This window comes from Thermostichus sp. OS-CIW-33 (assembly GCF_054059615.1).
The window spans coordinates 1-57,671 of record NZ_JBSSCH010000013.1 but is presented as its reverse complement, the minus strand read 5'-3'; the positions used below and the strand labels follow the sequence as shown (position 1 = coordinate 57,671).

Here is a 57,671-nt window from a genome sequence, read left to right as displayed (position 1 = left end):
GGATCCCTACTCCATCGATCCAGTCGGGATCTTCAATAGTCTGCTGCAGGAATAGGTTGTAGTGATGGCAGTGGAAGATAACCGGCTCTCCAAACAAAGTAGGGGCTTTTGGGAAACGCTTTGATGACAACCCGCAACGCCGAAGTGCCGGCCAAGAGGTAGTCCGCCTCTTGGTCGGGGCTGACGGTTTGACAAAGGCGGCTATTGGCCTGCAACAGGTCGCCGGCGTAGGTGCCCAAACGTTCTAGGGCTTGCTCCTCTTGGGAATCGCTGACGTAGGTTACTTTGGCTACTGTGGTACCATCAGTGGCCCGCCCTATCAAAACAGCAATCACGCCCGGAAGGCCGGCAATGTGCTGTTCGACTACGCTGCTGAGGGTTCGGATAGCCATGATCTGACTCCTTCCTGCGGCTACATGGGATAATTTAAGTATATACACGGGATATTGGAGTATCTAGTGAACTAGGATGGATCGGATATTTCCAGAGAAATCTCCTGACCGGCTTAGCTCCAGGGATCCCAGTTCTCGTGAAACTTGCCTTCCAAGATGGCCTGGCGCATCTTTTGGGTGTAGCGCATCAGCTCCGTGATGTTGTGGATAGAAAGCAGGGTATAGCCCAGGATCTCCTGGGCGCGGATGAGATGGCACAAGTAGGCGCGGCTAAAGTGGCGGCAGGTGTAGCAGGGACAGTCGGGATCGATGGGATCCAAGCTGCGGCGGTGTTCCGCATTTTTGATGTTCCAGCGTTGGCCGCGGCTGATCACCGTGCCATGGCGGGCATAACGGGTGGGGATCACGCAGTCGAACAAATCTATCCCAGCGGCCACAGCAGCGCGCATCTCGGCATAGGTGCCCACCCCCATGAGATAACGGGGGCGATCTGCCGGCAGTAGAGGGGCTGTTTGCCGCACAACGGCGTGCATAAACTCGACCGGCTCCCCCACACTCACCCCGCCAATGGCATAGCCCGGCAGATCCAACCGACAGACCTCTTCCACCGCCCGCCGGCGCAGCTCAGGGTAAACTCCCCCCTGCACAATGCCAAACAAAGCCTGATCTGAGCGGCGATGGGCTTTCACGCACCGTTTCAGCCACTGGGTGGTTCGCCGCACCGCTGCTTCCACTTCCTCAGGGCTGGCAGGGTAGGGCGGGCACTCGTCGAAGGCCATGATGATGTCGGCCCCCAGGGCGTTTTGAATCTGGATGGATAGCTCTGGGGTGAAGTGAATGATGCGGCCATCGAGAGGAGAGCGGAACGTCACTCCCTCCTCGTTGATTTGGCGAATGGCGCTAAGGCTAAAGACCTGAAAGCCGCCTGAATCGGTGAGGATGGGGCCCGACCAGCCCATAAAGCGGTGCAGCCCCCCTGCTGCTTGAATGATGCTTTCGCCAGGTTGCAGGTGGAGATGATAGGTGTTGCTGAGGATGATGTGGGCACCTGTCTCCTTGAGCTGGGCGGGGGTGAGGGTTTTCACGTTGGCCAAAGTTCCCACCGGCATAAAGCAAGGGGTTGGGATCCCGCCGTGGGGGGTGACGAAGTATCCTGCCCGCGCTTGAGTGTGGGGGCAAGTGCCCTCACAAGTAAAGGTAAAGTCGGCCAAGGTCAGCGTTATCGGCTTTAATCTTGTGCGCAGCAGAGCTTAGCACAGATAGAGCCGCCGGCGAGGGATCCCTTTTGCCAGCCTTGACAGGGATCCCCTGCTTTGGGCACACTTGTAGATCGCCGCGGAACTGGCGGAATGGTAGACGCGCTAGATTCAGGTTCTAGTGGCAGCAATGCCATCGGGGTTCAAGTCCCCGGTTCCGCACTCCCCCAAAATGGGTTTCAGGGGATACTGCCAGGTTGTCCGGCTTCACCTCCACTTCTAGAGGGCCAGCTCCTTTTCGATTTGGCCAAGCTTGATGCGGGCAAGGGCCAAGTTGCCTTTCTCTCGATCCAGAACCAGATAGAAAAACAAACCAGAGATGTGCTGGACTAGATGCATTAGGTGGTACTGAGTCTCCAGCAGGATAAGAACCTCCTCGATTTTGTCAGTAAGCTTAAGAGACTCAGCAACTCGCATTTTGGCGCGAATTACTTCTGTATTTCCGGCAACTGCCAGCTCCAAGTTCGCTTCTGGGAAGGCGGGACTGTTGGTGCCTTTGTACCCCAAGCACATCCCTGTTTTCCAGTCCCCCAGCGCCACACCCAATGCCCCATCAATACTGAGGGCTTTGACCAAGCTATCTTGAAGCTTCTGCATAGTGAACACTACTCTCCTTGTGGGCAGCCTGTCACTTTATGGTAAGTCTTTTGCCAAAAACTTTCAACTGAGAGCCTACTTTAAAGATAGGGTTTAAAGATAGGGGTAGTCTTATGTCCATATTAGGGTAAGGGTAGTCCATATTGAGACTACTTGCAACATACAAAGTAAAAGTTAAGTATAAATGAACCTATCTTAGGTAGGCCCGGCGGTAGGCCCACCAAGCAGGGGCTCGTGGTCCCATTTGCTTTCTTTGACATCAGTGTAAACACTGAGACCTGGGCCAAGTTGGCCTTTCCTACACTTGGCTGTGGCAACTCTGGGCCAGTTACAGCTCCAACCCTCCCCTCATCTCGGCTCGTTTGCAGGAGCTAGAGTAGCTGACGCAGGCGTGGTGAAAATGTAGTGAACTGAACCAACGGGAAGCTGGTTTGGGGATCGGATCCCTGTAGCTTCCGGTGGAGAGGCTTGGAAGTTATGCTGGGGTTACCTCTTTTACCTTGAGACTATCGACCTCCGAGATCGGTGGATCGGGATCCCTTTCTCTCCGCTTAGTTTGACCTATGCCTAAGGCCCCCCTCCCCCCCAATGAGGAGCAACGGCTGGCTGCCCTGCGGCAGTATCAGATTTTGGACACCGCTCCTGAGAACAGCTTTGACGAACTCGTGCGGCTGGCTGCCCACATCTGCGGCACGCCCATTGCTCTGGTCAGCCTTATCGACGAACACCGCCAGTGGTTTAAAGCCAAATTCGGCGTCGATGTGCAGGAGACCCCACGGGATGTGGCCTTCTGCGCCCACGCCATCTTGTCGCCTAAAGAGCCGCTGGTGGTGCCCGATGCCACTCAGGATCCCCGCTTTGCCGACAACCCGCTTGTTACGCAAGAGCCCCACATCCGCTTCTATGCTGGCATTCCCTTGGTAACTCCAGAAGGGCAGGCCCTGGGCACGCTTTGCGTTGTCGATTATCAGCCTCGGCACCTGACCCCAGAACAACTGGAGCAATTACAAGCCCTGGCCCATCAGGTGGTGGCCCAACTGGAGCTGCGCCGTACTTTGAGGGAACTGGCTCAGACGCCTCTGCTGCCTAAGTCGGGGGATACTAAACCTGCCCGCAAAAACCGCTTTCTCCTCAAAGTTACCGCCGGTTTTGGCCTGGCTGCCTTGCTTTTGGGCGGGATCACCTACTCAGCTCAGCGGAATGCCTCTCAACTGCCGCAGCTTACAGAACGAGTGGCCCACACTCTAAAAGTGATCCAAAACTTGGAAGGATTGCTGGCGGAAACCCGCGCCGCCGAAGCCGGTAAACGTGGCTATCTTCTGACCGATAATCCTCGCTACCTCGGTGAGTACCAAGACAGCCTTGAAGCAATCTCTACCCGTCTGCGCCTGCTGCAGGAACTGACTGTCGACAACCCCCTGCAACAGGAGCGTCTGAAGCGCCTAGAGCTGCTGCTGGAGCAACAGCTACGAGTCATCCAAGACTTGATCCGGCTGAGGGAGCAAGAGGGGCTACTCGCCACCCAGGAAGCCCTGGAAAGCAGCGAAGGGCCAAGGTTGGTGGAGCAAATTGTCGAGTTGATTCGGGTGCTGCAGCAGGAGGAAAATCGCCTTCTGCAGCAACGCAGCCAGGAATTTCAGTTTGCCTGGGTTAGAACCAATCTCATTGCTTTTGGCGGGCTCATTTTTACTTACCTGGTTTTGGCCTCGGTTTACTTCCTCATCCGCCGGGAGACTGCCGAGCGAGAAGAGGCAGAACGATCCCTCAAGCAAGAGCGGGATTTTACCAACGCGGTTATTGATACAGCAGGGGCGCTGGTGGTGGTCATGGATCCAGAAGGGCGTATCCTGCGCTTCAACCGCGCTGCTGAGCAGCTCTCTGGCTACTCGCTGGCAGAAGTCAAGGGCCGGCTGCTATGGGACTTAGGTTTGATCCCACCGGAAGATGTGCCTGGTGTGAAGCAAGCTTTTGAACAGCTCAAGGGCAATCATTCCCTCTTTTTGAATCGCCATGAGAATTTTTGGCGCACCAAGCAAGGGGCACTGCGGCTTATTTCTTGGTCTAACACCGCCCTAATCAACGCTGCCGGCGAGGTGGAGTTTGTCATGGGCACCGGCATCGACATCACCGACCGCAAGCTGGCGGAGCTAGCCCTAAAAGAAAGTGAAGAGCGCTACCGGGATCTCTTTGAAAATGCCACTGACCTCATCCAAAGCGTGGATGCCGAAGGGCACTTTTTATATGTCAACCGCGCTTGGAAAGAGACCTTGGGCTATGACGAAGCTCAGGTCTATCAGATGACCCTCTTCGACATTCTCCATCCCGACTGCCGGGAGCACTGCCAGGCTCTTTTCCAGAAGCTTCTATCGGGGGAGAAACTGGAGAGGGTAGAGACAGCTTTCCTCACGGCCAGCGGTGAAACCGTTTGGGTGGAGGGCAATGTCAACTGCCGCTTTGAAGATGGGGTAATGGTGGCTACGCGGGGCATCTTCCGCAACATTACCGAGCAGAAGAAAGCGGCAGAGGAATTGGAGCGGCAAAACCGCCGGGCTCAGTTGCTAGCCAATCTCAGCTTGAAGATCCGCGAATCTTTGGATATCGCCGAGATCCTAGAGACGGCGGTAACAGAAATCCAAGCCCTGCTCAAAGCCGACCGAGTCTTGGTCTACCGCTTCCAGCCGGATGGCTCCGGGATCATCTCCAACGAGAAAACTCAGCCGGGGATCCCCTCGCTGGCAGGAGAGGTGATCGAGGATCCTTGCTTTCAGGAGAAATACGCCGAGCTCTACAGCCAGGGCCGTATCCAGGCCGTCAGCGATATTTATGCCGAAAATCTGGAGCCCTGCTACGTGGAGCTGCTGCAAAAAATGCAGGTCAGGGCCAACTTGGTGGTGCCGCTGTTTTTGGAGCAGCAGTTGTGGGGGTTGTTGCTGGCCCACCAGTGCTCTGGCCCGCGTCAGTGGCAACCCTTTGAGATGGAGCTGCTATCGCAGTTGGCCAGCCAAATTGGCATTGCCCTCACCCAAGCAGCCCTTTTGGAGCGGGAGAGAAAGCGCAGCCTCGAGCTAGAACAAGCCCGCAAAGCGGCAGAGCAAGCTGCCCAGGCCAAAAGCAGCTTCTTAGCCACCATGAGCCACGAGATCCGCACCCCCATGAACGCGGTACTGGGGATGACGGGGCTGTTGCTGGAGACCCCCCTCAATGCAGAACAGCGGGACTTTGTAGAGACCATCCGCATCAGTGGCGATGCCCTGCTCACCCTCATCAACGACATCCTGGACTTCTCCAAATTGGAGGCCGGGGAAATGGAGCTGGAGATCTTGGACTTCGATCTCCGCTCGTGTCTGGAAGAGGTGGCGGATCTGTTTGCCCCCACTGCCCATGCCAAGGGGTTAGAGCTGGCGGTGCTTATGCCGCCGGAAGTGCCGCGCTATCTGCGGGGAGATGCTTCGCGTCTGCGGCAAATCCTCAACAACTTGGTGAGCAATGCCATTAAATTTACCCACCAGGGGGAGGTGGTGATCCAAGCGGAGGTGCTGCAAGAAACCGCTACCCATGTCCACCTCAGGCTCTCGGTGAGAGATACCGGGATCGGGATCCCGGCGGCGGCGCAGAGCAAGCTGTTTCAACCGTTTAGCCAGGTGGATGCCTCTACTACCCGCAAATACGGAGGTACGGGACTGGGCTTGGCCATCTGCAAACAACTGACAGAACTGATGGGGGGAACCATCTCGGTGCACAGCCAGGAGGGACAGGGCAGCACCTTCAGCGTCGAGCTGACTCTGGAGCGGCAGCCCTACGTCCAGCAGCTTGCCCAGCCTTCTGCTCGTGTCCCGGTGGATTTGCAGGGCAAGCGGCTGTTGGTGGTGGACGACAATGCCACCAATCGCAAGATCCTGCGCTGCCAGGCCACGGCTTGGGGAATGGTGGTGGAAGAGGCCGAAAATGCCTATCAGGCTATGGACAAACTGCGCCAAGCCGTTTGCGAAGGCAGACCCTTCCCCCTGGCCGTTTTGGATATGCAAATGCCAGAGGTGGATGGGGAGACCTTGGGCCGCTGGATCAAGGCAGATCCGCAACTGGCCGAGACGCAACTGGTGATGATGACTTCACTGGGACTGGGGGAGCACTCCCGCCGCGCTGCTGAAATTGGCTTTGCTGCCTACCTGGTTAAGCCGGTAAAACAAAGCCGTCTGCAGGAAGCGCTGGTCATGGCCCTGGGGAAATCTTCTGGCCTCTCCACCTCTCTTTTGGGCATTGGCCCCCCTCTCTCTCAGACGACGCCTATGGCCGACCGACCCCAGCAGTCCCTGCGCATTTTGCTGGCAGAGGATAACCCCGTCAACCAAAAGGTGGCTTTGCGCCAGCTCGAGAGTTTGGGCTACAAGGCCGATGTGGTGGCCAATGGTCAGGAGGTATTGGATCTCCTGCAGCAGGTCAGATATGACCTTATTCTCATGGATTGCCAAATGCCGGTGATGGACGGCTACGAGGCCACCCGCCGCCTACGCCAACAGGAACGGAGATCCGGCCACCGCACAGTGGTGATTGCCATCACGGCCAACGCCATGCAGGAGGATCGGGAGCGCTGCTTGCAGGCAGGCATGGATGACTATCTCAGCAAGCCGGTGCTGAAGGAAGATTTGGAAAGGGTGCTCAACCACTGGAGCCAGGTGATTGCCCAGTCTGCAGCAGGATCCTCCAATGGATCCGCTTCTAAAGCAGCTTCTCCAAGCTCCCCCGGTAGGGACAGGGATCCCTCTTCTTCCACCCAGCCCTACCCCATCGACTCTGCCTACCTGGATCAGGTTTCCGGCGGGGATCGGGGGTTTCAGCGAGAGCTATTGCAGGTGTTCATCCAAGATTGCGAAACCCAGCTTCCGCAACTGCGCCAAGCCATTGCCGGTTACGACGCAGAAAGAATGCGGCGGGTCGCCCACCGCCTCAAAGGAGCCAGCTCCAATGTGGGAGCCAACGCTTTTTGCCAAGTGGTTCGCGAGCTGGAACACTTAGGAGTGGCGCTGGCCCAGCAGGGATCCCAAGGTGATCATGAATGGGCACGGGCTCTGCAGGCCCCAGAAGACCTAGAACGCATCTTGGCTGATATCCGCCAGTACTTGCAGGATTTGGAAGAGTAGATTCCTAGGGATCCCAAGCCTTCTGCACTGCTAGCTTTCACTCCCCGCCCCTCTCCCAGTGGAAGAGGAGAGTCAGCGGCAGAAGCAAGGCAGTGGAAGCTGGACTTAACAGCCTGCATTTCGCTTCCACTTCCATTTGGATTCATTCAGACCTAAATCCAGAATCGAGGGCAATGCGAAAGCCTGGCTGCTTTGCAGAGGGTGGAAACTACAGCCAGGCAAGCAAGGATCTACAGCAGTGTCTTGGGTCTACTGGGATTACATCAGGCCAATTTGAGAGAGGATCCCTTGGCCGGTCAGCAACTCGGTCGCAACGCCAATCACAAAGCCCAACATTGCCAAACGGCCATTCCACTTTTCGGCGAAGGTAGTGAAGCCGAACTTAGCTTCTTGGTTCTCCATGGTTTTAGCTCCATCAACGGGTGACATCTTTAATGTGGCTCAGATATTAAAAAGTGTCAAGTTTTATGTCGAGAGCTAACAAGGGATCCCTAGCTGCTTTTCACGGTTGTCCAGAGGGCGTCGATGAGGCGCAGCTCTTCCCCTGACAGCACTTTAAGGTAGGTGAGTTTGGCAAGGGCCTCTTCGTCAGGGTAGATGGCCGGGTTTTGCCGATCTTCTGGGTTGATCATGGGCAGAGCTGCAGCGTTGGGGGTGGCGAAGCGGTTGTGGTTGCTCAGTTGAGCGCCGACTTCAGCATCCAGGATGAAATTGATGAAGCGATTGGCCAGCTCGGGGTTGGGGGCCTGGGCGGGAATGGCCATTACATCCAGCCAAATGTGGGCACCCTCGCGGGGGACAAAATAGCCGATGTTGGGGTTTTCTTCGGCAGCTTGCAGGGCATCGCCGCTGTAGACGATGGCTACATTGGCCGTTCCAGAAACCAGTTGGTTTTTGCCCCCCACGCCCCCAATTAGGCCGGCACTGCGGCGCTTGGTGTCGATCAAAAGCTGCTGGATCTGCTGCAGTTCGGAGCGAACGGTGGTGTTCATATCGAAGCCCAGGTAAACGGCAGCAGCGCCGATCATGGAGCGCATCTCGTCGATCATCACAAAGGGGCCATACTGCTGCTGCGGGTCGAAAATCAATCCCCAAGAGCGTTCAAAGTTTTCGGGCAGGCGGTCTTTGCGGTAGCCAATGCCGGTGGTGCCCCACTGATAGGCGGCGGTGTAGGTGTTTTCTGGATCAAAGGGCAGGCCGACAAATTTTTCGCCCAGGTTGCTTAGGTTGGGGATCAATTCTTTGTTGAGAGGCTGCAGCAGTCCCAGCTCCAACATGTTGGGCACAATGTAGTCGGTGGGAACAACAATGTCGTACTGGCTGGTGCCTCCCCCCCGCAGTTTGGCCACCATGTCTTCGTTGGATTCGTACACGCTGACCAGCACGCGGCTATTGGTGGCTTTTTCAAAGGCGGTGAGGATGTCGGGATCGATGTATTCTGACCAGATGTAGAGATTGAGGGTCTGCCTCTGGGCAGAGGTAACATGGGGCCAAAACAAAACCAGGACAAGCACACAGCAGAGTAGGGTTGTAGCCGAGGCAATCCACTTTTTCATAAGATTTCTCCGACTGTGAAAAGTTGAAAACATCGTATCTGCTTTCATCCCCCAGCCGGCTACACCCGCGGCTAGGGGGCACGCCTTGGGCAATCGCCAAGCCCCGCAAACTCCGGTTGAGGCTCGGGTACTCACCCTTGTTTCCAAGACAACACCCAAACGGTATCAACGCCTCCGCGAGCGATCCGCCAAAAGCCGCAAAGGCCGATTCTTTCGTCGGATCCCTCGATGCCTTGCGCCACAAGGCTTTCCAGCCCCAAAACCCCCTCGCCGCAGCTCTTTTTGCCGACTTTTTTCCGGATCCCTCGCAAATGGGTCTTGCATTCCTTGCCCTGCTTGGGTTTAATAGGGGTGGAGTTCCCCCTTCGGGGGGATCCCTAGAAATTGGAAACGACTTGTCTCTGTTCTAACCTCTGGTAAAAAGATAAGGTTCCCCCTTCGGGGGGATCCCTAGAAATTGGAAACTGTAGGTGTATTCGATCACCTCGCCACTGGCCGGTTCCCCCTTCGGGGGGATCCCTAGAAATTGGAAACAGGATCTGCTCTTTGGTGTATTTCACCATAACTACCGTTCCCCCTTCGGGGGGATCCCTAGAAATTGGAAACTGTAAATAACCAGTTTGGGGGTGTCTCCAATAACAACGTTCCCCCTTCGGGGGGATCCCTAGAAATTGGAAACCTAGCCACCTTGGCATGTGGTTCATATCGATATTCGACGTTCCCCCTTCGGGGGGATCCCTAGAAATTGGAAACAAGATGCGGACAGCTTCCCAGTCATCCTGTGCAGCTGTTCCCCCTTCGGGGGGATCCCTAGAAATTGGAAACTCGACCATGAGGTTGGCACATGCCAGTCGTATCTATCCTCTACTGTTCCCCCTTCGGGGGGATCCCTAGAAATTGGAAACATTAAACCGCGAGCGTTGCCGCTCTAGCTTTTGGGCTGTTCCCCCTTCGGGGGGATCCCTAGAAATTGGAAACAGCATCCTCAGGGCACCACCAGAACATTCTCTGAGCAGTTCCCCCTTCGGGGGGATCCCTAGAAATTGGAAACTGGAACCCATTTTTCTTCCTACATCCGAGGGCGTACTTAGTGTTCCCCCTTGGGGGGGATCCCTAGAAATTGGAAACCATCGCTCGCCGGTAGGCATCAGGGATCCCATCGGCATGTTCCCCCTTCGGGGGGATCCCTAGAAATTGGAAACCTTGCGGGCTCTGAGAGCCTCCAGGATGTAGTTATAGAAGTTCCCCCTTCGGGGGGATCCCTAGAAATTGGAAACCGGTTTGTGAAGTTGTCCAACGATTCCGTCTTGAATAAAGTTCCCCCTTCGGGGGGATCCCTAGAAATTGGAAACCTCGCTTAGCTGCCTTTGAGCGTAAGGCATAGACCCTTGAAGTTCCCCCTTCGGGGGGATCCCTAGAAATTGGAAACAGCCCCTTTTTGTGTCAGCTCCGCCTTCCGGCGTCGAAACGGGGTATGTTCCCCCTTCGGGGGGATCCCTAGAAATTGGAAACGCTAGACGCATAGCGTCCAAAGTGCATACTTTAGCGTTCCCCCTTCGGGGGGATCCCTAGAAATTGGAAACATGGCAAGAGCTTTTGCCCTCTTCTTCTGACGATTATTGTTCCCCCTTCGGGGGGATCCCTAGAAATTGGAAACAATTCCGCCACCGATCCTGGCTATACTGAGGACACGCTCACCCAAAGTAGGGGTGAGCTTTCACTCGGCAGCGATTCACATGAGTTTTTGGAAGGGCCTGTTCGGGTCAGCAGGAGCTGCTACAACCAAAGAGCCGGCGCAAACAGCTAGGGCCGACCGTCGCCAGGAAACGGTGGTGGTACGAGGGGAGACAATCCTCTTCAGCTTGGATCCCAACTTGGATCTGTACGAGCTAGAGGAGCTCTGCGATGCGGTGGGGTGGTCGCGTCGCCCCATTCACAAGGTGAGAAAAGCCCTGCAGCACAGCTTTTTGGTGGTGTCGATGTGGCAGCAGCGGGGCAGCTACCGTCGCCTCATCGGCTTTGCCCGGGCAACGTCCGACCACGCTTTCAATGCCACCATTTGGGATGTGGTGGTTCATCCCGATTTCCAGGGTAGGGGTCTGGGCAAGCGGCTGATGGAAAAGGTGATCCACGAGCTGCGCGCCCGAGACATCAGCAACATCACCCTTTTTGCCGATCAGGGAGTGGTCAGCTTTTACGAACGGCTGGGCTTCACCGCCGACCCTGAGGGGATCAAAGGCATGTTCTGGTATCCCCGCTAGCGTATGGCCCCTGTGGTGATTTTGCCCGGTTATCTGGCGGGTGCGTCGGAGTATGAGCCCCTGCGCCAAGAGCTGGAAGCCCGCGGCTATGCGGCACGGGTGGTGCCGTTGCAGGTGCGCAGTTGGTTTCCCACGCTGGGGGGAAGGCCTGTCACTCCCATCCTGTGGGCCCTTCGAGAGACCATCCAAAAGACCTGCGCTGAGTTTGGGGTTGACCGGGTTAACCTGGTGGCCCACTCCGCCGGCGGCTGGATTGCCCGCATCTACCTGGGATCCGTGCCCTATGGGGGACAGGTGTGGCAGGGGCGGGAGCAGGTCGCTGCGCTGATTAGCTTGGGATCCCCCCACACCAGCCGGGAGCGCTGGACGAAGCGCAATTTGGACTTTGTCAACACCCACTATCCGGGGGCCTTTTGGCCCGAGGTCAAATATGTGTGCGTGGCGGGCAGGGTCATCCAGGGGCAGAGGTTGAGTCTGGGATCCCTGTGGCGACAGGAGCATTATCTGGCTTGGCTGGCCTACAACAGCTATTGGCTCACGGCTGGACAGGGGGAATTGTGGGGCGATGGCATTACCCCCATCGAGGCTGCCCACCTGCAGGGGGCTGTTAACCTCACTCTGCCCAACTGCTACCATTCCGGTCGGGGTGGACGGCGCTGGTATGGATCCCCCGAGGTGGTGGAAACCTGGGCTCGGTATTTGGCTTAGGGCCGGGGTTTAGCTGCTGGGCTCGCTCGGGTCGGCAAGGGAAGTCTCGGGCAAAGAGGCGGCGGATTGGCGGCGTTCCTGCTGGCGTCGGGCGGCTTTCACCATCTCCTCGACCACAGCCCGCGCCTGCTTCATGCGATCCAAACTGCTGCGATAGAGCTCCAGATCTTTTCTCACCCGCTCTGTTGAAAAGGGCAGCTTGCTCACCACATTCTCCAAAAAGCGGCGGGTGCGTTCTTCTGGTTCTTCGTAAAGGGACTTGGCCACAACTTCATAGGCTGTGTAAAGGCCAACAGCTAAGACCCGGCTGTAGGCGTAGGGCGGCTGAGTCATGCGCTCCAAAATGGCTTTCAACCCACCCACATCTTCCGCCTCTGGCTTGAGACAGAGGAGATCAAGTCTTTGACGGGGATCCCCGCTTCCCATCAACTCCAGCAGATCGCGGGCATTCTTGCGCAACACCTCCGGCTTGAGGTGCAGAGCCTTACAGAGGGCGTTGAAAATGGCTTCTCGCTGCTCAGGGGGGTGATAGGCTTCCATCAGCCCGTCGTAGAGGGTGACCAGCCCCAAGGCAAAAAACGGATCGTAGACGAAGGTGCTGTTGACGGTGGTCAGGTGCAGCTCCACCAACAACTCCTCCACCACCCGGCGATAGACGGCGTTGATCGGGCGAGGGTAGGCGCTGAAAAAGGCCGCTTTGGTGGCGGAGAGGGTGCGAACAGGATTCACAGGCAGACAAAAATGAGCTTGAGGATGGCTTCTCTGTTTTTTTATTCTCACCTGTGCTGACCCTGAGGGCAAGCTGTGTTGACATCCTCCCCGGCCTGAAGGCCGGAGATTCCTACCACGCTACGCATGGATGGCTCCTTGCGCAGTCGTCTCGGCGGGTTCCTGCTTCCGACCGCCCGTGCAGTTCGATCCACAGGCCATCCGGGCTGACACGGGTGGTTCACCCACCCGCATCCCGACCGCAGCGTCGGCCGTGTCCTGCCCTTCGTCTCGCAACAGCTGTATCCCGCGAGCAAGGATGTTGATGGCACCGACCAGAAAGGCCTCCGGCCCGCTGCCGCTCCCTGCCCTGAAGGACGGGGCTTGCCGCGCCTTTTGGTCAGGGTGCGTACTCTTCAAACTCGCTCCAAAAAGGCCACCCCCTCCACATGCCCGGTTTGGGGAAAGAAGTCAGCCGCCCGCCATTGGGTAAGGCGATAGGATCCCTCTGCCAGTAGGATCTGCAAGTCTCGCGCCAAAGTGGCAGGGTGACAGCTAATGTAGACGATGCGTGGTGGTCGTCGCAGCTTTAGGGTCTCGAGCACTTGGCGGTCGCAGCCGCGCCGCGGCGGATCCAGCACCACAATGTCGGCAGGGGGCAGGGTCGGCAAAACCTGTTCCACCGTGCCCTGGAAAAATTGGGCTGAGGCGATACCGTTGAACTGGGCATTGTAGCGGGCTTGGGCCACCGCTTCCGGCAAAGCTTCCACCCCCATCGCCCGTTTCGCCCGTTGCGCCAGCAGCAAGGTTAAGGTGCCGATGCCACAGTAGGCATCCAGGATGGTTTCCTCTCCCCGCAGGTTCAGTTGGTCGGCTATCCAGGTAAAAAAGGCTTCTGCTTGCTCTGTGTTGACCTGGAAGAAAGAGGTGCTGTCGATCCAGAGGGAAAAACCGGCAAATTCCTCCCGCAAAGACCCCCGACCGGCAATCACCTCAGTCTCCGGGCCGAAGATGGCATTGGTGCGGGCCGAGTTGAGATTGAGACAGACCCCCACCAGGTCAGGGTAGCGCTGCATCCAGCGTTCGGCCCAGCTTTCCAGATGGGGCAGGCGACGACTGCAACTGACCAAGGTCAGGAGCACCTCGCGGGTGCGGCGACCGATGCGCAAACCCAAGTGGCGGAGATGACCTTGGTGACGACTTTCGTCGTAGACACTCCAGCCCGTTTCTTGGAGATCCCGCTTGATTTCCCTCAGGAACACATCCAGCCGCTCGTCTTGCACGGGGCATTGGTTGAGGTTCACCAGGCGGTGGCTGCCCTGTTGGTAGTAGCCCATGCGCAAGGGCTGGCCCTCCGGTTTGGCCATGGGGTAGGTGACCTTGTTGCGATAGCGCAGCGGCTGCTGGGATCCCAAAATAGGGACAGGCTGCGGCAGAGTCAGACCGCCAATCCGCTCCAGTGCATCCCTGAGGATTTGCTGCTTGGTGGCCAATTGCTGGGCATAGCTGACATGTTGCCATTGGCAGCCACCACATTTGTCCGCCACAATGCAGGCTGGTCGCACCCGTTGGGGAGAGGGAGAAATCAGCGACCGAATTCGCCCGACCAAGTAGTTGCGCTTGATCTCGGTTATTTGGGCCACCACCTGATCCCCGGGCACCGCCTGGGACACAAACACCACTCGCCCTTGTCCAAGTCCTACCGTGTGGGCAATGCCATCTCCCTGGGGGGTCAGGGCCGTGACCTCCAACGCCAAGAGATCCCCAGGTTTAACGGGATCAGGAAGGACGGAAGGGATCGGATGTTCCATTAAGCCGTTTCGCCGAAATTCGAAGTAACTACAACCATAGGTCAGGTCTGTGTTGGCTGGAGTCAGTATTGCCGAAAAAAGCTGTAGCAGGGCAAAAAGCATGTCAGCCGCCAACTGCTGACAGGGATTGAAAACCCGATCCAATGGAGTGGATTACTCCTTGGTCAAAGCAGATAGAGAAGGCAAAACATCTTCTCGAAAAGGAACCTCGTTTTGATTCACATTCTCCAGCTCGGCCAACATGAGAGGGTTAACCCGGTTCAGGTAGGGCACCAAAACCTGTTGTAGCCTTCGGCTGTAGAAGCGGTGGTAGCTGTACACAGGCGTGGCCGGAAATCCCCGTCGAATCTTATGGGATCCCCCTGCGCCGGGATCAAAGTTGCGGATCCCTTCTCGGATGGCGAGGGCAATGGGCTCGTAGTAGCAAACGTTAAAGTGCAAAAACTTCACCTCCTCCCGACAACCCCAGTAGCGCCCGAACAGGCGATCTCCCTTACGAATACAAAAAGACATCCCCACAATTTCTGCATTCCGTTCCCCGGCCACCAGCACAACTCGCTCCCGATAGTTGGGATAGAGAGACTCGAAAAAGCGGCGATTGAGATATTTGCTCCAGTTCCAAAATTGGGCGCAGGTGTTGCTGTAAAAGTCGTACATGAGAGACAACAGGCGGGGCGTGATCTCCTCTCCTGTGTAAATCTTGAGTTCTAGGCCGCTTTTTTCCATTGCAGCCCGCTCTCGCTTGATGTTGCGCCGCTGGTTGGCATTGAACTGGCTCAAAAAGTCTTCGTAAGAGCGGTAGCCGGGGTTGTGCCACTGGTAGTTGTGGGTGATCCGGGGCGTAAATCCATCCGACTCCAATTGAGTCCGCCAGTCCAGATCTACATAAAGCAAGCTAAACACCGAAATATCTTTCTCTTGGCAAAACCGGTCAATGGCTGCCAGCATCAACGACCACACCTCTGCTTCCGAATACTCGGGATGGACGAGGATGCGATAGCCCGTGGCCGGGGTGAAGGGGGCCATGCCGATTAACTTCGGGTAGTAGCGTTCCCCCAATTGGCCGGCAACTGCAGCCCATTCTTGGTCAAAGACAAACTCCCCCTGGCTGTGGCTTTTCAAATACAAGGGGGCAGCAGCAACCAACTGGCCGTCCGCCTCCACCAACAGGTGACAGGGCAGCCACCCTGTCCTGCGGCTGGCACAACCTGAGCTCTCTAGGCTGTGCAACCATTCGTATTCCAAAAAAGGAGAGGTGCGCTCCGTTTGCAAGGCGTGCCAGGCCCCTGCTGGGATCTCGCGAATATCGTGGCACCAGCGCCATTTCAACCCGGTTGACATTTGCCTGCCTGGATCAGACCAACCCGCCGTGCAATTGCCTCAGCTTGGCCGGGAAAAGGCCCCCCAATGCTCTTGCCGACTCAAGAGGGGATCCTCCGCCGCCAAATGCAGCACCTGGCAGGATCCCTGCGCCTGCTTGATTATGGATCACCCTGAAGCGGGGTCGGAAACCACCCTGCTGCTCCTTTGCCCGTCCACAACTTCCCCGGCGGAAAACCACACTTGTGGGTTCTGGTTTGATTTTAATCGGGATCCCTGGGCTCGTAGTAACGGTTGGCCAATTCCAAAGCCATCTGAAACTTCTGCTCGCGGGTGAGGTCAGCCCGTCGGGCAATGTGAGCAAAGCGGTTGATATCTGGGGGCAGGAAGTCGAAAGGACGCTGTTCCCGCACGATGTCCAAGACCAAATCGCAAAGGGCCTGCTGGTAATCGTTATAGAAGATCTCTCCCAAAGCCTTGAGCCGTCCATCGGGCACCGGATTGTTAAAGTCGATGGCCTGGAGCTCTCCCTGCTCGTCGATAAATAGCTCCACCGAGTTCATTTCATAGCCCAAAACTCGATTGATAATCCGACAGGTATTGATGACTTTCTGGCCCATTTCCGGCGTGAGAAATTCTGGATCAAACAGATATTCGCTGGCATCGAACTTGCGAAAGATATACTTGATCGGAATGATCTTTCGGCCAATGCAGAGGGCGCGAATCTGCCAAGGGTAAGGGGTTTTGACCTTCTCTTGGATCATCATCACCTGAGATCCAGAGCGGTCGTAAAAATAGAGGAGCTGCTCCATGTTGTGGGCTATTTCTACTCCAATGGCCTCTCGCCCCTCCGCCGGCTTAATCACAATTGGCCAGCCCAGATCTTCCGCCATCCCCTGCCAATCGAAAAACTTGTGATACTTAAAATCTTCTGCTTTCAATGCGGGGGCTTCTTTAGGGGGCAGAATGTAAGTTTTGGGGATGGAGATCCCCAGCTCTTTGACCACCATGTAGGCAGCATCTTTGTTGCGCAGGTAGTAATAAAAGCTAAAGGGGTTGTTGATGAGGTAAACCCCCCGAAAGGCAAAGCCCATGAATAGGCCGATGGCTTGGGGGTAAAGGTAGCTGAAGCGATCCAGGATCAAGCGATACTTGGTGCGGTAATCCAGGTTCACCTCGTGAATGGTGACATGTTCGGCCCGGATCTTGTAAGTTTGGCCGTTGCGAGCTTGAACAGGGGGAAGTGCGTTGAGGCGGGCCAGAGTATCGTCCCCAAAAGGCTCGCTGAAGTGCAGGCTGCCAACCCAATAGTCTTCAATCATCAAAGCTCTCTCAAAAGCTATTCCCTGCAAGGGATCCTACGCGAAGGCGCGGATTTGCGCTTGCCAAGTGGGCCAGTCGTGATCCCCCTCCCATACCTCCAGTTGATGGGGGATGTCGTTGCGGCTGAGCACTTCTGCCAGGCGCAGGTTGTCGCTGAGGCAGTGGTCGCGGCGAGCGGTGAGCAACTTCAGCTCGGTGTTGCGCCCGCCCAACTGATCCCAGAGTTGCCGGCTCATGTTGGACATATAGGCCAGCGGGTTGATGAAATACAGCTCTTGCTCTGCCTGTTGGGGATCCCAGCCGGTGACAGAGCCGAGAGCCGCCACATCGTAGGGCCCCCCCAGAGCCAAGCAACGGCGCACTAGGCCGGGATGCCGACAGGTGAGGTTGACAGCATGGGTAGCTCCCAGGGAAAACCCAGCCACCACCAGAAACTCATTTTGCGCCTCGGCCTTGGCGTAGGGGATCAGCTCTTCTACCCAGTGCTGCTCCAGCAACAGCCAACGATCCCGCCGTTGGGGCAAGTCCAGCTCGCGGTTGAACAAAGTCTCCCAATCTAGGGTTTCCACGCAAAAAGCCTGCAAATAGCCCTGTTCCAGATGATGGCTGAGGCTGGCAATAATGCCGCGATCTTCCACGTCAAAAAAACGCCCGTTGCTGGTGGGCAGACAGATCAGCGGGTAGCCGTGATGCCCGAAGTGGAGCATCTCCATTTCCCGGCCCAAGATCTGAGAGGGAAAGCGCAAGTAGCGGCGAGCGTAGGCCATGAAAAACGGGGAAGGGATCCTCAAGAAATACCCAACCTTTCCGGGGGAAGCATTCTGCTCTGCCTGGTCGAGAAAGGCAAAGGGCACTCTCTGGAAAGGTCCACAAGAGCCACCAGAACAGATGGGAGCAGACCTGACCAACTGACAGGAACCTCAGGAAATTTCCGTGAACAGATCCTTGAGGGCCGTGCGGGCGGCCAAGTGCTTGCGGGTGGACTCGAGAATTTCGGCTTCCCGGCGCAGCCGCCTTTCGGTACTGACCATTTCCAGCAGAGCTTGCTGCTCTTGGGGGGCCCCATGGAAGTGGCTAGCCACCCAGTAGGACAGTTCTATGGGGGTGGTGGGGAGCTGCTCCGGCAACTGTGCATCCCGCTCCATTAGCTTGCCCGAGAGACGCACCACATCTTGAAGGAGAGTGGTAACCTGGCGCACCCAGCTCTGCAGGTCATCGGAAGGGGTGGTCGGCTCATCCTCAATCCATTCCACCAGCCCCACCCGGAAGGGTTTTTCCCGCACGTAATCCAAGACGCGGAAGCGCTGCTGCCCCAAGGTCAAAATGTCCATGCGGTCATCCGGCAATCGCTGCACCTGCAACACCTCAGCACAACAGCCCACCCGCACTGGGGATCCCGTCTGGGGATTGAACATCAGCACCCCAAAGCGGCGATCCGTCTCCAGAATGGTGTTGATCATCATGCGGTAGCGGTACTCGAAAATGTGCAGCGGCAGAGGTCGGCCCGGAAACAGCACCACCTCCGGCAAGGGAAACAGCGGTAGCTCGCGAACATCCACGGAAGAAGAAGGCATAGGGCTTGTGCTTCTCGCTGTACTGAGTCTAGCCCATCTTTATTGGCCAATCTTTATCTCTGCTAAAGGTAGGGGATTGACAGGGAGGGGATCCCTCAAGAGAAGCGGTGGTGCCAGACTGTGATGGCAATCGCCAAGGCATCGGCGGCATCATCCGGGCGGGGCAAGCTGGGCAGGTTGAGTTCCCGGGCCACGGCAGCTTGTACAGCCTGCTTGTCGGCGCGTCCGTAGCCTGTCAAACTTTGCTTGACTTGGGCGGGCGTAAACTCCACCGGCAACAGATGATGCTGGGCCAAGGTGAGCAGGATCACGCCACGGGCTTGGGCGATGGCAATGGTATTGCCCATTTTGTAGAAAAAAAGTTTTTCCAGCCCCACCTGATGCGGGCGCAGTTGGCGCAGCAACTGGCTCAAATCCTCGTGCAGCGTTTGCAGCCGCTCCGGCATCGAGTGTTGGCTGGGGGTGCTGATCACCCCATAATCCACAGGTTTCAACCCCGCAGATCCCGCCAGAATGCAACCAAACCCCATGGTTCCCAGACCTGGATCTAGGCCGAGGATGCGCTGCTCAGGTGGGGTGTCTCCTCTGTCGGCGAGGGGCGGGGGGATCTGACAAGGGCTATGGCCTGCCGGGTGACTGCGCATGATTGGGATGATCGGTGTGCAGGTAGGTCAGGCCCGAGATCAGGGTGAGAACCACCGCCACCCAAAAACAAGGGATCCCTCCCGGCCACCCCAAAATCAGCAAAGCAATGGCCAGTATTTGGGTTACCGTCTTGGCTTTGCCCCAGAGATTGGCGCCGCGGATCTGGCTCTGGTTGACCCGCCAGCCGGCGATGGCCAGCTCCCGCCCCACCAGCAAAAACACGCCCCAAGCGGGGATCCGCCCCAGTTCCAGCAGGCCCAGCAGCGGCGCCAACACCAGCAGCTTATCCACCAGAGGATCCAAAAACTTGCCCATATCGGTTACCAAGCCATAACGGCGGGCCAAATGGCCATCCAGCCAATCGGTTGCTGCCGCCAGCAAAAAAGCCCAGAGGGCCAATCTCTCTCCCCAAGGGGACTGCAGGCTCAGCCCCAGCAAAACAAAAGGGATCCCTGCCAGCCGCAGCAGGGTGACGGCGGTGGGCAGGTTCACCCACTCCAGCTTGGCACGTTGGACGGCGCTGGGATTCTCCACCTTCGGATCTGGCCTCAAGGATCAGAACTATCAGAATTATCGGTAACGGCCCAGGCGCTCGGTGAGCAGGTGGTAAAACCCCTGGGCATCCACCCCAAAAGCCACCTGAACATTGGCGAGGCGACCACTGGATCCCCAGCGATCCACCACCGTCCGGCCCAGGTTCAAGGGGCTAGCCGTTTCCACCTCGACGTAGCAGGGCTTGAGCTCGAACAACTGCGGCTGTAACAGATAGGCAATCACACAAGGGTCGTGCAATGGCCCTCCCGGTAGCCCGTAGCGTTCTACGTCGACCTTACCGTAAAAGGTGAGCATATTGGCCACCGTCTGCCCAACGCGGGTGCCCAGGGCGCGGATGCGCTCAATCCGCTCCGGCGTGCTGAGGACCTGTTGGGTGACGTGCAAGCCCAGCATCACCACCTCCGGGATCCCGGCGCTGAGCACGATCTGGGCGGCGTGGGGATCGGTGAGGATGTTGAACTCGGCTGCCGGGGTAACATTCCCCTCAAAGGCGGATCCCCCCATAAACACCAGCCGCTGGATGCGCTCCACAATCCGAGGCTGCTGCACCAGGGCCACTGCCAAGTTGGTCATCGGGCCCAGCAAAGCCAAGGTAACCGGCTCAGGGGCAGCCATCAGGGTTTCAATCAGATACTCCACCGCATGCTGGGATCCCAAAGGCATCTGGGGCTCCGGCAGATCCGCTCCATCGATCCCGGTTTTGCCATGCACCTGCTCGGCGGTTTCCAGAGGGCGCAAGAGGGGGCGGGGGCAGCCGGCATACACCCCCATCTGCGGCTGACCGGCCAATTCACAGATCTGTCGAGCATTGCGGCTGGTTTTGTCCAAGGAGACATTGCCAGCCACCGTGGTAATGCCCAGCAATTGCAGCTCTTCTGGCGACGCCATAGCCAGCAGCAGAGCCACCGCATCGTCTTGGCCAGGGTCACAGTCGATGATCAGGGGCACCATAGGGATCTCGGCAGCAGCTCACTCACCCCTAGTTTAGGTTTTTCTCCCGCTCTTTTCCTCTGGCCGGTGAGCGCGGATCCCGGTCAGATTTAAGATAGGAAATATATCTTCATCCTTTGTCTTGTTGCCTGACACCCATCCACTGCGCATCAACCTGTTGCTGGATTGGGAGCCGCCAGCAGGAGAGCCCCTAGCTTGCGAGGACTGGCTACCCCCTGAACGCTTTGTTGTCGAGTGTTTTCAGGATCAAGCTACCTTCCTAGAGGCTCTCAGAAAACAAGACGGCCATGTCGATTGCTTGGTGCTCCTGGTGGATCCCACTCGGCTGCAAGAGCTGCACGATCTGGGCAATCAGCTCTGCGCGTGGGGACTGCTGCTGCCGACGGTGTTGGCGATTGTGCTGGAAGAATCCCACCTGCAAAAGGAAACACCGGAGACGGAAGGAGAGATCCCTGCCACCTCATCTTTGGTGAAAGCATTGCTCAAGCGAGAGCAGTTTTTCTACCACAACGCCACCCTCGTCCGTCCCATTTCGCCACAGGAGCTGAAGGGGCAGGTGCGGGCCGACTGTACCGCTTCGGGATCCCCTTCCGTCTTGGAGCTGCTGGTGGATCGGGCCATCGCCTTGTTTCTGCAGATGTCTCCCACTTGCGGCCTCCCGCAGGGCCCAGTGCATCCCAGCGATCAGCCCTACCTGGCCTACAGCAACCAACAACAGCGACGGCTGGCGGAGAAATTGCGAGAACGGCTGAGCTATGCCGGAGTGTACTATCATCGTGACCCGGAGCTGTTTTATCGCCGCCTTCCGCCCCACGAGCAGCGAGCTTTGATGCAACGGCTGCGCGGCCTTTACCAGGCGATTGTCCTGGAATACTTTCAGTCTCCCGAAACCGCCAATGCCCGCATCGATGAACTGGTGGCCTTGGCCTTTTTTGCCGATATCGGCGCTGCTCAACTGCTGGAGCTGCACATGAACTTGATGGAAGACTTTGCCAAACAATTGAAACTGGAAGGCCGCAGCGAAGAGATCCTGCTGGATTACCGCCTTACCCTGATCGATGTGATGGCCCACCTGAGCGAAATGTACCGCCGCTCCATTCCCAAAACCGCTCCAAGGGATCCTTAGATATGTCCACTCGCAAAGCCTATGTTCTCAAGCTCTACGTGGCGGGCAACACCCCCAATTCTCTGCGTGCCCTCAGCACCTTGCAAGACATCTTGGAAAAGGAGTTCCGCGGCGTGTACACCCTGAAGGTGATCGATGTCCTGAAAAATCCGCAACTGGCAGAGGAAGATAAGATCTCGGCAACGCCGACCTTGGCCAAAATCCTGCCGCCACCGGTGCGGAAGATTATTGGCGATCTGTCCAACCGCGAGAAAGTGCTCATCGGCCTGGATCTGCTCTACGAAGAATTGGACGAAGAGGCTTGAGACAGGCTGCAGGAGCAAGGAGAGTGGGATGAACCAGTCATTGGGGCCTTCTGAGCCAGAAAAGCCACAAGATAACACCGCAGAGGACTCCACCGAACCAACCCCAGACAACCACCGGGCGGATCTCTCAGAGCTGCGAGGGATCCCCAAAAAACAGACGGGCATTGAGGGCTTTGAAGACATCAGTCACGGTGGGCTACCCCTGGGACGCACCACCTTGGTCAGCGGCACCTCCGGCACCGGCAAAACCCTGTTTGCCATGCAGTTCCTTTACAACGGCATCGTGAAGTATCAAGAGCCGGGGATCTTCGTCACCTTTGAGGAAACCCCCGCCGATATCATTCGCAATGCCTCCAGCTTTGGCTGGGATCTGCAGGCCCTCATCGACAGGGGCCAACTGTTTATCCTGGACGCTTCCCCCGATCCCGAAGGCTATGAGGTGAGCGGCAATTTCGATTTGTCGGCCCTCATCGAGCGCATTCAGTACGCCATTCGCAAATACAAAGCCAAGCGGGTCTCCATCGACTCGGTGACGGCCATCTTTCAGCAGTACGACCCTGCCGGTGTGGTGCGGCGGGAGCTGTTCCGCCTGACGGCCCGCCTCAAGCAGGCCAACGTCACCACCGTCATGACCACGGAGCGCACCGACGAGTACGGTCCCATCGCCCGCTACGGTGTGGAAGAATTCGTCTCCGACAACGTGGTGATCCTGCGCAACATCCTGGAAGGAGAGAAACGGCGGCGCACCATCGAGATCTTGAAGCTGCGGGGCACCACCCACATGAAGGGGGAATATCCCTTCACCATCACCAATGACGGGATCAACATCTTCCCCTTGGGAGCCATGCAACTGACCCAGCGCTCCTCCAACGTGCGGGTCTCCTCCGGCATCGAGAAGCTGGACGAAATGTGCGGCGGCGGTTTCTTCAAGGACTCGATTATTTTGGCCACCGGCGCCACCGGCACGGGCAAAACCTCGCTGGTGAGCAAATTCCTGGAGCGGGGCTGCCTGGATGGGGAACGCTGCATTCTCTTTGCCTACGAAGAGTCGCGGGCGCAGCTGTCCCGCAACGCCTCCTCGTGGGGCATTGACCTGGAAGAGTTCGAGCGGCAGGGCCTCCTCAAGATCATCTGCGCCTACCCAGAATCTGCCGGCCTGGAAGACCACCTGCAGAAGATCAAAACCGAGATGATGGCCTTCAAGCCCTCCCGCATGGCCATCGACTCCCTGTCAGCCCTGGCGCGGGGAGTGAGCCAAAATGCCTTCCGCCAGTTTGTAATCGGGGTAACTGGCCTGGCCAAGCAGGAGGAGATCACCGGCTTTTTCACCAACACCACCGACCAATTCATGGGATCCCATTCCATCACCGAATCCCACATCTCCACCATCACCGACACGATTATCCTGCTGCAATACGTGGAGATCCGCGGAGAGATGGCCCGCGCCCTCAATGTCTTCAAAATGCGGGGCTCCTGGCACGACAAAGGGATCCGCGAGTACCTCATCTCCAATGCGGGCATCCAAATCCGCGATTCCTTCCGGGGCTACGAGCGCATCATCAGCGGATCCCCGACCCGCATCAATGTGGATGAGAAAAACGAGCTCTCCCGGATTGTGCAAAACGTCCAGGCCCTCGAGGAAGAAGGGTTGTGAGCGGTTACAACAGTTCCGTGAGTGGGCGCGGCAACAGACCCGTTGAGTCAAGCGAATTTCCAACACCGCTCAACACCGCGCAAGCCCTGCACTTGCGGCTGGCAGGGAGGGATCGGCCCAGACAAGGATTTCCCCGCGGCCAATGGCGAACAGTGGTAACCCACCTACAAATTGGGTAGTATGCCTCTAGCAGTAGCGCAAAGGGCGGGGTTTCCCGGTGTGTTTAGCTTTTTCGGTGGTTCCAAAACCCGAACCATGCTTGGGGTGGACATCAACCCCGAGCGCATCGCCGTTGCCCAACTGAAAAAGCAGGGCAATGGTCGCTATCGTCTAGCCCACTACCACAGCGTGGACATGCCGGAAGGGGCGATGATCGAAGGACGCATCCTCGATCCGAGCACAGTTGGCTTGATCCTGATGAATTTGCTCAATGAAAACAAAGTGCCCACCAACCTGCCGGCAGCCACAGCAGTGCCCGTAAGGGAGGCCATCGTTCGTCTCATTCGCCTGCCTGCCGACCTACCTGCCGATGAGCTGCGCCGGGTGGTTTTGGAGCAGGAGGCCGAACTTTACATTCCCTATCCGCGGGATCAGGCGGATGTCGACTACCAGCCCTTGGGTCTCGATCTTTCCCAGGATGGCATTGAGCGCATCGAAGTCTTGCTGGTGGCCATCCCCAAAGAGGTGGTGGACAACTACCTGGAGGTGCTGCAGGTGGCCAACTTGCAGGTGCGCTGTGTGGAGCTGGCCAGCTTCTCCCTCATTCGCACCATCCGCGATCAGCTAACTCAGTACGGCCCCCAAGAGGCCGTGTTGCTCAGCTCCATCGGCTACGACAGCAGCGAGATCAGCATTTTGGTGAACGGGATCCCGCAATTTACCCGCACCGTCAACATCGGCACCATCCACATGCGGCAGGTGCTGGCCCAATCCCTGAATCTGCCGCTTAGCCGCACCGGCGACCTGTTGCGAACTCTGAGGTTACCCTTGATCAACCCCACCGATATTTTGGCCACGGGAGAACAGCCAGCGCCCAGCAATCCCGGTGTAGCAGCAGTAACGCGCGTTGTCTCCGATTTGGCGGATGAACTGAAGCGCTCCATCGACTTCTTTACGAGCACAGAAAGCAGCTCGCCTGTGGTGAAAGTACTGCTGGCCGGAACTGGGGCAAGCATCGGCCAAATCGACGGCTTCTTATCTCAGTCGTTGAGCGTGGCGGTGGAGTTGGCGGATCCCTTTGGCAACATTGTCGTGCCGGATTCCGTGGAACTGCCCCTGGAGGAACGCCCAGCAATGGGAGTGGCCCTGGGGTTGGCGCTGCGGGAAGACACCAAGTAGTGGCAGCGCAAGATAACCCAACCGATGGAATAGCGCACAAGGCGGTTAAAGAGATGTACACACCGGAGATCAATTTCCTCAAAGAAAGGCCGGATGTCCTCACCACAGCTCGAACAGGTGGGGGAGCAGTAGCCGCGACTGGGGCCGCAGAGGGATCCCAGAATTGGATCCCGGCCATTGGCCTGGGGGTTGCTGTTGCTGCTGTAGCGATGGGAGCTTTTTGGTATTTCCAAGACAGCTTTTCCCGCCAGAGAGAAACCTTGAGGGCGGAGCGGGCTCGCCTTGACAGTGAGCTCAGCACAGCCAATGCTGAGTTGTCCCAGCTGCAGAATGCCAATCAAGAGCTGCAAACCATTCGCGCCCAAACGGAAGGGTTCCGCTCCTTTCTGGGATCCGTCCAGCCTTGGTCGGCCATCTTGGAAGAGCTGCGGCGCAAGATCCCCGGCCAGGGGGTATGGATAACCAACATCAGCGCTTCCGGGGATACCGTCAATATCCAAGGAGGGGCGCTGGACTTTCCCCTGGTGAACGACTTTTTGCTCACCCTGCTGGATTCCAACTTTGTTACCAGCGCCGTCCTGAACAGCAGCTCCCGGGTGGACGGCACAGACGTAACCGAGCCCAGCGTTACCTACGGCATAACCGTAACCATCCGTACCCTGGGGGATCCTGACCCAGAATTTACCCGCGAGCTGGAGCAGCGGGGAGCGATAGGCTTGGTTGAAAAGATCCGCATTTTGCGTCGAGTGGAGGCGAACTGATGACTGGATCGGTTGAAGGTTTTCCCGACGAACAACTGGTGGTTCCCCCGGCAGGGCCGCCGGTACTGCTGGGCGTGGAGCTGACCCCCATTCGAATTGGTCTTTTAATCGGGATCACAGGGCTAGGCGCGGCGGGGTTTCTGGCCTTCACCCAACTTCGCCCCTTGATCGAGGAGGTACAGGCTTTGGAAAGGGAGGTAGCCAACAAAACCACCCAGTTGCAGGACATAAAGAGCCAGATTGCCAGTTTGCAAGATGTGCCCAATCAGGTCGAGAGAGCTCGCGTGGAGCGGGAACAGATCAGTGCCCTGCTCTCCACCCCCGAGAATGCCGACACGCAACTGCTGGATCTCAACCGGCTGGTGCAGGGGCAGCCCAACAGCGAGCTGCGCAGCTTTAGCCCTTCTCCACTGACTCCAGCGTCTTCGGCCAATCCGGAAGTGCCTGGGATCATCGCTCCCGCCATCCAAGTGCAGACCACCCGTGTCGCTCTGCGTGGCCCCTATACGGAGCTGATCAATCTGATGGGAGATATAGAACGTCTGCGCACGCTGTTCCGGGTGAGCAACATCAGCTTAAATCCTGTTCAAGACACAGGGGAACTGGACGCTGCTTTTGATTTGATTGCCTACATCTACAACAAAGACGTTCCGTTGGGCACTGCTCCTCCACCTGAAGGGCAAACGGCACCTGGTCAGTAGCCCAGCCATGCCTTGACTCAGGGGGAGATCCTGCCAGTGCGGGATCCCCTCTGGTTTTCAGAAGACGGGAACAACCGCCGGTTCAGCACGGATAGTGTTGCCGAATCGAAGATCTGGGAAAAATTTCTTCCGAAACGGCTACAGGTAGTGGCAAAGTCCGAGATTTCGGCTTTGATCAGGGAAGCACGGGGTGAACGAGGCCAAAGGCACCCGTGGCGAGGTGAAGCAAGAATACGACTGGGTGAAGGAGTGAGGTGTGAGGATGATGAACCGTCGAGTTGCTTATGGGTGTGCGTTGGGCTTGATCCTGTCCCTGCCCCCATTGGCCTTAGAAAGCCGGGTCAATGAGGCAGCCGCTCAACAGTTGACCTCCGCAAACCCGCAACGCCTCAGCCGCATCACAGATATCCGCCTGGTGCCCAACGGCAACCGCATGCAGTTGGAGATCAACACCGAAGGGGGCGCTCGCCCACAGGTGTTCTTTACCCAGCAGGGACAATCTTGGATTGGGGATATCACCAATGCCCAACTGGACGGGGGCCAAAGCCGCTATCGTCAAGAGTCCCCATTGCCAGGGGTGCGTTTTCTCGAGGCCCGCCAGTTGAGCAACGACAGCGTGCGGATAGAAATAGCCGGTGTGGCCGCAGCTCCCCAAGGCTTGCTGGCTCGGCGCAGCCCGACGCAGTTGGTCTTCGACTTTGAGGGCCTACCCTCTGCTCCACCGGCCCCCCTAGCGGCGGTTCCCCCTCAACCCTCGTCCAACCCAGTAGCGCCCGGCCAACCGGCGTCACTAAACCGACCTCAGCCCGTGGCTCCTGCCCCTGCCTCCCAACCGGTCGCTCAAAACCCTGCCCCTCCGCAGACAGCTCAAGCGGCTCCTCCTGCACCTGCTGTTCCTGCTGCACCCGTGATTTCTCAGGTGCCTTCTGTAGGCCAGCTTAACCAACCTCAGCTGCCTTCGAGAGCTACTGATCCCAGTGCGTCTCCGTTTCAAGGTCGAGCAGTGGCTCCTCCGGCCGGAGATCTTGCTGTCGGCAATATTATTCCGGCTCCCCCTCCAGTTGACTTGGGTTCAAATGCCACAATTACCTTAACCCTCAAGGATGCCCCTGTGGGTGATGTGTTGAGTCTGCTGGTGCGTCGAGCTGGACTGAACGTAGTTCTCAATGACGTCCCTCCAGACCTGACGATTTCCTTAGATGTGGCTGATTCACCTCTACAAGAAACATTTAACTTTATTTTGCGCCTGAAGGAACTTCAAGCATCTCGTTCAGGGCAAACGGTTTTTATCGGCACTACACTCCCTGGAGTTAGCCAGCAGATTGTCAAAACCTATAGACTCAATCAACTGAGAATCGAAGAAACAGAGCAAACTTTTGTCTTTAACGCTTCGGGAACTGCAGGGGGAGGAGGAACAGTTGAAATCAATGCTAGGCAACTAAGTATTACTCCGAGTGAAATCAGAAATAGAATCCAGGGAATCTTGGAAGCATCAAACATTCCTTTAGATCAACAGTCGGCAATTCAGGCAGATCCAAGAACAAATTCGCTAACTATTGTTGCCACACCTACCCAACATGATGTAATTGCAGCATATCTTGCGCAAATTGACTTGAGAAGTCGACAGGTTTTAATTAGTGCTAGGTTTATTGAGATCAACCTAGATAATAATTCTAATCTAGGAGTTGCACTGGGTAGTGCATCTGGCAACTTTGCTCTGGGGTCTGGAGATAACACTGTCTTCGGTGGAACTCCTCTTGACCAACCTGCAGGATCCTCAGTTCCTAATGTTGGTTCTGTTCCTGCTGTAGGGACTGGAGGCTCACTTGTGTTTAACACCTTGAATCGATTACAGCAATCTCTAGCAGCTCGTATAGATGCAGCCATTGCTTCAGGAACAGCTAAGATATTGGCCGATCCAAAAGTAGTAGTCGCGAATAACACTGGCGCAGCTATTGTGGTTGGCCAGGAAGTTATTACCAATAGGAGATTGCAAACAGATCCTGCGACTGGCATATCAACTGTCGTTTTTGAGAAAGGAAATGCGGGAGTCAATTTACTCATTCAGAATGTCAGGATCGATGATAACGGCTACATTACGCTCAACCTTCTTCCACAGATCTCATCTATTGGCAGTCAAATTACACTTTCTGATGGCACTGTTATTAGTTTGCTCAATCAGCGTTCTGTCGGAACATTGCAAACCAGACTTAAAGATCGAGAGACACTATTTCTTGGAGGATTGATACAAGAGGAGGATCGAGTATCTGTTGATAAAGTCCCACTTCTTTCTGAAATTCCTTTACTTGGCTCCCTCTTCCGCAGACAAAACACAACAAATACTAGAAGTGAGGTTGTCGTCTTGATTACTCCAGTTATATTGGAAGATTAAGGCGAAATACAGAATTTCATCGTTTTTGGCCATCCACTTTTATGAGATGAATTGTGCATCAATGCTGAGTTTGAACTCTCGCTATCGACCTTGGGTCAGGCTGGGATCCTTGCTGCTTAGCTTCGGGCTGGCTTTGATTTTGGCATGGGCAAGAGTAGGCTGGACACAAACCCATCGCATTTCTCTATCGGTACAAGGGCAGAGTTATTCACAACTAGTGGAACAATCGCGTCCTTTGGTTTGGCAAGCTTTGGCCCAACAATTTCAAGCTCAACCGCAGTCAGAGCAAATCACTTTGGAGGTATTGGGACAAGCTGGGGAACAACAAGTACCCCTATTCACAGTGCGAATGCCTCGTAGCGTTTGGCAGCAGGCCCCCTCTCCTGCTCAACTGGAACAATTCAGCACTTTTTATCCTAATACGTTGGCTCTTTTACAGCCGCGAGCACCGCTGCAGCAAGCCCAGGTAGAATCTACTGCTCCCTTTGCAAATGGAATTACATTGGTCTCCAGCAATCCTTCCAATGGCCAAAGAGGGATCCCAATTGACCAAAATATCCATCTGCGTTTTGATCGACAGCTTCCAGCCGGAATAACAGGTCTAGCCTTCGGGATCCAGCCCCCTGTGGAGGTGGCCTTTGACATTCAGGGAAACGAGCTGATCTTTCAGCCTTTACAGCTACTCAGCTACAGCACAGATTACAGAATACTCTTGCCTGCAGCCAAAGAGCTGGATTTACAAAAGCCCATAGAATTGACTTTCCGCACCGAGCCTCAGTACAGTTACCAGCGAGATATTAAGCCCTTGCTAGAAGCCAGTTGTGTAGGTTGTCATCAGCAGGCCGGTCGGATGCGGCGCAGCCCTTTAGATAGTTATGCTGCGGTGATGCGTTATGTAACGCCGGGATCGGAAAATAGCGAGTTGCTCAAACCGCGTTGGTTAGCTCGTCATGCTGTCATCCAGCGAGCTGCAGGGATCCGTTTGAATGGGGGGGGAGTGGATGCCCTGAGTTTGTTGTCGCAGGGCAGGGAAGGAGCTGAACCTACGCCCAGGGTTCCTGTGAGTGATCCCCAGGGAGAGTCTCCCGGATCTTTTATCGGACGCAGTGGATCCCCAGAATTGGCCTATATTCGTCGCAACGGCACCGGCATGGATCGCCTAGGTCACTTGAGCGCTGATGAAATTCAAATCCTGCGTACCTGGATTATTCAGGATCAAGCGGCTGAGGCCCATAAGAGTTAGCCTGATGGGCTGGAGAGTCTTTACCAACAAAGATCCCTTGCTCGTTTGTTTACTTTAAGATTAGGAACCTACGAGATCAATTTGATGACAACCCCCATAGAGGATCGGCTAGACCGGATTGAGCGTGTTGTAGAAGTTTTGGTGAACCAGCAGAGGGAAGTGCTGGGGCGCGTCGATGGGTTGTCTCACCGGGTGGATAGCTTGACCGAGCAGGTGGATAACCTCACGGATCGAGTAGACAACCTGACTAACCGAGTAGATAGCCTGACCGACAGGGTGGATAACCTCTCCCAAAGTGTCAGCAAACTTTCCGCCGATGTCGATAAGTTGGGCTTCAAGTTCGACACTGCTCAATCGGTTGGGGAGCGGCTAGAGCGGCTGGCAACCAGCTTGATCGCAGGAGCCACGATTAGCATCATTGCCGGGGTTATCCTTGTGCTGCTCAGAGAGGGATCCCGTTAATTCTTTCCCGCCCCCTCGATGGAAAAAAACAGGGATCCCAGCCAATGGGATCCCTGGTTATCCTTCCTCTAGTGTTTCAGTCCTCAACACACCTTCCCTATGAGATGCTCTGATTCTAAGAGCCGACCCGTGAAAAAGTCGTGAAACTGACAGATGAGGTGGAAGGTTAAGCCTTGCTCAGGTGGTCAGGGATCCACCTCGGGCAACAAGCGCCAATTCCACCTGATTTTCTTGGGGCTGCCCCAGTTGCACCTCCACATCTCGGCCAAAGAAGCCTTGCATTTTTTTCTGGTAGCTTTCCTGCCATTGTTGGAAGGGAACCTTGGGGGAATCGAACAGAAGCACCAAGGTATACCGGCCATCTCGCAGCTCTTCTCTGTACCCTCTCACCTTGGGCAGATCTGCTTCTAGGGGGCCGCGCAGACCCAGAAACTCCAGGGCATCTTCCAGGTGGGCATTAGCCCCGTAGCTATATTTGGTGATATCGGCGCGGACTTGCTTTTGAATTTCCGTGGCCTGCTGGGCGCGGGCTTGGATCACCTCGAGAGAAGGGGCGGCCAGGGCAGGTACCGGCTTGAGTTCCACTACCTTCATGGTCACCCCTCCCAACAGCAAGGGGATCCCGGCAAACAGGCCGATGAGATTGAGGGTGGGATCGTTGTAGTGGGCAAAGCCCCAAGCCGTGGCGGCAGCCCCGGCCAGCAACACGAGAGTGCTCAGGGGGAAGGGCAGTTTTTCAAACATACAGGAGAGGAAGAAAGGCCACCTGAAAACCCAGGCTAGCAGGAAAAGCGCCGGCGGTGGACTTAGCCTCCATTGGGATGGATAATCACAAAATGCCCACCTGGTGTGTTGAGGAGTGGTCTGTGGTTCTGTCCAATCTGTCCAAAATCTCCCGTCATTTGCGCTCGCTGGATCGCAAAGCCCAAGAGCGAGCACCTCTTTTTGAGGCCATCCGCCACTATTGCAGCTTGGACAAAGCTCCTTTTCATACGCCAGGCCACAAACAGGGACGTGGGATCCCTGCCGACTTGCGGACCTTTCTGGGAGAGAACGTCTTCCGGGCGGATCTGACCGAGTTGCCAGAGGTGGACAACCTCCACGATCCCGATGGGGTGATCCGGGAGGCCCAGGAGCTGGCTGCAGCGGCCTACGGCGCCGATCGCAGTTGGTTTTTGGTCAACGGTTCCACCTGCGGCGTGGAAACACTGGTGATGGCGGTGTGTGATCCGGGAGACAAGATCCTCTTGCCGCGCAACTGCCACAAATCCGCCATTGCCGGGGTGATCCTCTCTGGGGCGGTGCCGGCCTATATCGAGCCGGATTTTGACCCGGAGCTGGGCATTGCCCACGGGATTACCCCAGCCGGTTTGGAGGGGGCCTTGGCGGAGCATCCCGATGCCAAAGGCGTTTTGGTAGTCAGCCCCACCTACTACGGGGTTTGCTGCGACCTGGAATCTCTGGCAGCCATCGCCCATGCCCACGGCCTGCCGCTGCTGGTGGATGAGGCCCACGGGCCCCACTTTGGGTTTCATCCGCAATTGCCCATCTCGGCCCTAGAAGCCGGTGCGGATCTGGTGGTGCAGTCCACCCACAAGGTGATCTCCGGCATGACCCAGGCCTCGATGCTGCACCTCAAGGGATCCCGTATCGACCCCAACCGGGTGCGCAACATTCTGCAACTGCTGCAATCGACTAGCCCCAGCTATGTGCTGATGATGTCGCTGGATGTGGCACGGCGGCAGATGGCACTGGAGGGAGAAGCCCTGCTGGGCCAAGCCTTGGCTTTGGCAGATCAAGCCCGCGCCCGTCTCAACCGCATCCCCGGCTTGCGCTGTTTTGGCCCAGAGCGTATCGGCTCCACCCCTGGTTTTTTCGATTTCGACCGCACCCGCCTCACGGTAACGGTGACAGAGCTGGGGTTGTTCGGCTTCGACGCTCACGACTGGGTTAACGATCACTTCCACGTGCAGCCGGAGATGTCCACCCTGCACAATGTGGTCTTCATTGTCAGCATCGGCAATACCCAGCGAGACATTGACCGCCTGGTGGAAAGTTTCGCCGCCCTGTCGCAACATTTTCAGGGATCCCGCCCATCCAGAGCGGCAATGGAAAAAATGCAGCGGCTGGCACAACTGCCCCGTCCTTGCTTGCCACCACAACGGCTATCACCCCGGGAGGCTTTTTTTGCTCCCATTCAGCGGGTGCCTTTCCAAGAAGCAGTGGGCCATATCTGCGCCGAGATCATCTCCCCCTATCCACCTGGGATCCCGATTTTGGTGCCGGGAGAAGAGGTGACCCAAGAGGCGGTGGACTATCTGCTGTTGGTGCATGAGGCAGGAGGCTTTATCAACGGCCCAGAGGATGTGCGCCTGCAGACCCTGAAAGTGGTCAAGGCAAGGACCTAATGCTCTCCTAGCGGGCTTATGGACGGGTTTTTGCCGTTTGCGCTGGGGGGAGCAGCGGCAGGGAGTTTGCCGGGGTGCCGGGGCGGCGGGCTACCTTCACCCGATCCACCCGTGGCCCCTCCATGCGCACCACCTGAAACTCCATCTCTTGGTAGGTGAACTTTTCCCCAGCACGTGGGATCTTCTGCATGTGGTAGATCAAAAAGCCCCCCAGCGTTTGGTAATCCTCGTGCAGAGGCAGGTTGAGGCCACAGCGCTCGTTGATCTCTTCAATATCTAGCTGAGCCTGGATGAGCAAGGTATTTTCGTCAAGTTCTTGGATGTCCGGCTCCTTGGTGTTGGGATCCGGGCCATCGGAGAGCTTGCCGACGATCTCCTCCACCAAGTCTTGAACGGTAATCAGGCCCGCCGTGCCGCCAAACTCATCCACCACCACCACCATCGGCCAGTGGTGCTGCCTCATTTCGGGCAACAGTTCCGCAATTGGCTTGTTCTCCGGCTCAAAGTGGGCCTCGCGGATAAAAGGCGTGATGGGGCTGTGGAGGTCGATGGATCCCTTGGCCAGCTCCCCAATAACTTCCTTGACGTGGATCAGCCCGCGGATGTCATCCAAAGACTCGCCGTAGACCGGGTAACGGGAGTGTCCTGATTCGGCCACCTCGGCCAGCACTTCTTGCACCGTTGCAGTTTCTGGCACAGCGTCGATGCTGGTACGCGGGATCATCACCTCGCTGGCCACCGTCTCGCCAAACTCGAAGATGTTGCTCAACAGCTCTCGCTCTTCCGCCTCGATGTTGCCCGACTCCACCGACGAGGCGATCAACAGTTGCAGCTCCTCCACCGTCATGGTGCTGTAAAAGGAGCTGGCCTCCGGAATCTGGACTCCCAAAAGCCGCAGCACACACCGAGAGGAAAAGCGGGGCAGCTCTACAAAAGGTCTTAGGATACGGCTGACCAAACGATTGAGCCAGGCCAGTTGCAGCGCAATCGGCTCGGAATAGAGGATGGCCAGAGTCTTGGGGATCAGCTCCCCTACCACGATCTGAAAATAGGTGAGCAGCGAAAACACCACTACCACCGCCACCCCCTGCATAAGGGCCGGATCCAGGTTCTGAAGCCAAGCCAACTGCCTCAAGGCCAGAAACAGCGTCGGCGCCACTTGCGTAGCCCCGATCCAGCCCAACAACACACTGGCCAGGGTAATGCCCAACTGGGTGGTGGAGAGGGCATATTCCAGTTGCTCTTGGGCTTTTTGCACAATTGCCGCCTGGCGGTTTCCCTCGCTCGCCAACTGCACCATCCGGGAGCGCCGCGCCGATACCAAGGAAAACTCGACTGCGACAAAGAAAGCGTTGATGACCAGAAGACCGATGACCCAAAGGAGACTAAGCGACGCATCTCCCCACGAAAGCTCAGTGTTGGGGAAAGTAGCCGCCGAGGCTAAAGGGGGGTCGTCCATCAGGGGGAGCAGCAAGACGGATAGACAGCATTCTAGCTCAGCCTGACCCCACCACCTGTCCCTAGCCAGCTGTCGAACCGGCTTCAGCCATCAGGCAGCTACCGTGTAGACGCTTTCCCCATGCCCAAAAGGAAAGGGATCCCTGACCTTTGCACAACCCAGCTTTCGCAGTTCTCAAGGTCGCTACTTTTTCATCAAGCAGTAGCAGCTACAGCCTTTTCCAGCAACGCTCACCCCCGCCTAGGCAAGGGCACCTCCTGAGTGCTAGTCGTCGATATCGACAATGTCACCGGTAGTGGCATCGATCTTGACTTCAATATCGTTGGTAAATTTCACTTCCCAAACTAGGCGTCTATCTTCGCGCTCCAACTCAACTTCTTTGATCACAGCATTGGGAACAGCAGATCGAGCGATCCGAATGGCTTCCTCAATGGGGATAGGCGGAGCAGAAGATTGGGCAAAAGCAGCCCTCCGGCTCCCACCCGTCGACAGCATCGGGCTAGCGGGGGACAAAATGCCAAGCAAAAGTAAGGCAGCAATCGAAAGTTTTGCAGGCTTTATTTACAGCTGCTTGAGCAACCACCTCCTTACCCTACCACCCTGAGACCAAAGAAGCCTTGCCACAAGGAGCATTGCTGCCTTCACAAGGAGTTCACCCCCTTTGCGTCATAGGGTGTAGCTGCTCGGCCCCTCTTCAGCTACGAACTGTTTGCTTCTCCAATCCAACCCTCTCGGAAACTGACTGGCTAAACAACGCTGCTGCGGGGGAGGAATACCTCTACACCTATCCCGCGTGCTGCTACTACAGGCAGGGAAGTCATGCTGACGTTGGAGCTCCCGGCACTGCACGAATCGGTGATAATATTCCTACCTCTCATTCCTACCCCGGTGGGTGCCGACCATGCCAGATTTTCTGCCCTACGCCTACTTTCAGGGCCAGATTGTCCCCTTTGCTGAGGCGAAGATCTCCATTGCCACCCATGCTCTGCACTACGGGACAGCGGCGTTCGGCGGCCTACGCGGGATCCCTGATCCGCAAAACCCGGATCAAGTTCTGGTGTTCCGTCTGGATCGCCATTGCCGACGACTGAGTCAAAGCGCCCGCCTGCTCTGTTTTGATCTCCCTGCTGAACGGATTGAGCAGGTGATCGTCGAGCTGATCCGAAAAAACCGTCCCTCCACGTCTTTCTACATCCGCCCCTTGGTGTACACCTCCGACCTAGGCATCTCGCCGCGGCTGCACAACATTGAGAAAGACTTTTTCGTGTACGGCTTGGAACTGGGGGACTACCTCTCGCCAGAGGGAGTCAGTTGCCGCATCAGCTCTTGGGCCCGGCAAGAGGATCGCAGCCTACCATTGCGGGGCAAGATCACCGGCGCCTACATCACTTCCTCTTTGGCCAAAACCGAGGCGGCGCAGGCTGGCTATGACGAGGCCATTTTGATGAACTCCCAGGGCAAAGTGAGCGAAGCCTCGGGCATGAACATCTTCATCGTGCGCAATGGCGTGCTGATTACCCCCAGCTTCGACCAAGACATCCTGGAAGGGATCACCCGCGACAGTGTCCTCACTCTGGCCCGCGACCTGGGGATCCCTACCCAAGAGCGGCCCGTTGACAAATCGGAGCTGTTCATCGCCGACGAGGCCTTTTTAACCGGCACTGCTGCCAAGATCACCCCCATTCGCCAGATCGAGCAGTACGTCCTGCCCCCCTCCCGCCCCATCACCGAGCAGTTGCGGCAGAAGCTGACGGCAATTACCGAAAATCGGGATCCCGTCTATGCCCATTGGGTGAAGGTGATCCCTCTGAAAGAAAGCTAGTCCCTAGTCGAGGGGAGAAGCGTCATTATTAAACTGAGCACTCTAGATGGGTAGAGGGGGATCCCTTGCACGAAATTTCCATCACCTGGGCCGACTACCACCGCAAAATCGAGGAGTTGGCCGTCAAAGTCTACGAAAGCGGGTGGGAATTTAACCAAATCGTCTGTATTGCCAAGGGGGGGCTGCGCATCGGCGATACCTTGGCCCGTCTTTTCGACCTGCCCCTGGCTATTCTCTCAGCCTCTTCCTACTCGGGGCCCGGTAACCGCCAGCGGGGGCAACTGACCTTCTCGCGGGATCTAGCCATGACCACCGCCAACCTGGGCAGCCACGTGTTGCTGGTGGACGATTTGGCAGACTCCGGCATGACCCTGAAACGGTCTGTCCATTGGCTCAAGCACCACTATGGCTTCTACATCGAGGAGATCCGCACCGGCGTACTGTGGTACAAGGCCGCCTCCGTCTATCAACCCGACTACTATGTGGACTATTTGCCGGATAACCCTTGGATCCACCAGCCCTTTGAGCCCTACGAGCAGATGACGCCCCAGCAGCTGATGCAGTTGCTACGCTCTTCCGGTTAGTTGAATTTGCTCAAATTGGCTTGCTCGCGGCGCCTGCAGTGTCTAACGTCAGTTGGACTTCTTGGCATGAGCTGTCTACTTACGATTGCCCACCCCCACTGCAAGCTCTGTTCCCCAGAAAAGTTGAATGACTTGCTCGTACAACAGAAACCACCCAGCCCTGGAAAGCTCCTTGCTCAACACAAGCAAAAGAGCAAAATTCGGATCCAACTTTCTAAACCGATATCATGTCTGCAACTTTTTCCAGATCTGAAGGATGAATCGCAATAATGTTTAGAGCAGAAACTGGGTATTGCTGAGGTCTGACCCTAGTTAGCTTATTCAGGAAACGATTGTACGTATAAAACTCATAGCCTAAAGGCTCCAGTATTTTAGCTGTAGCAGTTCCGGTAACCTTGGAGACATGTCTGTTCTCGAAAATAATGATAGGGTGGCCGGCGGCAAGTAATTCTAGCCCACCGGAGACAACCTGCTCTTCTGCACCTTCTGCATCAATCTTGATGAGATCAATCTGGGGTTCACCTCTCGAGCGCCAGACAGAGTTCAGAGTAATGAGATTTACAACCTTTCCATCATTCGATACTTGTTCCGGCCTTTGCTTTGAATCGCCGATAGAGTTGAATACACTAGCTCTTTCTTCTTGTAACTGAACAGTGCCTTCATGATCCCCAGCGGCAGCTTCGATAAGGAAGACAACATCTTCTAAGGAGCTGGCACTTATTGTCTTTCGCATACACTGAAGACAAGAAGCCGTGGGCTCAATTGCGATTACACTACCTGTAGGGCCTACCCGATGTGCAGCAAGGAAAGTGTATACCCCAACATTTGCCCCTACGTCGATTACATTCATCCCTGGTCTTAAAAAGTGCTTGCAGAAGCTAATCTCATCCTCAAACCATTCTCCTTGAGCAAGTAAGACGCGGGTGACGATACTTGAAAACGAAGGTTCGAGGAATAACTTGCAATTTTCGTAGTCAAAGTAAAGATCGGGCTGCGCAGGGGAAGAAGCTGTTTTCACTTGAGGTACAACCTCCCACATTGCAATTTGCTTGACCAGACTTGCTTGTTGATGGGTTGGGTCAAGGCCAAGTATGTGGTTGACTGGTATTAGCCCTTCTATCTTTTTCTGCGAGAGAAGCTCAATCGCTACCGCCAGAGCTGCTTGTCTATCATCTGGGTTTATCGAATAAGCTAGGTTCCAAAATCGCATGGCTTCTGGGCTGTACACGACCCCAACGTGAGCAGCCATCCACTTGGCTAGATAGTATAGGTAACTGTATTTTGTATAAGCACCCGGATCCGCAGAACCTTCGCTTTCAACCCAGATAGGAACATCTGTCAACTGAGAAGGTTGCATACTTTGTGCTTCCGTGCATAGAAATTCTAGGAGAGCGTAGGCATCTTCAAAAGCGCGAGAGCGATCGCCCAATACCAATAGGGCATGGATTCGGTTTAGCCAACACGGAACATGATAGGGATCCCTTGCCAAGCCCCTTCGCCACAAAGACAGCGCTTCTTCCCAAGCGGATTGGTGCGTTGAAACCGAAGCATCAGCACTTAGGGATCGAATGAGCTGGATCCCAGCTTGATTCCATTCATCTGGAGTTGAGTACAAGTCGTTGGGGTGAAACGTATAAGTTTCGTGGGATTTACCTTCGAGAATGTGGAAGAAAGCAGCTTCCATGCTACGAGCGTGTTCTCTTGGATCCCAAATTACTGACCAACGACGGGAATCCCTGATATTCCTCTTGATCTGGTTAATCCACTTTGGATCATTGCCCAGTTGGATCCCACGTTGGATAAACTCTTCTACTGACCAAGTGATACAATCTTCAAGACCGATATTTTTTAGCAGACTGTAGCTCATTCGGCCGTAGTAATGGCGACCTACTAAGGTAAGAACTGGCACACCCATGTAGAGAGCTTCCATAGTGTGGGTTGCACCTGTGTAGGGAAAGGTATCGAGAACAAGATCCACCAAAGCTAGTTGGCCCCGGTGCTCTTCCACGCTGCTTGCTTGAGCTAGAAAACGGACGCGATCCAAAACATCCAATTCCTTAGCTCTTTCCTGGTAACGCCTGATAACTGTGGCAATTTCCCCTGAGCCTTTGACAATTAGGATACCGTTAGGTACGGCTTTTAGAATCTGCAGGTGAGCATCAATGCATTCAGGGGTGCGCTTGTAGGCACTGGCCGCAGTTAGAAGAACAATACCTTGCGGATCGATTCTCAGCTTAGCTCTGAAATCTATCTTATCAGCGGGCAGGACGTCCAGATAGTCCACAGCACAGTAGCTAGGCAAGCGGATAATTTTTTCATGGTAATCGGCCTGTGCATCTTCAGGAAGGATATAGGGATCGGCGAAAAAGTAATCAAATTCTGGCAAACCGACAGCATCTCCGCCAAGCCAACCAATTTGGATAGGAGCGGCCCGCAAAGCTGCTACGATGCTGGCATCGTGACTGGTAAGGGAGTCCATAAAAACCATGATATCGATGCGATCCTCACGTGCTTGAGCAGCTACTTGAGGCGGATTGGTTTCTCCTGGAAAAAAGCGAAAATGGAGATTTTCGTGAGAGCGAAACTTTTGATACATATTGTCATGACTGGCCATATCTTCATTTTTCCACCCCTGGTAGTAGTAGTAGACAACGTCCAGAAGATCGCGAGATAGGTTCCTGAGAGTAGCCTCACTGAGAAAGCCAACCGAATGTCGCTGAAAGCAGTTACCCAGAAAGCCTACCCTCAGCTTTCGCTTAGTTCTGCCAGATCCGCAGTAGTCTTGCTGATTCTTCTGCCAATATTCCGACCAAAGAAAGTCTCGCTGAGAAGCCATTAAGCTTAGGCAGTCGTTAAAGATTCTACCACCAATTTGTTGGTAATGACGAATCAGAGAGCGATCGTCAGTTAGATAACTCCAACAAAAGCAAACTCGAAATATAATGGATTTGGAAATTGTTAAGCTCTCAAGTAGATTTTCGTCATCAATTTTTAAGGACTCTAAGTTAGTTTCCCTTGACAAAATCAAGTCTATAATTTTTTGAATAACAAGGTTTATCCGTTCTGGCTGGGCAGCATGGATCAACTTTTCCAGCGATTCTGATAGAAGGGATAGACGAAGAGTAAAGTTCTCTTGCACCTGTGAGCTCTCGGCCGCCGTGATGAGAGCTTCTCCTAAAATGGAATAGCCATTACTGGTAGAGTTCTGGAAGAAGGCGCGGGCTGCCCTCTGAAAAAAGTCACCGATTAAGTCCTCTATTGTCCACAAACCTTCATAGCGCTTCGCCTGCTCGGGATCCGCAGCATGAGCCAGTTGGGCCAGTAAAGCGGCAAATCCGGATTGTTGACTCTCCAGCAGATGAGCTTGTAAGGCTGTGGCCAACTCAAAAAACAAATCCAAGTAGCCGTCATCCCAGAGTTGGGTGAGTAACTGGGTCAGGAGCGGCTCTTGGGTGATGTCCAAGGTCTCATCGTCTTCCAAACTGGCCAAGTGCTCGAGTAAAGCCTGCCCGTAAAAGCCTACGGCCAGCTCGTCCTGAGCTTGCAGAGCCCGCATCAGCAAAACTTGAGTATTGTCCCGCCGGCTTGGATCCAGCTCAAAGGCCATCTCCCGCAGCTTCAGACAAATCTGGAGAGGCTGCAGTGGATCCTGCGTGGGGCTATTTTCTAGACGGCCTGCGAGGGATAGCAACAAATCCAAGACTTTCTCCTGAGACAGGATCCCTGCCCTCACCAGAGGCGTGTAAAGCTGGTAAGCAAGGCTCAGCTGGCCAGCAGCCAAGGCCTGCTCCAGCGCCGATAGGGTAATTGCCTCTGGCTCAGAGGGGAAGGCTGGCTCATTGGCCAATGAAGATGGGGAGAGATCAAAGAAACCCCACAGGAACTCCTGCCAATCCTTTGCGTCTTGCTCTCGGTAAAAAGCCACCAACCACTCCGCAAAGGTATCGGGAGACTGCTGAAACAGTTGCTTGGCTTCCAGGATCCGGGCTTGCAGCGTAGGGTTCATAGGTTGAAGGAAGAGTGCTAGTCTTAATCTGCCATGCTGAGGCCGGCTCAGCTAAACCACTGACCTGTGTCAGGCTCATCTGGCAAAAATCCGCAATTGCGCCAGGGAGCAGGCTGTTATGAATCGCCCTTGAGCGGGGTAAGTTAGCACTAGCAGGTGAGCTGCACAGTTAACTCTCTAGTTTGCTAAAGGATCTGGTACTCATGAGCGCAAAGTCTCGTCAGTCTCTGTTGCGGGCCAAACTGGCTCAGCAAATTCTCTCCAAAGCCAAGGGCTTCACCCTGATTGAGCTGTTGGTGGTGATTGTAATTGTGGGTGTGCTGTCTGCAGTGGCAATCCCGCAGTTCTTAAACCAGGTGCGCCGCTCCCGCACTGCTGAAGCCCAAGCCGCTCTCACTGCAGTGGGCCGCGGTGCTGAAACCTATCGCTTGGATTTCACCAAGTACCCTGCCGGCTATTCCGTGATTGCATTTGGCTGTCCCACAACTTACTGCGGCGCCAAGCAGGATAAGTTCATGAACGATCCATGGAGTGCCCCCAACTATGAGACACCAGTGGCTACTAACATTTCAAACGTGTCTCCTCAAGGGATGCGTTGGGATACTACTGCCAAGGCTGGGAGCACTCAGTATGTTAATTCCTCGGGTAACCCCATCCAGTGCACCATTGGCCTGGGATCCCAAGAGACAGTTGTGGCCACTCTCTCCACCTTTGTAGGCAAGAGCTGCAACGTGTTCGACTAATTTCTCTTTCCAGCCCTGGTATTCTATGGCTCCCAAAGGGGAGCCTTTTTCACATCTATAGACTAAACCAGTGGGTTAGATAAGGATGCCAGCAACTGTGAAGGATAGTGAATGCGGGTGAGGATCCCCTTTCCTATAAGGTTTTGGTTGATTCCAAAATTGTCGTAAAGTACAAACTTTCGATAAATGGCTACCAGCTCGTCTGTATTTCCTGAGCAGCAGGCATCTCTTGAGAGCAGATGAAAGGGAACCCGTATGGGATTTGACTTTGAGCGCCACCAATAGTCAGGAAAGTTTCCCAGTTGAGCGTATTTTTTGTAGTAGTTCTGAAATCCGCAGTTTAGGTAGTGCAAAATAGAGGGAGACGATGTTACTAGGGCATGATCTTCTGGAATATCAAAGCTATGTACGCTGTTAGGCAGAAGAGAGGGATAGATCCGAGCCGCTGACTTTCCATTCTGATAAGCCAAAAAGTATTGACTCTTACTAGAGATCTTCTGAAACTGGGTATAGAATCCGGGATCCAAAATAGCAGGGTTTCTCTTAAATAAAGTGACCTCGCGGAAGTAGTCTTCGATCTCAAACGCTTCGGGAGCTGCTTCGTGGTTTAGAAACGTAACCTGGAATATATCGTCGCTTACTTGATCAAACCAATCCAAAGCCATCATCTGGCCAGGATAAAAAAGCTCATCTCCATCAATATGAAGAATCCAGTCCATGCCCTGATCCAGGGCAAGTTGTATAGCAGTTTCTACGTTAAGGATCTGACGAGCCATGACCTCATAGCCAACATGAGGGCCATATTTTGGGTAGAGAACATTCCCCAATGCTTGTTGGACTTGCAAAGCTTCATCGTTGGGAATAGCCGTTACATCGGAAAACTGAAGTGCCGCCTGAATAGCGGGATCCTCTGGATCGTCAAAGAAGATATAAATATGGGCAATTCCAAGGGCAAGGTGATAGCGAATGAACGACTCCAAGCACACGCCTGGATCCCGAACGGTGGTCACAATACAAACTCTGGCCATAGTGGAGCTGCAAGCCTTTAGGTGAATTGCTTGGCTCCTAGCCAAGTATTGATAGTGAAGCGGCTATCGGCAAAGGCTTGGCTAGGGCTAAATACCGGCAGGATTTCATGTAGGCAACTGCTGGAGAAGAAGACGATGCTGTTATTTGTAGGAGTTACCTCATCGTATGCCCCGTGCAGGATTGGTGGATGAGGTTTTTGCCTTTGGGTATCGTAGATGCGCAGCTCACCTCCTCGATAAGGCTTTGGCTCTTTGTGGAAGTAATATACGCAGCTCACCTGGCGGAAGGCAGTTTGTGGGTAGGAGTTATCGGTGTGGGCGGTAAAGAAGCAGCCATCATGGCTGGCAATCATCTCCATCTCAAAGATTTGAATGTCAAAGTTCTCAATGCCTAGCTCAGCAAAAATCTGGGGAGCAACAGCCGCAATTTTTTCTCGCAGCAGGGATCCATGCTCCTGAAAGTAAGCGAAGTCCAGCCTCAGGGAGCGGCGAAATTTTAGTGACTCTGCCTCGGTGTTGCTCTTGCTGTAGCTCTTGGAAGGGATAAACTTGTCTTGGTGGGTAATGGCATGTTGGAGAATGGCTTGGTTGAGCTCTTGAGGCAGGAAGTTATCCAGCTTGATGTATTTACAGGGGTAAAACCGGTTGGGTTCTGAGGGATCCGGCTGGGTAAAAGTCAGGAATACCGGGTTAGCTGCCAGCAGTGATCCAGGGCCAATTGCTTGGATGTGAGCGAGATCCTGCTCGGTTAACCCTTTGTGCTGGGGATCCCAAGTGAGGAGATGGATCCCTTGGCCTAGATTGGGCAAAACCTTCTGCAGATGAAAACTGGGATCTATCCCCATCAAATCTAGGTTGGCTTGGGCTATGGCTCCGTAGCGGCAATGGTTGACCAAGTATAGGGCTGAGTCGGCCAAGTAATCCCGCAGTAGCAAAGACTGAAGCAGACAGGTACGGTAGTCCGTGAGTTCAGTCCAGAAACAAACGCCAATCTGGGTCTCTGGGAAACATTGACCGAGATCTGCCAAAAGGGCAGGAATGGGGCCTTCTAGGAGTAGAACCCGTTCTTCTAATCCCAACTGAGAAATTTGGGTTTGGATATCTTCTGTGCTGATTGACTTTTCGGATGAGCTCTGTAGGGGATTCCGTAGAATCACTGCTAACTTTTCAGGATAGCGAAGCATTGCCTGCAAAACAGCTGCGGACTCTTCCCAGCCAATCTGGCAGAAGATTTGCTGGCTAGGAAGGCAGGCTAAAGCCCAATCTAAGAGCTGGGTGAGACTCTGAGCTTGCTCCAGTTCTAGGAGAAGATCCTGAGCAAGGTCTTGGCAATCCATGGGGAGGGATCCCTGACGTCTGCTCTAGCTTAATGTACCCGGATCCACCCCCAGTTCTCACAACTTTTAGGCCAGGCGCTCAGCCCTTTGCTGCTCCAGTTCAGCCTTGGCAGGCATCAGTTCCCCAGCGGCAGTGGCCCACAGAATCCAGGTGGCCTCCTACCCTCCCACTTCGCTGGGTACAGCCTCAAAACCTCGCTCGGCATGGGTGGTGGAGATGAGCAAGTCCATCTGGCACGTGTGCCGCCAGCTTTCCATGGGTATGCCATTGTCGTAGGAGAGCTCGTCTTGGGTAGGGGCCATCCAGGCAGGTAAACTGGATTCGGCTCTTGCAGACAGGGATCCATGGGGTTGCTTATAACCTATGCTCGGCTTATCGTTTTCCAGGGCAACAGAGATCCCTTGTTGTTGTGTCCAATCCTAGTAGCCTGTAGGAGCTAGAAGAACCTGCCGCTCAACTTGGGGAGTCGAGAAATGCAAGACATCAAGGCCAATGCTCCGCGAATTCTCCTCAATTGGCCAACTCCGCCAGACTATATCCCGCCCCCGCAGCTTTCAGATCGGCAGGTCAGTCTTTGCCCCAAGAGGAAAGCCAAGGGCTTTGGACTAAACTTTGTCAATCTCTCTAAGGAATTGGTGGAGTGCCCAGAGGGAGACTATGACCTCTATGACTTTGTGCAGCAGTCTGAGCAAATTACAAATAAGGAGTTTGACCTAGTTATTGTTTGGACTTCCAGCTTCGACTACAGCAATCCTCTTAATACCAAAAAGTTTGGCTGTCCAACTGTTTTACTGGCTGGAGACACCCACCACTGGGAGTTTCCCATCAACCATCTCTTGGCCTACTGGGCTACTGAAGGCTTTGATTACGTCGCTACTGCCTATAACTTCCAGCATTTGCACTGGTTTGCCGCAGCAGGCGCTGAGAATCTTGCCTGGTTGCCTCTTATCTCCATGCGCACTGTTACCCACGATTGGGTGGAAGATAGAGAAAATCAAGTGGTCTTTATCGGCCAACAGGGATCCCGCCATCCCAGGCGTTGCCGGCTGGTTCAAGCCATAAAGAATGCAGATTTGCCCATCCTCATCAAAACAGCCAACCGCCAAGAGGCAGCCAAATGGTTTGCCCATTCTCTGATTTCCTTTAACTGCAGCCAAAATGGGGATCTGAACTTAAGGAACTTGGAAGTGATTTCCGCGGGGGGCTTTCTGCTTACTGACCAGCTCTCCTTCGCCTCAGGATTGGACGAACTTTTGGCGCCCGGCACCTACTGCGACACCTACAACTCCGAAGCCCAACTCCTGGAGAAAATCCGCTACTACCTAGACCATCCCCAGGAGGCCATTCAAATTGCCCGCCGCGCTTATCACACTTTCGACCAACATTGGCATCCCCGCCACCGCATTCAGAACCTGCTGGACTGGGTGTTTGGGGGAGAGCTGCCGGAGCCCTTTCGTTACTCGCCCCGCTCTGATGTGCGCTACTTTGTCAGCACGGCCAGCTCTGCCTGGATAGACACACGACTAGGAATCTACGAGCTCATTCAAGAGCTGCATCGAGTGCAAGAGCGGCTGCAGGTGCTGGTTAGCCAAGGTTGTCCGGAAGTGATAGCAGCAGACTTGCTGGACCTGCCGCGGCTGGAGCTGTATGTGGAAGAGGGGTTTGGGGATCCCTGTGGTCTGCTGCAGCAGAAGGGAGTGCCCGAGCGAGTTCATGAGGTGAGGGGGGAGCCGAGCAGTTGGCCCAGCTTTGATGCGGTGGTGTGCACGGTGGGAGACTTGCAGCGGCTGGGGCGGCCTTTGAGAACCAGCTTTGCTTTCATCCTGGGAGAAGACACCCAGCTCCTCTTTGCCAATGCGGGAAACATAACAGAAACTTTTCTCATTGACTTAATCCAAAAGGGCAGCTCTGCTCCGTCAGCTTGGTTGCGGGGGTACGAAGGCCTTGAGTATGAAGGGACAGTAGCCAGCCTGAGCCGCATCTATCAGCCTGCGGCTTCCATTCTTCCTGATGTCAAGGTTGTCGTGGATGTGAGGGCCGGGGTAGGTGTGGCCAGCGCTTGTTTCAGGACTTTTCACCCTGAGGCGGCCATTCATTGTTTCGAAACGAACCCTTTGGCCTTGCACCTACTGCAGCAGAATGCTTTGACTTTGGAGAACTGCTTTGTGCATCCGGTGGGACTGGCGGGGCAGGATAGCTGCAGAACCCGTCGCCTCTGGCCGGAAGATCCTCAGGCCGAGTGGGGAGTGGAGCAGCTGCTCTCTTTCCGGGAAGCCAGGGCAGCCCTCAAGGAGTTGGGTTTGGAGCCCATCGATGTGCTCAGGGTAGCTACGGGTGGGGATGAGGTGGAGGTATTGGCTAACCTGCAGCCGCAGCTTAGGGACATCAAGGTGATTTACGTGGAGTTTACTTCTGAGCAAGACCGCAAGCAGATTGACCAGATGTTGGATCCCTCTCATCTCCTCTGGCAGGGGGAGATTTCTCAAGGTAACTACGGCTGTCTCTGTTACCTGAGCAGAGCTTACGTTTAGGTAAAGTAGCTGAACAAAGTAAAAAAATGAGCCACGGAGCGGAACAAATACGACTCTCTCTCAGATCTAAGCTTCCTCTTTAGGTCTACCTGCATGTTATCTTGCCTGTAAAGTCATCTTATCCCCAACTGAACTGACTATAACTGGAAAAAACTATACTGGGCAGACAAGTCAGGAGAATTTCTAGCCATCTTGTAGTAGATGTCAGACTGGATACTTACAAACAAACTTCTAGCCGGGATCCAAGCCCAGCAAGCAGGAGATTTGCGACAAGCAGAAGCCATTTACTCCGAAATCTTGGCGGATTTTCCTGAGCAAGCCGACGCTTTGCACCTGCTGGGAACGGTGGCCCAGACCAAGGGGGATTTGGAATGGGCAGCTGCGCTAATTGCCGAGGCTATTGAGTTAAATCCTTGCGTAGCTCTTTATCATCACAACTTAGGCGTGGTCTACGAGTCTTCGGGCCAATGGGAGAAAGCCTTATCCTGCTACCAGCAGAGCTTAAACCTCAATCCCGATGCCACTCTTTCCGCCTTTCAAGCTGGCAAGATCCTCGTTAACTTACGTCGCTGCGAAGAGGCGATCCCCCTGCTCAATTCCCTGTTGGTAAACTCGGATCGAGCAGCAGGGATCCCTTTGGAAGAGGTGCATCTGAATCTGGCCATCGCCTACCGAGATCAAGGAGAACACGCTGTTGCCTTGGATCACCTAGAGAAAGCATTGGCTTTGGATCCCCAGTTAGAACAGGCTCGTTGGTTTTATCATCTCTACTTGCCGGCAGTCTATCAGAGTGAGGAAGAGCTCAACTCCTTTCGTGCTCGCTTTGTTGAGCACCTGGATCGTCTTATTGAGGAAACTCCCCTAGAAACAGAGGAGCAACGTCGCACAGCGCTGTGGGCATCAGGACTGGGAACCAATCACTACCTACAGTACCAAGGCTACAACGACCTGGATTTACAGAAAAAATATGCCCAGTTTGTTCAACGTATAGTCAACGCTTGCTATTCCCAGTGGAGATATCTTCCTCACCAATCCCAGCCAGAGGATCCCATCCGAGTTGGGTTTGCCTCAGCTTCCATGCGAGCTTGCTCTTACAGCCGCTTATCTCTGGGTTGGGTTAAGTACCTAAATGCCAATTGGATTGATGGACAGGCTAACTTTGAGCGGAAGTTTCAAGTTTTCGCTTATCACTTGGATCCCAGAACCGATTTCATGACAGACCGGTATCGTCAATATGCCGATGTGTTTCGACACATTCCCACCGGACTTGAGGATGCAGCCCGACAAATCCTGCAGGATCAGCTAGATATTTTGGTGTATTTGGAGATTGGTCTTTCACCTCTTATTCTGCAACTGGCTTCCCTGCGACTGGCACCGATACAGTGCTCCACTTGGGCTCATCCTGTAACTTCTGGGCTTTCTACGATTGACTATTTCCTCTCCAGCGATTTAATGGAGCCAGAGGATGCTCAAGAACATTATAGTGAAACCCTGATTCGTTTACCTCATTTGGGCACTTGCTTCGAAAAGCCGGTTTTGCCTCAGCAAAAGCGCTATCGTGAGGATTTCGGCCTGCGCAGAAACGCAGTGGTTTACCTAGCTTGTCAATACTTGGGTAAATATCTGCCCCAATATGACTATCTTTTTGCCGCTATTGCTCAGCGAGTGCCCAACGCTCAATTTGTTTTTTTGGCTCTACCCAATGCTGCTATTGCCCGACAATTTCGGGAACGGCTCACCCGGGCTTTTTCTTTGTATGGCCTCAATGTAGAAGACCACTGCCTGATCCTGCCCGGATTGGATTATCAAGACTACTTGGATCTCAACCACTGTGCCGATCTTATGTTAGATTCCTATGGCTGGTCAGGTGGGATCACCACCTTAGAGGCCGTTGCGGTCGGATTGCCTGTGATCACTTGCCCTGGAAAGCTGATGCGGGGGCGGCATACCTATGCCATTCTCAAAAGAATGGAGCTGGACAGCTTAATTGCCTCGGATCTGAAAAGCTACGAGGATTTGGCCGTAAAACTGGGATCCGATCCTGAGTTTCGCTACCACATGGCTGAGGAGGTTCGGCAGCGATGCCACCTACTCTTCGAAGATCGAGAATGTGTGGCAGCCCTAGCTCATTTCTTTCTCACCCTCACCAAGAAGCCCGACGCTGGTCATGATTAGCCCACCGCGAAAAAGGGTTTTGCTCTGGATCCCTTCCTGAGGACAAAATTGGCTCAACGGCCCCACTACGCCCTTGAAGCTCCCTTCTCGAGGTCAACAGCGGAACAGCCCCCCAGGCCGGTGCAAGCCTAAACGTGGGAAAATCCTGTCAGTGATCTGCATTTTGCTGAGAATTGCTCAGAGCATCGTAATCTAGAGGAACATTGACATCCGGTGTCCGGAGGAGTGCTTATGCCAGGGCTAGCATCGAATGCTTCTAGAGCTCCGCAGGGATCCCTGCAGAGGGTTTTCTTGGGCCTTTTGGCCTCAGCTGCGGTTTTGGCAGGCTGTGGAGGAGGTGGAGGGAGCACACTACCGCCTCTGGTGAATGTCTGTGAACAAGCCTTCAGCCCAGACTTTTTCGCTTCGATTGGCCTCCGCCGACAGGGGGATAGGCGCAGTGGAACCTTGGGGCCGAATAGCCTTTTGGAGTTTTATTTTGATGAGAGGGGCAATATTCAAAATGCCCGGGAATTCCCACCCCCTCCCGGCACGTTTACCTTCTATTCAGATGCGTTTCTTTACTTTCCCTCTGCAGCCAACGTTACCGGGGTTACAATCCGGCTGACCAGCCCGGTTTTCGACCCGCTATTGGTCATCGGCAGCTTTGACAGCAACCGGAGATTGGATCCTGACGTTTTTGTAAATGATGATGCTGCCCCTGGCAACTTTACCACCTCTCAGCTAACCATCCCCGTGCGGCAAGACCGCTGCTACTTGCTCCAGGTGCAAAGCTACTGGGCGCAAAATGCCTCTCCAGCCGCTGGGCCGGGCAGCCCTGGGCGAGGCCCTTACACCATCGAAGTTGTGAGCGAAAGCTTTGCTGCTCCTCCTCCACCGCCTCAACGGCAACAGAAACCGGACGATAGGGAAGACGGCGGCGGCGGTGATCGGGGAGGAGGCGTAGGTATTTAGCTCTGCCGTGTGAGCCTAATGGCGAAGCTGGCGCTACCACAGGTAGCCGTTCCTCGAATCGAGCGGCCGTCAGCGCTGACAGTGCCGCTCCAAGTGATGGTTGGGGTGCCACTACCCGCTGCCTTACCGCTGACAGAAAGTTGGTTGCCGATGAGCTGGCCACTGCGTTCGGAAAAGCTGAGAGAGGAAACGCTGATCTGGTTACCGTCTTGACGAATGGAGACGGTTTCCTGGACGCCAGCCGCAACATTGACCTTGCACAGGGATCCCTGCCAGATAAAAGATCCTCCCTCGTAAAGCCACTCGCCGCTGAGGGCCAGCTCTGCCGCAGGTGTTGGCGTTGCTGGGGCAGGTGTGGCGGTGGGAGTAGGAGGTGGAGGCGGGGTGGGGGTAGGAGTACGAGGGACAAGCGGGGTGAATCGAGGGATAGGGGTAAGCGTCGGTGTCGGAGTGGGTGTTGGTGCTGGAGTCGGGGTGGGTGTCGGTCTCGGAGTGGGTGTTGGTGCTGGAGTCGGGGTGGGCGTCGGTCTCGGAGTGGGTGTTGGTGCTGGAGTCGGGGTGGGCGTCGGTGTCGGAGTGGGTGTTGGCGCTGGAGTCGGGGTGGGCGTCGGCGTCGGCGTCGGGGTGGGCGTTGGCACCGGAGTGGGTGTTGGTGCTGGAGTCGGGGTGGGTGTCGGCGCTGGAGTTACCTCAGGGGTAGGCGTGGGGGTTGCTTCGGGCGTAGGGGTAGGCGTAGAACCGGGAGTTGGGATCCCTAGGATTGGTTTTACGGGTATAGGCTCTATGCGTATGGGCTCTACCTTGGGTTCGGGAGTTGGGGTGCGATCCGGCTGTTCCCGGCTATCGCGAACCGCTGGACGTGGCCACAGCAAAAAGGCGGCCAGCAAAGCCATGACGCCTAGGGATCCCCCGGCCAAGACCCACTTCAGACTGCTGCCGGAAGGCTGTAGAACCGTTTGGGGGGCAGCTTGCCGCAGAGGGCGAGTGCGGGGAGTATCGGTTCGTGCCGGCGTGGCAGGGCGAGCGACGGGGGGATCCTGAACGGTCGGGAGAGCGTTGCTGGCTGGGATCACTGTGGAGGGCGTTTTGGGAGTTTCATCCTCACTTTGGGGGGAGGGATCCGGTGTTTCCGGCGAAGCTTCTGCTGAGGAGGGTTCCCGCTCGGTGATGTAATAGGGGATCCCTGCACCTGGGGAGGGGGGAGAGACCGGCTCATCTTCGATGAGATCCAGATCCTCATCGCGGATATCTTCAAAGGCTCCAGAAGCTGATCCTGTATTGCGGGTGGTTTGGATTGGTGGCTTGGGGTCAGAAGAGGGTGGAGCATCCTGTTGAGGCTTGGCACTGCCGGTGGGCAGGATCACAGTGCTGGCTTGGCCACTAGAGAGTTGGGTGGTTGCCGTCAGGTCATAGGCTTGCAGCAGTCGTTCCCCCAGCTCCCGCATCGTTTGCGGTCGTTCGTCTGGGTTTTTTTTCAGGCAATCCATCACCACGGCTGCCAAGGGGGGTGGGATCGGCTGGGGGGCTGCCTTCAGGTTGATCTCGATTGGGCTTTCGTAGCAATGGGCGTGGATCCAGCTGTGCAAAGAGTCAGTTTCCAATTGAAAGGGCATGGATCCCGTCAGCATCTCGTAGAGCACTACCCCAAAGGAGTAGATATCCGAGCGGGCATCCAAGGCTTTGCCCCGTATCTGTTCGGGAGAGGCGTAGCGAGCTGTGCCGATAAATCCTCCCCCTTTTTGGGTGCCCAGGCTGAGGGTGTGATCCGCCAGGGTTTTGGCCACGCCAAAGTCGAGGATTTTCAGTTGGGGGATAAGCTTGCCATTTTGAAAAACTTGCTCGATGAAGAGGTTGCTGGGTTTGATGTCGCGATGGATAACGCCTCGAATCTCGCGACCCTCTACCTTGGCCTGAAACGTGTGGGCAAAGTGCAGCCCCTCACAGGCCTGCAAGGCTAGTCGAACGGCTTGTCGAACCGGCAAAGCCCCTTTTTCTCGGATCAGCTTGCCCAGATCCTGCCCCTTGAGGTACTCCATCACCAAGTAGGCCTGCTCCCCCTCTTGGCCGTGATCCAAAACCTTGACGATGCGAGGATGCTGCCCCAGAAGGGTGCTAACGCGGATCTCTTCGGCAAAGCGACGGCGCAAGTCTGTCTGGAAGTCGCCCCGGCTCAGCAGCATGGGGGCATATAAGATCTTGACAGCTACCTCTTGGCCGTTGTTGTGTAAGTCTAAGGCGCGGAAGACGGATCCCATACCACCGCTACCAATTTCTTGAATCAGCTGGTAGCGGTTGCCCAAAATGCGGTTGGTGAGATCTGCGGTCATGGGTTTGCAGCTTGGAGAAGAGGAATTGCAGGGGGAATGTCCATACCATAAACCGAATTGCTGAGGTCTGCACCAGCCTACGCCGGTGGCTGAACTCAGGGATCCGGATTGGGGCCATCGGTTGGAAATGGCGGGGTTTTCGGTTGATTCTTCAAGGTGACTTCTCAGATTTACTTAACTGTTACTTAAAAGTTGTAGAAGAAAGCTCTGGCGGGGGCAGTGACGCTCAAGGGAGAGTTGCGGTGATCGGTTTCACCGTCCAAGAGAACATTTTCTGGTTAACTTTGGGGGGATAGTCTGGATTATCCTGAGCAATCCCCAGCCTGAAGAAGGGGACAATCGACAGGGATCCCTTGATGAGGTTGACCATGGACTTGGGCTTGGTGGTGATTGCCTACAAAGAGGGGGATCGGGAGAGCAAAGCCGCCTGCCAGAGGTGTGCGGAGCAGTTGCGCCGGCGCGGTGTTACGGTGTTGACAGCTCCCACTGGCTTGCACCACAACCCCTACCCAGTCTTTTTGGAGGCCACCTCGGATCCCATCGATCTGGCAGTGGTGCTGGGGGGAGATGGCTCGGTGTTGGCGGCGGCACGATACCTAGCCTCCTATGGGATCCCGATTTTGCCAATCAAAGTGGGGGGTAGGCTGGGGTTTTTGGCCCAGTCGGAGCGGGTGCTGCAACAGGATCCCTGGGATCGCATTCAGGCAGGGGATTTTTTCTTGCAAGCCCGCATGATGTTGCAAGCCCAGATTTGGGAACAGCCGCAGTTGGGGCAAGGGGATCCCTTGGCCGCCCGTGGAGAGGGAAAACCCCAGGGCCGCCCGGTTAGCGAAGTCTACTATGCCCTCAATGAGATCTGCCTGAAGCCGATCAACCGAGAACGGCTGCCCGCCGCGATCATGGAGATCGAGGTCAACGGAGAGATTTTGGATCAGTACCACGGGGATGGCGTGCTGGTGGCCACACCGACGGGATCCACCTCTTACACTCTGGCAGCCAATGGCCCCATCCTCGAGCCCACCCTCGACGCCATCATCATCACCCCTATTTGTCCCCTGAGTTTGTCTAGCCGTCCTATTGTCATCAGCGGCACAGCCAGGGTGGACATTTGGCCTCTTGCCGATCCCGAAGGGTTGACCCGCCTGTGGACAGATGGCGTGTTGGCTCAGTCGGTGAATCCCGGCCAGTGGGTTCACATTCAGCAAGCTCCTACACCGGCCAAGCTGATGATCCTGGAAAAAGAGCTCTCCTACTTTCGCACTCTGCGGGAAAAATTGCAGTGGGCGGGCAGCCGCATCTACATCCCCACCACCAACCACCGCCCCGAGGGGGGATAAGGAGAGCTTAAAGTTGGGCAGCTAGAGTGGCAAAGTTCGCTCCCATAAGCATATTTCCCATGAGCCTGAGACTTTACCTCCTTAGACACGGAGAAACTCCCTACAGCCGTTCCGGCAGCTTTTGCGGCGCTCTCGATCCCGACCTCACCCCCGAAGGCAAACAAATGGCAGAAGCCTTTGCCGCAGCCTATGCTGAGATCCCTTGGCAAGCTCTCTACGTCAGCCCAATGCGGCGCGCCTTGGCTACCCTAAGCCCCCTGGCCGAGAAAGTTGGCTTGGAGATGCAGATTCGAGAGGGCCTAAGGGAAATTCACTACGGCGAGTGGGAGGGCAAAACCCACGCTGAGGCGCAAGAAGCCTACCCAGAAGCCTATTGGCGCTGGATGACCGAGCCGGCCTGGAACGCCCCTCCGGGGGGCGAAACCGCCGTGCAAATTGCCAATCGGGCCATGCCGGTTGTGGCCGAGATCCAGGAAAAATGGACAGGCGGCCACGTCTTGATCGTCTCCCACAAGGCCACCATTCGGGTTATTCTCTGCAGCTTGCTGGGCATCGACCTGGGTCGCTACCGGGATCGCATTGAGGTTTTGGCCGCCTCGGTCAGCGTGGTCAAGTTCGACCGCTATGGCCCCCTTCTGGAAATCTTAGGGGAACGCAGTTATCTGCCTTCCGATCTGCGGGAAAGGGCAGGTACCTAATTGTTAGAGGGAGCAAGGTTTAGGATTCTTGAGGTCTTTTGGGTCTCTTTTTGAGGGAGCAATCATGGGCAAAAAACTGGGATTAGCACTGGGCAGCGGCGGAGCGAGGGGATGGGCTCATATTGGTGTGATTCGAGCTCTAGAGCGGGCTGGGATCTCCGTTGACTACATTGCTGGGACGAGCATTGGCGCTTTTGTGGGAGCCATTTATGCAGCAGGAGAACTGGATGAGCTGGAAGACTTTGTGCGAGATCTCAACTGGAAGATGATTTTGTCTTTGTTTGATGTGGTCTTTCCCACCTGTGGCCTGCTGGATGGCAACAAAATTTATGAGCTGCTGACAGAACATTTGCAAGAGCTGTGTATTGAAGAGGCCGGGATCCCCTTTTGCTGTGTGGCTACCGACTTGATCACAGGCCAGGAGGTGCTGTTGCGTTCGGGTAAAATGGCAGATGCCGTGCGGGCCAGCATCTCTATCCCAGGAATTTTCACTCCCTTTCACCACGAAGGGCGCTATCTCGGAGATGGAGGCATTGTCAATCCGGTGCCGGTGCGAGTGGTGCGGGAGATGGGGGCCGATGTTGTCATCGCGGTCAATCTCAACCATGTGGATCCCGCGGATGTGGAGTCGCAACTGGAAGAAACAGAGGTGGAAGAAACCCTTCAACGGCGACAGCGCTTGAATGCTGAAGGAGAAGTGATCGAAGAAGAAACCAACTTCATCACCCGCATTCGCAAACGCTATCAATCCCTACAACAAGGGATCCAAGAAAAAATTAGCCAATGGTTTCCAGATGAGCCCTCTGGTCCCAATATTTTCGACGTTATTGGCAAGACGTTGAACGTGATGGAGCAAATCGTTACCCGCAGTGTTTTAGCCGAACATCCGCCGGATTTGCTCTTACAACCCAAGCTGAGCCAGTATGGGATCTTCGATTTTCATCAAGCAGATCCGATTATTCAGGAGGGCTATCGACAAATGCGGCGGGCCATTCCAGAATTGCGACAAAAGTTGGAGCAGTGAACCACCACTTCTTCAGCAGTTTAACCTAAAGCTTTGCAAGGATCTGCGCCCAAGCTTTCCAAACAATCTCAGATGGATCCTGCTATCAAAATGGGCCTGAAGCTCACTCAATTGGGATAAATTGCAACAGCGATCCCGTGTGGATGAGATGGGCCGGGGCAGATTTTCCATCCTGGCCAGGATGGGCCAGCAGCACACAGCGATCTTGAGGGGTGAGGTCAAACTTGACAGAGAGATCAGGTTCTCTTTTTAGCTGAGAGTTGAGTTGGGGATCCCCGACAAAAGTAAGTCGTGCCAACACGGTCAGCAGGTGATCTTGATGGGCCAGGTCTGACCCAAAAGGAGTCCGCTCTTGTAACGTAACAAGTGCTACCGGGTAACCTTCTCGCATCAAGTAGAAGAGGATCCCGGCACAGCGCTCTACAGCTCGCTCCAACTTGTCTCGATGGATCTCGGGCCTCTCTTTCTGGGGCTGCCAGCGGTTTTCAAAACAGAGGGTGATGGCCTGGGCTTGTGGACGCTCCAACTCCCGCACGATCAGTTGATCCCGTTTGGCCGAGATCTTCCAGTGGACAGAACGCACATCGTCGTGGGGTCGGTAGGGCCGTAAGCTCAGGTAGTCTCCCTCTCGACCAGGCTGGGGGCGCAATTGGTTGCCGCTGCTGAGCTGATCCCACAGCGCCAATCCTTGAACCGGGGCGAGCCGCGGAAACACGATCACCGTTTGGGGATCCCTAATTGCCACCGCCTTGCGGAAGAGTTCAAATGGGAAGCTGGTGGCAACTTCAAAACCCTGCAACTGCCAGGCTCCCCGCCTTGAAAAAGTATGCTGGTAAAAAGTGTCCACCTTGGCATCGGGATCCACCCGCAAAACATAGCTGGAAGGCCAATCTTCCCGCCTCAGCCCCTCAATGCGTTCGCTCACCTGCAACGAGAAGCTGGGCAGGCGCCGTTTGCGATTGACCAGCGTGAGACCCACCAAGACAGGCTGGCCGGCGAAAATGCGGCTAGGCAACTGCCGGCTGACCTCCAGATCTTTGAGGGTGAGATCAGAGAGGGTACCACTGATGAGAATAAGGCTGAGCAGCATCCCCAGCAACAAGTACAGGGGATTGTTGCCGGTGTTGAAAGCAGCAATACTGACCAACAGGGCGATCCCGACAAACCGCCCCCCAATACGGGTAAAGCGGAAGCGGCGCAGAAAACGAACCTGGCGCCCTGATTTCTGCTCTGAGGAGAAGATCCCCAGGCTTCCCGTCCGTTGAAGCAGTAATGGAACTAGTTTTCGGCTTAGTTTCCACAACACCGCAGTCCCCTCATCACTCCTTCATCCCCGGCCCCTCTCCAAAGGAGAAAGAGGTCTGGAATCTACAAGCTGCTTCAGTGTAATTTGAAATCACCATAACCAGTGCTACGGGCAGGTTTTTTCTGAGAGGATTTCAGCAATGGCCGCAGCCACCCGTTTTTGTTGACAGGTGGTCAACTCAGGAAAACACGGCAAAGACAACACCTGAGCCGCACATAGCTCGGCATTGGGCAGATCCCCCCGCCTGTAGCCCAGCCGCCGGTACACCGGCTGCAGCGGCAACGGCAGAGGATAGTAAACCCGACTGCCAATGCCCCGCTCCTTCAGACCCTGCTGCAAATAGTCCCGCCGCCGCCCATCCGTCGCCTCAGAACCCACCACCCGCACCGTGTACTGGTGCCACACCGAGTTCCCCCCCACCCCCACCTGGGGCAACATCAAGCCCGGGATCCCTTGCAGCAAGCGGTGGTAACACTCCGCAATCCCCTGCCGCCGCCAGTTCCACTCCCGCAGATAAGGCAACTTCACCGAGAGAATCACCGCCTGCAGCGCATCCAAACGACTGTTGAGACCCAGATACTCGTGGTGGTACGGACGGGTCTGCCCATGCTCCCTGAGAGCCCGCACCCGCTTGGCCAGTTGCCCATCCCGCGTCACCACCGCCCCCCCATCCCCAGCCGCACCCAGATTCTTGCTGGGAAAAAAGCTGAAACAGCCCACCTCCCCCCAAGTGCCCACCGGCCTGCCCCCCCAGCAGGCCCCCACCGCCTGGGCACAATCTTCCACCACCGCCAAGCCGTGCCGCCGGGCAATAGCCAGAATCTGGGTCATGTTGGCCGCCTGCCCAAACAAATGCACCACCACCACCGCCTTGGTGCGGGGGGAGATGCTCCTTTCCAGCAGCTGCGGATCCAGGTTAAAGGTGCACGGATCCACATCCACAAACACCGGACGCGCCCCCACCCGGCTGATGGCGGCAGCCGAGGCAAAAAAACTGAAGGCGCTGGTGAGCACCTCATCCCCCGCCTGGATGCCCAAAGCCTGCAAAGCCAGCACCAGGGCATCGGTGCCGGAATTGCAGCCGACGGCCTCCAGGGGGCCACCCCCCAAAAACTGGGCAAACTGCTCCTCAAAGCGCTGCACCGCCGCCCCGC

At 55.5% G+C, this 57,671-nt stretch carries 48 protein-coding genes, 1 tRNA gene and 1 CRISPR repeat array (1 of these 50 running past the window's edge); of the genes, 23 read left to right on the top strand and 26 right to left on the bottom strand.

The annotated features are described in order from the left end of the window. The 3 genes from ACVWZG_RS10330 to tgt all read right to left on the bottom strand — a co-directional run. On the bottom strand, positions 1-97 hold the start of the coding sequence (locus ACVWZG_RS10330) for a hypothetical protein (RefSeq protein ID WP_457406964.1). It extends 1,124 nt beyond the left edge of the window; only the first 97 of its 1,221 coding nucleotides appear in the window; it begins with the start codon at positions 95-97; the stop codon falls past the left edge of the window. Continuing rightward, a complete protein-coding gene (locus ACVWZG_RS10325; RefSeq protein ID WP_457406962.1) occupies positions 33-392 on the bottom strand; it encodes a hypothetical protein in 360 nt (119 codons plus the stop codon). The genes ACVWZG_RS10330 and ACVWZG_RS10325 overlap by 65 nt, the downstream gene beginning before the upstream one ends. A 113-nt stretch (positions 393-505) precedes the next feature. Continuing rightward, on the bottom strand, positions 506-1,603 hold the full coding sequence (tgt, locus tag ACVWZG_RS10320) for a tRNA guanosine(34) transglycosylase Tgt (RefSeq protein ID WP_457406959.1): 1,098 nt from the start codon (positions 1,601-1,603) through the stop codon (positions 506-508). A 124-nt stretch (positions 1,604-1,727) separates the two neighbouring features. Between tgt and ACVWZG_RS10315 the strand changes: the two genes are divergently transcribed. Next, a tRNA-Leu gene (locus ACVWZG_RS10315) sits at positions 1,728-1,810 on the top strand. 57 nt (positions 1,811-1,867) lie between these two features. Here the strand turns inward: ACVWZG_RS10315 and ACVWZG_RS10310 are convergent. Beyond that, positions 1,868-2,245 carry a hypothetical protein gene (locus ACVWZG_RS10310; protein ID WP_414394347.1) on the bottom strand — a complete coding sequence of 126 codons (378 nt, stop codon included), beginning with the start codon at positions 2,243-2,245 and terminating at the stop codon, positions 1,868-1,870. 563 nt (positions 2,246-2,808) lie between these two features. Between ACVWZG_RS10310 and ACVWZG_RS10305 the strand changes: the two genes are divergently transcribed. Next, positions 2,809-7,383: a PAS domain S-box protein gene (locus ACVWZG_RS10305; RefSeq protein WP_457406957.1), complete on the top strand. Its 4,575-nt coding sequence runs from the start codon at positions 2,809-2,811 to the stop codon at positions 7,381-7,383. A 258-nt stretch (positions 7,384-7,641) separates the two neighbouring features. On the opposite strand, the gene ACVWZG_RS10300 is transcribed toward ACVWZG_RS10305, so the two are convergent. After that, positions 7,642-7,785, bottom strand: coding sequence for a chlorophyll a/b-binding protein (locus ACVWZG_RS10300; RefSeq protein ID WP_041436191.1), 144 nt, complete (start codon positions 7,783-7,785; stop codon positions 7,642-7,644). A gap of 89 nt (positions 7,786-7,874) precedes the next feature. Beyond that, the gene (locus tag ACVWZG_RS10295; RefSeq protein WP_148202683.1) at positions 7,875-8,939 is read right to left on the bottom strand and encodes a polyamine ABC transporter substrate-binding protein; all 1,065 of its coding nucleotides are present in this window, start codon (positions 8,937-8,939) and stop codon (positions 7,875-7,877) included. A 356-nt stretch (positions 8,940-9,295) separates the two neighbouring features. Then, positions 9,296-10,596: direct repeats of the CRISPR family, unit length 36 nt; unit sequence GTTCCCCCTTCGGGGGGATCCCTAGAAATTGGAAAC. 79 nt (positions 10,597-10,675) lie between these two features. Here ACVWZG_RS10295 and ACVWZG_RS10290 point away from each other — a divergent pair. Both ACVWZG_RS10290 and ACVWZG_RS10285 read left to right on the top strand, forming a co-directional pair. Further along, complete coding sequence (locus ACVWZG_RS10290) at positions 10,676-11,200, top strand: GNAT family N-acetyltransferase (RefSeq protein ID WP_414343795.1); 525 nt, start codon at positions 10,676-10,678, stop codon at positions 11,198-11,200. Between the two features lie 3 nt (positions 11,201-11,203). After that, positions 11,204-11,908 (top strand): esterase/lipase family protein, encoded by a 705-nt coding sequence (locus tag ACVWZG_RS10285; RefSeq protein ID WP_457406954.1) that lies wholly within the window; start codon positions 11,204-11,206, stop codon positions 11,906-11,908. 9 nt (positions 11,909-11,917) lie between these two features. On the opposite strand, the gene psb29 is transcribed toward ACVWZG_RS10285, so the two are convergent. The 9 genes from psb29 to ACVWZG_RS10240 all read right to left on the bottom strand — a co-directional run bounded on the left by psb29 (position 11,918) and on the right by ACVWZG_RS10240 (position 20,795). Continuing rightward, positions 11,918-12,637 carry a photosystem II biogenesis protein Psp29 gene (gene psb29, locus ACVWZG_RS10280; protein ID WP_457406952.1) on the bottom strand — a complete coding sequence of 240 codons (720 nt, stop codon included), beginning with the start codon at positions 12,635-12,637 and terminating at the stop codon, positions 11,918-11,920. Between the two features lie 395 nt (positions 12,638-13,032). Continuing rightward, the gene (gene rlmD / locus ACVWZG_RS10275) at positions 13,033-14,427 is read right to left on the bottom strand and encodes a 23S rRNA (uracil(1939)-C(5))-methyltransferase RlmD (protein ID WP_457406950.1); all 1,395 of its coding nucleotides are present in this window, start codon (positions 14,425-14,427) and stop codon (positions 13,033-13,035) included. 153 nt (positions 14,428-14,580) lie between these two features. After that, positions 14,581-15,768, bottom strand: a complete 1,188-nt coding sequence (locus tag ACVWZG_RS10270) for a GNAT family N-acetyltransferase (RefSeq protein WP_011432151.1) — start codon at positions 15,766-15,768, stop codon at positions 14,581-14,583. Positions 15,769-16,010: 242 nt separating this feature from the next. Then, positions 16,011-17,069 (bottom strand): ATP-grasp domain-containing protein, encoded by a 1,059-nt coding sequence (locus tag ACVWZG_RS10265; RefSeq protein ID WP_041436180.1) that lies wholly within the window; start codon positions 17,067-17,069, stop codon positions 16,011-16,013. A 36-nt stretch (positions 17,070-17,105) separates the two neighbouring features. Continuing rightward, positions 17,106-17,924 (bottom strand): alpha/beta hydrolase-fold protein, encoded by an 819-nt coding sequence (locus tag ACVWZG_RS10260; RefSeq protein ID WP_457415365.1) that lies wholly within the window; start codon positions 17,922-17,924, stop codon positions 17,106-17,108. A 66-nt stretch (positions 17,925-17,990) separates the two neighbouring features. Beyond that, positions 17,991-18,644 carry an LON peptidase substrate-binding domain-containing protein gene (locus tag ACVWZG_RS10255; RefSeq protein ID WP_011432147.1) on the bottom strand — a complete coding sequence of 218 codons (654 nt, stop codon included), beginning with the start codon at positions 18,642-18,644 and terminating at the stop codon, positions 17,991-17,993. 95 nt (positions 18,645-18,739) lie between these two features. Continuing rightward, a complete protein-coding gene (ruvC, locus tag ACVWZG_RS10250) occupies positions 18,740-19,288 on the bottom strand; it encodes a crossover junction endodeoxyribonuclease RuvC (protein ID WP_457394499.1) in 549 nt (182 codons plus the stop codon). Further along, a complete protein-coding gene (gene pgsA, locus ACVWZG_RS10245; protein ID WP_457406975.1) occupies positions 19,263-19,781 on the bottom strand; it encodes a CDP-diacylglycerol--glycerol-3-phosphate 3-phosphatidyltransferase in 519 nt (172 codons plus the stop codon). Before pgsA ends, ruvC begins: the two co-directional genes overlap by 26 nt. A gap of 78 nt (positions 19,782-19,859) precedes the next feature. Further along, positions 19,860-20,795 (bottom strand): nucleoside hydrolase, encoded by a 936-nt coding sequence (locus ACVWZG_RS10240; protein ID WP_011432144.1) that lies wholly within the window; start codon positions 20,793-20,795, stop codon positions 19,860-19,862. Between the two features lie 121 nt (positions 20,796-20,916). Between ACVWZG_RS10240 and ACVWZG_RS10235 the strand changes: the two genes are divergently transcribed. The 6 genes from ACVWZG_RS10235 (at position 20,917) to ACVWZG_RS10210 (ending at position 26,680) form a co-directional block, all read left to right on the top strand. Beyond that, entirely contained in the window at positions 20,917-21,921 is a 1,005-nt protein-coding gene (locus ACVWZG_RS10235) for a circadian clock protein KaiA (RefSeq protein ID WP_457394496.1), read from the top strand. A 2-nt stretch (positions 21,922-21,923) separates the two neighbouring features. After that, entirely contained in the window at positions 21,924-22,226 is a 303-nt protein-coding gene (kaiB, locus tag ACVWZG_RS10230) for a circadian clock protein KaiB (protein ID WP_457394493.1), read from the top strand. Positions 22,227-22,254: 28 nt separating this feature from the next. After that, positions 22,255-23,880: a circadian clock protein KaiC gene (kaiC, locus tag ACVWZG_RS10225; protein ID WP_011432142.1), complete on the top strand. Its 1,626-nt coding sequence runs from the start codon at positions 22,255-22,257 to the stop codon at positions 23,878-23,880. Positions 23,881-24,060: 180 nt separating this feature from the next. Next, the gene (gene pilM / locus ACVWZG_RS10220; RefSeq protein ID WP_457406946.1) at positions 24,061-25,218 is read left to right on the top strand and encodes a type IV pilus biogenesis protein PilM; all 1,158 of its coding nucleotides are present in this window, start codon (positions 24,061-24,063) and stop codon (positions 25,216-25,218) included. A 53-nt stretch (positions 25,219-25,271) separates the two neighbouring features. Beyond that, positions 25,272-25,979, top strand: coding sequence for a PilN domain-containing protein (locus tag ACVWZG_RS10215; RefSeq protein WP_457406944.1), 708 nt, complete (start codon positions 25,272-25,274; stop codon positions 25,977-25,979). Continuing rightward, positions 25,979-26,680: a hypothetical protein gene (locus tag ACVWZG_RS10210; protein WP_414350594.1), complete on the top strand. Its 702-nt coding sequence runs from the start codon at positions 25,979-25,981 to the stop codon at positions 26,678-26,680. Before ACVWZG_RS10215 ends, ACVWZG_RS10210 begins: the two co-directional genes overlap by 1 nt. A 328-nt stretch (positions 26,681-27,008) precedes the next feature. Here ACVWZG_RS10210 and ACVWZG_RS10205 read toward each other — a convergent pair whose 3' ends face one another. Continuing rightward, positions 27,009-27,239 (bottom strand): hypothetical protein, encoded by a 231-nt coding sequence (locus ACVWZG_RS10205; RefSeq protein ID WP_457415369.1) that lies wholly within the window; start codon positions 27,237-27,239, stop codon positions 27,009-27,011. Between ACVWZG_RS10205 and ACVWZG_RS10200 the strand changes: the two genes are divergently transcribed. The 3 genes from ACVWZG_RS10200 to ACVWZG_RS10190 all read left to right on the top strand — a co-directional run bounded on the left by ACVWZG_RS10200 (position 27,126) and on the right by ACVWZG_RS10190 (position 30,777). Continuing rightward, on the top strand, positions 27,126-29,072 hold the full coding sequence (locus tag ACVWZG_RS10200) for an AMIN domain-containing protein (RefSeq protein ID WP_457415367.1): 1,947 nt from the start codon (positions 27,126-27,128) through the stop codon (positions 29,070-29,072). The genes ACVWZG_RS10205 and ACVWZG_RS10200 overlap by 114 nt on opposite strands. Before the next feature lie 349 nt (positions 29,073-29,421). Then, positions 29,422-30,315 (top strand): Ig-like domain-containing protein, encoded by an 894-nt coding sequence (locus tag ACVWZG_RS10195; protein WP_414417572.1) that lies wholly within the window; start codon positions 29,422-29,424, stop codon positions 30,313-30,315. Between the two features lie 84 nt (positions 30,316-30,399). Continuing rightward, a complete protein-coding gene (locus tag ACVWZG_RS10190; protein ID WP_457406942.1) occupies positions 30,400-30,777 on the top strand; it encodes a hypothetical protein in 378 nt (125 codons plus the stop codon). A 177-nt stretch (positions 30,778-30,954) separates the two neighbouring features. Here the strand turns inward: ACVWZG_RS10190 and ACVWZG_RS10185 are convergent, their stop codons facing one another. Beyond that, positions 30,955-31,521, bottom strand: coding sequence for a DUF2854 domain-containing protein (locus ACVWZG_RS10185; RefSeq protein ID WP_457406940.1), 567 nt, complete (start codon positions 31,519-31,521; stop codon positions 30,955-30,957). Between the two features lie 122 nt (positions 31,522-31,643). Between ACVWZG_RS10185 and ACVWZG_RS10180 the strand changes: the two genes are divergently transcribed. Continuing rightward, positions 31,644-33,185: an aminotransferase class I/II-fold pyridoxal phosphate-dependent enzyme gene (locus ACVWZG_RS10180; protein ID WP_457406938.1), complete on the top strand. Its 1,542-nt coding sequence runs from the start codon at positions 31,644-31,646 to the stop codon at positions 33,183-33,185. 16 nt (positions 33,186-33,201) lie between these two features. Here the strand turns inward: ACVWZG_RS10180 and ACVWZG_RS10175 are convergent, their stop codons facing one another. Further along, on the bottom strand, positions 33,202-34,644 hold the full coding sequence (locus ACVWZG_RS10175; protein ID WP_457406936.1) for a hemolysin family protein: 1,443 nt from the start codon (positions 34,642-34,644) through the stop codon (positions 33,202-33,204). Between the two features lie 264 nt (positions 34,645-34,908). After that, complete coding sequence (locus tag ACVWZG_RS10170) at positions 34,909-35,139, bottom strand: PepSY domain-containing protein (protein WP_457406934.1); 231 nt, start codon at positions 35,137-35,139, stop codon at positions 34,909-34,911. Between the two features lie 406 nt (positions 35,140-35,545). Here ACVWZG_RS10170 and ACVWZG_RS10165 point away from each other — a divergent pair, with 406 nt between their 5' ends. Together ACVWZG_RS10165 and ACVWZG_RS10160 are read left to right on the top strand one after the other, a co-directional pair. Continuing rightward, positions 35,546-36,466: a branched-chain amino acid transaminase gene (locus ACVWZG_RS10165; protein ID WP_457406932.1), complete on the top strand. Its 921-nt coding sequence runs from the start codon at positions 35,546-35,548 to the stop codon at positions 36,464-36,466. A 65-nt stretch (positions 36,467-36,531) separates the two neighbouring features. Beyond that, positions 36,532-37,050 carry a phosphoribosyltransferase gene (locus ACVWZG_RS10160; RefSeq protein ID WP_414329088.1) on the top strand — a complete coding sequence of 173 codons (519 nt, stop codon included), beginning with the start codon at positions 36,532-36,534 and terminating at the stop codon, positions 37,048-37,050. Positions 37,051-37,264: 214 nt separating this feature from the next. Here ACVWZG_RS10160 and ACVWZG_RS10155 read toward each other — a convergent pair whose 3' ends face one another. Continuing rightward, positions 37,265-41,056, bottom strand: coding sequence for an FkbM family methyltransferase (locus tag ACVWZG_RS10155; RefSeq protein WP_457406929.1), 3,792 nt, complete (start codon positions 41,054-41,056; stop codon positions 37,265-37,267). A gap of 203 nt (positions 41,057-41,259) precedes the next feature. Between ACVWZG_RS10155 and ACVWZG_RS10150 the strand changes: the two genes are divergently transcribed. Next, positions 41,260-41,799, top strand: a complete 540-nt coding sequence (locus tag ACVWZG_RS10150; protein ID WP_457406926.1) for a type IV pilin protein — start codon at positions 41,260-41,262, stop codon at positions 41,797-41,799. A gap of 62 nt (positions 41,800-41,861) precedes the next feature. Here ACVWZG_RS10150 and ACVWZG_RS10145 read toward each other — a convergent pair whose 3' ends face one another. The 3 genes from ACVWZG_RS10145 to ACVWZG_RS10135 all read right to left on the bottom strand — a co-directional run bounded on the left by ACVWZG_RS10145 (position 41,862) and on the right by ACVWZG_RS10135 (position 44,467). Further along, positions 41,862-42,827, bottom strand: a complete 966-nt coding sequence (locus ACVWZG_RS10145) for a glycosyltransferase family 2 protein (RefSeq protein WP_457415362.1) — start codon at positions 42,825-42,827, stop codon at positions 41,862-41,864. 17 nt (positions 42,828-42,844) lie between these two features. Continuing rightward, positions 42,845-43,744, bottom strand: coding sequence for a 2OG-Fe(II) oxygenase (locus ACVWZG_RS10140; RefSeq protein ID WP_011432127.1), 900 nt, complete (start codon positions 43,742-43,744; stop codon positions 42,845-42,847). Between the two features lie 579 nt (positions 43,745-44,323). After that, complete coding sequence (locus tag ACVWZG_RS10135; protein WP_011432125.1) at positions 44,324-44,467, bottom strand: hypothetical protein; 144 nt, start codon at positions 44,465-44,467, stop codon at positions 44,324-44,326. A gap of 171 nt (positions 44,468-44,638) precedes the next feature. On the opposite strand from ACVWZG_RS10135, the gene ACVWZG_RS10130 reads away from it, so the two are divergent. The 3 genes from ACVWZG_RS10130 (at position 44,639) to ACVWZG_RS10120 (ending at position 49,825) form a co-directional block, all read left to right on the top strand. Further along, a complete protein-coding gene (locus ACVWZG_RS10130) occupies positions 44,639-46,696 on the top strand; it encodes a glycosyltransferase family protein (protein WP_457406923.1) in 2,058 nt (685 codons plus the stop codon). Between the two features lie 201 nt (positions 46,697-46,897). Continuing rightward, positions 46,898-48,871: an O-linked N-acetylglucosamine transferase, SPINDLY family protein gene (locus tag ACVWZG_RS10125; RefSeq protein ID WP_457406920.1), complete on the top strand. Its 1,974-nt coding sequence runs from the start codon at positions 46,898-46,900 to the stop codon at positions 48,869-48,871. Between the two features lie 231 nt (positions 48,872-49,102). Beyond that, positions 49,103-49,825 carry a hypothetical protein gene (locus ACVWZG_RS10120; protein ID WP_457406918.1) on the top strand — a complete coding sequence of 241 codons (723 nt, stop codon included), beginning with the start codon at positions 49,103-49,105 and terminating at the stop codon, positions 49,823-49,825. Here ACVWZG_RS10120 and ACVWZG_RS10115 read toward each other — a convergent pair. Continuing rightward, the gene (locus ACVWZG_RS10115; RefSeq protein ID WP_457406915.1) at positions 49,822-52,152 is read right to left on the bottom strand and encodes a serine/threonine protein kinase; all 2,331 of its coding nucleotides are present in this window, start codon (positions 52,150-52,152) and stop codon (positions 49,822-49,824) included. The two genes, ACVWZG_RS10120 and ACVWZG_RS10115, sit on opposite strands and share 4 nt — an antisense overlap. A gap of 368 nt (positions 52,153-52,520) precedes the next feature. Here ACVWZG_RS10115 and ACVWZG_RS10110 point away from each other — a divergent pair, with 368 nt between their 5' ends. From ACVWZG_RS10110 to ACVWZG_RS10100, 3 genes are all read left to right on the top strand, one after another. Further along, entirely contained in the window at positions 52,521-53,489 is a 969-nt protein-coding gene (locus ACVWZG_RS10110) for an NAD(+) kinase (RefSeq protein WP_414344732.1), read from the top strand. A gap of 59 nt (positions 53,490-53,548) precedes the next feature. Continuing rightward, complete coding sequence (locus tag ACVWZG_RS10105; protein ID WP_457406913.1) at positions 53,549-54,187, top strand: histidine phosphatase family protein; 639 nt, start codon at positions 53,549-53,551, stop codon at positions 54,185-54,187. 64 nt (positions 54,188-54,251) lie between these two features. Continuing rightward, complete coding sequence (locus tag ACVWZG_RS10100) at positions 54,252-55,211, top strand: patatin-like phospholipase family protein (protein WP_457406911.1); 960 nt, start codon at positions 54,252-54,254, stop codon at positions 55,209-55,211. 103 nt (positions 55,212-55,314) lie between these two features. On the opposite strand, the gene ACVWZG_RS10095 is transcribed toward ACVWZG_RS10100, so the two are convergent. Beyond that, on the bottom strand, positions 55,315-56,517 hold the full coding sequence (locus ACVWZG_RS10095; RefSeq protein ID WP_457406908.1) for a DUF58 domain-containing protein: 1,203 nt from the start codon (positions 56,515-56,517) through the stop codon (positions 55,315-55,317). A 105-nt stretch (positions 56,518-56,622) separates the two neighbouring features. Further along, the coding region (locus ACVWZG_RS10090) for a DegT/DnrJ/EryC1/StrS family aminotransferase (RefSeq protein ID WP_457406907.1) at positions 56,623-57,671 on the bottom strand (1,049 nt) is incomplete at its 5' end.

Coding starts and splice junctions, on each gene's coding strand:
- ACVWZG_RS10325 (WP_457406962.1), bottom strand. CDS start 392: ATGGCTATCCGAACCCTCAGCAGCGTAGTCGAACAGCACATTGCCGGC.
- ACVWZG_RS10310 (WP_414394347.1), bottom strand. CDS start 2,245: ATGCAGAAGCTTCAAGATAGCTTGGTCAAAGCCCTCAGTATTGATGGG.
- ACVWZG_RS10305 (WP_457406957.1), top strand. CDS start 2,809: ATGCCTAAGGCCCCCCTCCCCCCCAATGAGGAGCAACGGCTGGCTGCC.
- ACVWZG_RS10300 (WP_041436191.1), bottom strand. CDS start 7,785: ATGGAGAACCAAGAAGCTAAGTTCGGCTTCACTACCTTCGCCGAAAAG.
- ACVWZG_RS10295 (WP_148202683.1), bottom strand. CDS start 8,939: ATGAAAAAGTGGATTGCCTCGGCTACAACCCTACTCTGCTGTGTGCTT.
- ACVWZG_RS10290 (WP_414343795.1), top strand. CDS start 10,676: ATGAGTTTTTGGAAGGGCCTGTTCGGGTCAGCAGGAGCTGCTACAACC.
- ACVWZG_RS10285 (WP_457406954.1), top strand. CDS start 11,204: ATGGCCCCTGTGGTGATTTTGCCCGGTTATCTGGCGGGTGCGTCGGAG.
- rlmD (WP_457406950.1), bottom strand. CDS start 14,427: ATGGAACATCCGATCCCTTCCGTCCTTCCTGATCCCGTTAAACCTGGG.
- ACVWZG_RS10270 (WP_011432151.1), bottom strand. CDS start 15,768: ATGTCAACCGGGTTGAAATGGCGCTGGTGCCACGATATTCGCGAGATC.
- ACVWZG_RS10265 (WP_041436180.1), bottom strand. CDS start 17,069: ATGATTGAAGACTATTGGGTTGGCAGCCTGCACTTCAGCGAGCCTTTT.
- ACVWZG_RS10255 (WP_011432147.1), bottom strand. CDS start 18,644: ATGCCTTCTTCTTCCGTGGATGTTCGCGAGCTACCGCTGTTTCCCTTG.
- ruvC (WP_457394499.1), bottom strand. CDS start 19,288: ATGCGCAGTCACCCGGCAGGCCATAGCCCTTGTCAGATCCCCCCGCCC.
- ACVWZG_RS10240 (WP_011432144.1), bottom strand. CDS start 20,795: ATGGTGCCCCTGATCATCGACTGTGACCCTGGCCAAGACGATGCGGTG.
- kaiB (WP_457394493.1), top strand. CDS start 21,924: ATGTCCACTCGCAAAGCCTATGTTCTCAAGCTCTACGTGGCGGGCAAC.
- kaiC (WP_011432142.1), top strand. CDS start 22,255: ATGAACCAGTCATTGGGGCCTTCTGAGCCAGAAAAGCCACAAGATAAC.
- pilM (WP_457406946.1), top strand. CDS start 24,061: ATGCCTCTAGCAGTAGCGCAAAGGGCGGGGTTTCCCGGTGTGTTTAGC.
- ACVWZG_RS10215 (WP_457406944.1), top strand. CDS start 25,272: ATGTACACACCGGAGATCAATTTCCTCAAAGAAAGGCCGGATGTCCTC.
- ACVWZG_RS10210 (WP_414350594.1), top strand. CDS start 25,979: ATGACTGGATCGGTTGAAGGTTTTCCCGACGAACAACTGGTGGTTCCC.
- ACVWZG_RS10195 (WP_414417572.1), top strand. CDS start 29,422: ATGCCTCGTAGCGTTTGGCAGCAGGCCCCCTCTCCTGCTCAACTGGAA.
- ACVWZG_RS10190 (WP_457406942.1), top strand. CDS start 30,400: ATGACAACCCCCATAGAGGATCGGCTAGACCGGATTGAGCGTGTTGTA.
- ACVWZG_RS10185 (WP_457406940.1), bottom strand. CDS start 31,521: ATGTTTGAAAAACTGCCCTTCCCCCTGAGCACTCTCGTGTTGCTGGCC.
- ACVWZG_RS10175 (WP_457406936.1), bottom strand. CDS start 34,644: ATGGACGACCCCCCTTTAGCCTCGGCGGCTACTTTCCCCAACACTGAG.
- ACVWZG_RS10170 (WP_457406934.1), bottom strand. CDS start 35,139: ATGCTGTCGACGGGTGGGAGCCGGAGGGCTGCTTTTGCCCAATCTTCT.
- ACVWZG_RS10165 (WP_457406932.1), top strand. CDS start 35,546: ATGCCAGATTTTCTGCCCTACGCCTACTTTCAGGGCCAGATTGTCCCC.
- ACVWZG_RS10155 (WP_457406929.1), bottom strand. CDS start 41,056: ATGAACCCTACGCTGCAAGCCCGGATCCTGGAAGCCAAGCAACTGTTT.
- ACVWZG_RS10150 (WP_457406926.1), top strand. CDS start 41,260: ATGAGCGCAAAGTCTCGTCAGTCTCTGTTGCGGGCCAAACTGGCTCAG.
- ACVWZG_RS10145 (WP_457415362.1), bottom strand. CDS start 42,827: ATGGCCAGAGTTTGTATTGTGACCACCGTTCGGGATCCAGGCGTGTGC.
- ACVWZG_RS10135 (WP_011432125.1), bottom strand. CDS start 44,467: ATGGCCCCTACCCAAGACGAGCTCTCCTACGACAATGGCATACCCATG.
- ACVWZG_RS10130 (WP_457406923.1), top strand. CDS start 44,639: ATGCAAGACATCAAGGCCAATGCTCCGCGAATTCTCCTCAATTGGCCA.
- ACVWZG_RS10125 (WP_457406920.1), top strand. CDS start 46,898: ATGTCAGACTGGATACTTACAAACAAACTTCTAGCCGGGATCCAAGCC.
- ACVWZG_RS10120 (WP_457406918.1), top strand. CDS start 49,103: ATGCCAGGGCTAGCATCGAATGCTTCTAGAGCTCCGCAGGGATCCCTG.
- ACVWZG_RS10115 (WP_457406915.1), bottom strand. CDS start 52,152: ATGACCGCAGATCTCACCAACCGCATTTTGGGCAACCGCTACCAGCTG.
- ACVWZG_RS10110 (WP_414344732.1), top strand. CDS start 52,521: ATGGACTTGGGCTTGGTGGTGATTGCCTACAAAGAGGGGGATCGGGAG.
- ACVWZG_RS10105 (WP_457406913.1), top strand. CDS start 53,549: ATGAGCCTGAGACTTTACCTCCTTAGACACGGAGAAACTCCCTACAGC.
- ACVWZG_RS10100 (WP_457406911.1), top strand. CDS start 54,252: ATGGGCAAAAAACTGGGATTAGCACTGGGCAGCGGCGGAGCGAGGGGA.